Source organism: Nonomuraea sp. NPDC026600, from assembly GCF_040638335.1.
Classification (GTDB): domain Bacteria; phylum Actinomycetota; class Actinomycetes; order Streptosporangiales; family Streptosporangiaceae; genus Nonomuraea.
The window spans coordinates 113,740-169,297 of record NZ_JBEZYD010000016.1; the positions used below are offsets into that span (position 1 = coordinate 113,740).

A 55,558-nucleotide genomic window follows, 5' to 3' on the forward strand; every position below is an offset into this window, starting at 1 on the left:
TGGACACCTCGGCGGCCTGCGCGCTCACCGACCCGGTCGTGATGCCGCGGATCTCATCGCTGACGTCATCCAGGCGCAGCGATTTGAGCGGATCTGGACGGAACTTGGCCAGCCAGCGCGGGTACGGCCAGCCCACCCAGCGGCTCGACCGCTCGGCGTAGACGTTCTCCATGGCCTCGCCCACGGCCGGAACCCCCACGGCGTCGCAGAGCGCGTCCGTCAGACCGAGCCTGCGGGCCTCGTCGACCGACGCCGGAGCGGAGAGCGCCTGGCCGACCGGCATGGTCTGGGACAGGCGCTGCTCCAGCCGGCGCAGGTCGGCTTCGAGCTTGTGGATGGCCGCCCGCCGCCGGCTGACCGCGCTTGAGATGACGCTCTTGAGGCTGTCGACGCCCCGGCCGCTGACCGCCGAGGTGGGCACCACGCTGGGATGTTCGACGCCTTCGCGGCGGAGCAGGTCGTTGAGGTCGATGACCAGCTCGGCGAGCTCTGCGGGGCTGAGCCGGTCGGCCTGGTTGAGCACGAACACGGTCACCGCCTCGTGCCCGGCCAGTTCGGCGACGTAGCGCCGGTGCGTGGAGGCGTCGGCGTATTTCTGCGGGTCGAGCACCCACACCACGAGGTCGGCCAGGCCGATGAGCCGGTCGGCCTCGGTGTCGGTGAGCGCCCTGATCGAGTCGTGGTCGGGCAGGTCGAGCAGGATCAGCCCGTGGAGCTGGCTCTCGCCCCTGTCCAGCGCGCTGGCCCGGGCGAAGCGGTGGCGCCACTGGATCTGCAGCCAGTCGAGCAGCGGCGCGGCACCCTCCAGACCCCACACACAAGCGTGTGTACGGGCGGTGGTGGGCCGACGCACGCCCGTGGGCGACAGCTCCAGCCCGGAGATCGCGTTGAACAGCGACGACTTACCGCTGCCGGTGCCCCCGGCAAGGGCGACGACGGTGTGCTCCGACGACAGCTTGAGCCGGTCGCCGGCCAGCGTCAGCAGCGTGCTCGCCTCGGAGAGCAGCTTCTGGTCGAGCCGCCCGGGCCCGAGCTCGACGATCTTGGTCAGGGCGGTCAGCCGCGGAGCCAGGCCCGGCCTGGTGGTGACGGCGGTCATCGAGCGACCTCAAGGTTGTACGACGCTTGGTAGAGGCGGGTCGCGATGGACTCGTCGGGTATCCCGGCCGAATCGAGCGCTTGCACGTAACGCATGGATTCCTCGTCGAACAGCATGCCGATCCTGGCTCGGAGGTCACTGAGCGCCTTGGCGCCGATGCCGCGCAACGACTCGGCGCCGAGCAGCGCGTTGACCAGCCGGTGCGGGACGCCTTCGACGGTGCCGCCGCTGAACATCGCGACCATGAAGATCAACGATAGCGAGTCGGCGTCGAACGACACGAATTTCGACACTGATCGCTTGGCCACACCCTCCGTACGTACGAGCTCCGTGACGTGCTCCTGCCAGGCGGCGATGGCCCGGGTGGCATGACGTACGAGCTCGTCGGAAGGCCGTTCGAGGCCGGCGCCGATCGTGCCGCCCAACTCCGAGCGGTGCCGCCAGCGGGCGACCACCTCCTCGGCGGCGCGGTTGGCGGCGGCGACGATCAACGACTCCAGACCGGCACGCAGCGCCGACCGGAACGCCGTGACACGCTCAGGCGCCTGCCTGCTCGACCTGCCCCGCTTGCGGAACTGGATGGTGCGCATGAGGTCGCCGGACCCGGCGAAGTCCTGCCAGCGGGCCAGCACCTCGCCGTGGACCAGCATGCCGTTTCTGGTCGCCTTGTCGATCTCGGCGAGCGCGCTCATGTAGGCCGCTTCCACGTCCGCGCGGAGCTCCGTGCGGAACGCGACCTGCCCCTCCAGGTGCCTGGCCAGCGCGGGGACGCGGGTGCGGAAGCTGTCGAGCACGCCGTTGAGCGTCTCGTGCACGGCCTGCGCGCGGCGGTCCTCGTCGACGGAGAGCTCGGCCAGCCAGAGGCGCAGATCGGTCATCTCGTGGTCGGGCAGCCTGCCGTCGACCACCTTCGCCTCGCCGATGACGAACCTGTCGACCTCGCCCAAGCCGTATTCGGTGAGCATCCGGACGAAGTGCTTCAGCACGACCTCGCGTGCCTTGGGCTGGACGCGCGAGAGCACGATGGCCAGCCGGGCGCCGCGTTCCTTGGCCAGGCGCAGCAGGTTCCAGGCGGGGGCGTCGGCGTAGCGGGCGGCGGTGGTGACGAAGATCCACAGGTCCGCGGCGTCGAGCATGCGGTGGGCGATCTCGTGGTGCTCCTCGACGACCGAGTCGATGTCGGGGGTGTCGAGCAGCGCCACGCCCTGCGGCAGCTTCTCGGTCGCGACCACGACCAGGCTGCCGCGGCCGGCTTCGGGCGACGGCTTGTCGATCCGCCGCAGACCGCCGAGCAGGTCACCCTTGGTGAACCACTGCTGGTCGTCCGGGTGGCAGACCAGCACGGGGATGCCGGTGGTGGGCCGTCGTACGCCGGTGCGGGAGATGTTCTTCTCGGCGAGGGAGTTGACCAGTGTGGACTTGCCCGCGCCGGTGGAGCCCGCGACCACTATGAGGGCGGGCGCGGTGTTCGTCCGTACTCTCGGGAGCACGTAGTCCTGGAGCTGGGCGAGCAGGTCGGCGCGGGCCTGCCTGGCCTCGGCCGCGCCGGGCAGATCCAGGCCGAACCGCAGGTCGGACACGCTCTCGCGAAGCGCGTTGAGCGCCGCCGTCAGCGCCGCGACCATCTGGGGAGGCAGCGGCTCGACCCGTGGTGCGGGGGGCCTCCCGCCGGCGGGCTTCCCCGTGTCGGCGGCCTCACCGCGTGCGGCCTCTGCGGCCTGCGCTTCCAAGTCTCGTTCGGCCTGCGGGTCCGGGAAGTGCCAGGCGGACGGCTTCGAGGCGGCGGCCGATCCCTCAGGCCCGGCCTCGGCAGACTCGCCGGTCTCCGCGGGCTCGACCCGCGCCTCCGGGTCATCGAGTGTCAGGAACCCGGCCGGTTGCACAGGCTTGTCGGTCTCCGCGAGCGCCGCCCGCGCCTGCTGCTCCGCGAGCTCCGCCCGTGCCTCCGCCTCGTCGAGCTCCCTGAGCCAGGCCGGCTCCGCGGGCTCGTCGAGCCCCGCGAGTTGGGCCGACTCCGCGAGCTCAGCCGACTCCGTGAACTCAGCCGACTCCGCGAGCTCGGCCGGTTCAGCAGGCTCGGCCGATTCCGCAGGCTCCTCGTCAGACGGAGCCTCAGGCTCCTCCAGCTCCGCCCGCACGTCAGGCTCCTCGTCAGCCGACTCGTCCAACTCGGCCCATGCCTCTAGCTCTTCGGGGTCCGACGCGCCGGCATCGCCCGCATCGCCGGCGTCAGACGACGTCTCAGGCCCGTCAGAGGACTCCTCGGACGACACCTCAGGCTCCGCCGACTCGTCGGACGACACCTCAGGGTCCGCCGGCTCCTCGGACGACGCCTCAAGCTCCGCCGGCTCCTCGGACAGCACCTCTGGCTCCGCCGACTCAGCGGACGACGCCTCAAGCTCCGCCGACTCACCGGGAGACTCTCCGGCCGAAGCCGGGGCCTCCTCCTCGGCCGCGGCGGCCGGTGGCGGCGCCGCGGACTCGCTTTCGGCCGCAGCGGTAGGTGGTGGCGCCGCGGACTCGTCCGTGATGGCGCGGAAGCTCAACGTCCGCTCCCCAGGCGACTCCTGCCGCCCGTCATCCATGGCCGTGCTCACGGCAGACGCCCCGCTCGAACCATCTCGACCTCCTGGCCGACCCTTACGACGTCGCCGACGATGACAATCGCCGGCGGCCGTATACCAGCCGCGGACACGCGGTCGGCCACGGTGGAAAGTGGAGCCACAACCGCCCGCTGGGTCGGAAGAGTACCGTCCTGTACCACCATTACGGGAGTCTCCGGAGGGCGTCCATCTCTCAGGAGTGCCTCGGCCACCTTCGCCAGCCTCTCGACGGCCATCATCAGCACCAGCGTGCCGCGCGAGCGGGCCAGCCCGGGCCAGTCGACGGTCGACTGGGGGTTGTCCGGCGCGACGTGCACGGAGATCACGTGAAAATCCTGGCTGACCCCGCGATGCGTCACCGGGACCCCGGCCACGGCGGGCACCGCCACGGCGCTGGTGATGCCGGGAACCACGAGGACCGGGATGCCCGCGCGGGCACAGGCGATCATCTCTTCGCCGCCGCGCCCGAACACGAACGGGTCGCCGCCCTTGAGCCGGACCACGAACTTGCCCTGCCTGGCCCGGTCGATGAGCAACTCGTTGATGGTCTCCTGCGAGAGCGACCTACCGTAGGGGACCTTGGCCGCGTCGATGAGCTCGACGTCGGGCGCGAGTTCGTCGAGGAGGGCGCGTGGCGCGAGCCGGTCGGCGACCACCACGTCGGCCTGCGCGAGGAGTTGCCGCCCCCGCACGGTGATCAGGCCGGGATCGCCGGGGCCGCCGCCGACCAGGGCCACGCCGACGGGTTTGGTGCGGCTGCGGCGGGCGTCGACCGTGCCGTCGCGCAGCGCGCCCACGACCGCGTCCCTGATGCCGGCCGCCCGGCGCGGGTCGCCGCCGGCGGTCACGGCCACGGTGATCTCGTCGACCCGCCCGGAGGCGGGGGTCCAGGCGGCGGAGGCGTCCTTGTCGTCGGCGCGCACGCACCAGATCCGCTTGGCCTCGGCCTCGGCGGCGACGGCGGTGTTGACGGACCTGTCGTCGGTGCAGGCCTGGACGAGCCAGGCTCCGTCGCAGTCGCCGACCTCGTAGGGCCGGGCGTGCCAGGTGATCCGGCCGGTGGCGATCAGGTCGTCGAGAGCCGGCGTGACGCTCGTCGACACCACGGTGACCTCGGCACCGGCCTCCAACAGTGCCGGAACCCTTCGCTGGGCGACACGCCCGCCGCCCACGACGAGGACCCGGCGTCCGGAAAGCCGCAGGCCAAGGAGGTAGGGGCCCATGCTGGGGAATCTCCCGTTCGCGAAGCTTGGTGTGTTAAGAGGTAAACCTACCGGGTCTTACCGAGAGATTTATCGGCCGTCAAGAAGCGGCTGGTGAGGATCCCAGCGAGGCCCGCCATTATCGTCCTTCCGGCGTCTGGCCATCGCTGACAGCGCCTCAAGAATAACCCGGTTCCCGAGGAACGCGGTGATGTCAGCATGATCGTACGGCGGAGCCACCTCGACCACCTCCATGCCGGCCACCGGAAGTTCGTAACAGATCCGCCGGACCGAGTCGAGGAGCTGCCTGGCCGACAGCCCGCCCGGCTCGGGCGTGCCGGTGCCGGGGGCGTGGCCGGGGTCGCAGACGTCGATGTCGACGGACAGGAAGATCTGGTCGCACTCGTCGAGCGCGATGCCGAACGCCTCGGTCAGGCACTCCTCGAGCCCCCGGGCGACGATCTCGGTCATCTCGTACGAGCGCATGTTCTGCTCGGCCATCCAGCCGAGCGTCTCAGGGCCCGGCCAGTAGCCGCGCAGGCCGATCTGCAGGAACCGGTCGCCGCGGATGGCGCCGGACTCGATGAGCCGGCGCATGGGCTGGCCGTGGCCGTACAGGTGGCCGAAGGCGATGTTGCCCGTGTCGGCGTGCGCGTCGAAGTGGATCATCGAGGTGCGGCCCGGCTCATGCGCCCTGGCGGTGCCCCTGGCGTCGGGCAGCGCGACCGTGTGGTCGCCGCCCAGGACGAGTGGCATGGCCCCGGAGGCGGCGACGCGGTGGACCGCGTCCTCGATGGCGGCCAGTGAGGAGTCGACGTCGCCGGAGTAGCACTCGACGTCGCCCGCGTCGAGCACGCGCAGGTCCTTGAGCGCGTCCACGCGCAGCGCCAGGCTGGGCCTGGAGCCGTCGTGCGGCAGGTAGCAGGCCTGCCGCAGGGCCATCGGGCCGAACCTGGCTCCGGGACGGTTGGAGGTGCCGCCGTCGAACGGAGCCCCGATGATCACTACGTCGGCGCCCGCGTAGGTCGCCGGGTCGCCGACGTCGCACCGGTCGACGCCGAGGAAGGTGATATCGGGCCCGTACATGGGGCCGTATCTCGACATAGCCCCATCATCACACGTGTTTTTCGGTCACTCCCGCCGAGTCGAAGGTGGCGACCTCGTGCATGACGCGTACGGCGGCGCAGACGATCGGGTAGGCCAGCAGCCCGCCGGTGCCCTCCCCGAGCCGCAGCCCCAGGTCCACCAGGGGGCGCAGGCCCAGGTGTTCGAGGGCGGCGGTGTGGCCGACCTCGGCCGAGCGGTGCCCGGCGACGCAGTGGTCCAGCGCGGCGGGGTCGAGCGCCGCCGCCACGAGGGCGGCCGACCCGGCGATGACCCCGTCGAGGATCAGCGGCACGCGGGCGGCGGCGCCGCCGAGGATGAAGCCCACCAGCGCCGCGTGCTCGAACCCGCCCACGGCGGCCAGCGCCCGCAGGGCGTCGCTGGGCAGGGACATGACGGAGTTCACGCCGTTCACCCGGAGCGCCTCGCGGATCACCTCCACCTTGCGGGCGTGGGTCTCGTCGTCGATCCCGGTGCCCCGGCCCGTGACCTCGACGGGGTCCCGGCCGGTGAAGGCGGAGATCAGCGCGGCGGAGGCGGTGGTGTTGGCGATGCCCATGTCGCCGGTGATCAGGCAGCGGGCGCCGCCCGCCACCAGCTCGCGGGCCACCGAGATGCCGGCTTCCAGAGCCAGTACGGCCTGATCCACGCTCATGGCCGGACCCACGGACAGATCGTCCGTACCGTAGCCGATCTTGCGCTTGACCAGGCCCGGCGCGTCGGGCAGGTCCGCCGCGACACCGACGTCGACCACGGTCACCGTCGCGCCCACCTGCTTGGCGAAGGCGTTGGCCACCGCGCCGCCCGACAGGAAGTTGGCCACCATCTGGACCGTGACCTCCTGCGGCCACGGGGTGACGTTCCGGGCGTGGACGCCGTGGTCGGCGGCGAAGATGGCCAGGGCCGCCGGGCCCGGCATGGGCGGCGGGGTGGTGCCCGCGGCGCCCGCCAGACGTACCGCGACCTCTTCCAGCGCGCCGAGCGAGCCGCGCGGCTTGGTGAGACGGTCCTGGTAGGCCCGGGCGTCGGCGATGGCGTGCGGGTCGGCGGGGCGAATCGCGGCGAGCGTCTCAGCGAGCACGGCTTACCTCCGGGTAGGGATCAGGGGACCAGTTGGAGCGCTTCCTCGTAGCGGTCGATGACGACATCGGCCAGGGTCTCGCAGTCGCCGATCACCTCGGCGCAGCGGATGTCGAGCTCGGGGTGGCCGGCGCCGTAGGCCAGCGCCTGCGCCCACACGCGCTCCAGCATCCCGCCCGCGAACAGCAGGTACGGCACGACGATCACGCGCTTGGCGCCCAGGCGGCGGCAGCGCTCGAGCCCGCCGGGGACCCCGGGCGGCGTGACCGAGACGAAGGCGGTCTCGACCGTCATGAAGTCGTAGGCGTGCGTCTCCCAGAACAACCGGGAGACGCGGTGGATCTCGGCGTTGCCCGTCGGGTCGGTGGAACCCTCACCGACCAGGACGACCGCGGTCTCTCCCGGCTCGATGTGGGCCGGCAACTCGATGGCCGCCGAGTCGACGGTCCGCAGCCGCGACCGGCCGCCGACCAGCTCCAGCGGGCGCAGTTTGGGCATCTCGGTGGCGGCGTCGTTGAGCCGCTCGGCCAGCAGGGCGAGCACGCGCGGGTCGGGCCCGAGCGGGCGCCCGTAGTCGCACACCAGCGTCGGGTGCCGTTCCTGCACCCGGGCCATCTCGGCGGGGAACTCCGCGCCCACCCTGTTGAGGCTCAGCGGCAGCGCCACCAGGCGGTGGTGTCCCCGGGCGACCAGGGAGGCGACGGACTCGCTCACCCGTGGCGTGGCGCGCTCGAGATAGCCGCCGGAGACGTCGGCGGCCCGCTGGTCCAGACGGCATCGGAGCCTGTGGACGAACCTGCCGAACTCGGCAGAGTCGGCGTCATCGTTCGAGCCCTGCCCGATGAGCAGGAGCGGGGGCTTCATTGAGGGATTCTCCGGTGCGTAGGCAAGACACGCGAGGATAACCGATGCGTGCCGGTTGGGACAGGTCACGCCACACGCGAGGGGGTCGCGTGCACGACGAAGACTGGGTCGGCCGCGGTCAGGCTATGCGATCCGTCCGGCTGAATGGTGAGCTTTGAGGCGATTATCTGCGTGCCCTCGGCACGATAGCCGTGCTCGCGGAGCCGGTCGAGCACCGCGGAGACCCGTTCGACCGACTTGAGCGCGCAGACCAGCGTACGGGGGCCGCGGGCGGCGCAGGCGACGATGACATCAGCCCCGCCCCCGCCGACGAACACGGCGTCGGGATCGGGCAGCGGTTCGAGCGCGGGTGGCGCCTGGCCCCTGGCCAGCGCCACCTTGACGCCGTGTTCGAGCACCGCGGCGCGCAGCCGGGCGCAGGCCGCGTCGTCACGCTCGACGGCCACGACGGCCGCGCCGAGCCGGGCGCACTCGACGGCGATCTCGCCGGAGCCGGCGCCCACGTCCCACACCAGGTCGCCGAGCCTGGGGCCGAGCTTGGCCAGGATGTACGCCCTGACCTCGGCCGGGATCGCGGTCGCGAACGGCAGCGCCCACTCGGCCGGCCCCGGCTGCGCACCCGCCACCCAGCCGCGCTCCCTGGCCTGGTGGAGGGGGTCGATGATGAGCACCACGTCGGGGTCCTTCCACGGCCTGGTGGTGGCCTCACCCATGCGGCTGTGGGTGACCCGCTCGTCGGGCCCGCCGATGTCCTCGCAGACGATGAGCTCGCGCGGGGTGGTGGGAGCCAGCTCACGGGCGATGTCACCGGGCCCGACGCCGGGCGCCACCAGCAGGGCCACCTTGGGGTGCGCTCTGCAGGCGTTGACCACGCGGTTGAGCTGGTGCGGGCCGGCCGGGGCGACGACGAGGGCGTCCTCCCAGTTGAGCCCGGCGCAGGCGAAGGCGCGGGTGACGAGCGAGGTGGCGGGGAGCACGTCGGGCTTGAGCCCGTGGGCACGTAGCCTGCGTACCACGCCGAAGAAGCCGGGATCGCCCTCGGCGACGACCACGGCGGCGCCCTCGCCCTGCTCGAAGTGACTGTCGAGGGTCTGGAGCAGCGATCCGTCGGCCACGACCGGCACGGTCAGCTTGAGCTGCCCGATGATGGCGTCGGGCCCCACCACGAGCGTCGCTCCGCGCAGCCGCTCGACCGCCTTGGCCGACAGCTCTGATCCGTCCCACCCGACCACTGTGATCATGCGCCTCACCACCTCACCACTAAGGGTGACTGTTGCCGAGGAGTTTCACAAAGGGGCAGGAAAGCCAGTCCACACGAACCACCCGTCGTGGGCGACCGGCCGGGTGACATTTCTTAGGTCAGATCGGACGGGATGAGGCTGTAGACGACCAGGTCCCGGCCCTGGAGCGCGTTGCGTACCACGCCCTCGCGGACGAAGCCCGCCTTCTCCGCGACGCGCTGCGAGGCCACGTTGGAGACCGCGGCGCGCAGTTGCAGCCGCCCGAAGCCCTGCGTGACGAACAGCCAGCGGGCCACCGCCCGCACCGCCTCCCCCGCGTACCCCTTGCCGCGGGCCCAGGGCGCGGTCATGTAGCCGACCTCCACCGTCCGGTTGGCCCAGTCGGCGTCCCTGAGGTCCACGTTCGCCACGAAACGGCCGCCGGCCAGCTCCGTCACGGCGTAGGCGATCCCGTGTCCCCTGGTCCGCGCCCGCTCGGCGGCGCCGATGAACGCGCGGGCGTCCGCCTCGGTGTAGCCGCGCGGCAGCCCGGTCTCGGCCTGGGTGAGCGGGTCGGCGCCCGTGGCCGCCAGGTCCGCCACGTCCGCCTCGGCCAGCGGCCTGAGCAGCAGCCGCTGGGTACGCAGCTCGGTCCGGGGCAGCGATTCGAAAGGGACACGGCTGTCGCCGCGCAGCAGGCCGAAGATCACCAGATCGTGCGGCCCGTCGTCCTCCATGGCGGCGTCACGGAGCACGCCTTCCCAGGTGAAGCCCGCTTTCTGCGCGACGCGCAGCGAGGCCAGGTTGTCCAGGTTGGCCGTCAGATCGATCCTGCGCAGCTCGGTGGTGGTGAACACCCAGTCGACCAGCCCGCGCACGGCTTCGGGGGCGAAGCCGCGGCCCCGGTAGAGGGGGTGCACGCCGTAGCCGACCTCGGTCGTGCCCGCGCCCCACGAGGTCTTGAACAGGCTGATGGCGCCGACGACGCGATCGTCGGCGTCGGCCATCGCCAGGTGCACGCCCTGCCCGGAGCGGTGCAGCTCGTGTACGCCGGTCTTGAGCCAGTGCGTGATGCCCGACACCTTGGCGGGCGTGCCGGGCGGCAGAAACCGGACACCGGACTGCACGATCGAGCGGATCCGGTCGGCATCCCTGGTGCTGAAAGGCCGGAGCACGAGCCGCGCGGTGGTGATTCTCACGCCGGGATCGAACACCCTCGGCAGGGTACACACTCACGATGTTTGCTCATAAAAGCGGGGGTAGGGCGCAAGGGAGATGACTTACCAGGACGCGGAGACGCTCGGGCTCGGCGTGGAGAAGGGGAGGTGGTGAGCGGTGCGGCTCGACTTCATCCGGCCGCTCTTCGAGCGCCGCGGGCCGTACGCCTCAGTCTATCTGGCCGGGCTCACTCAGCTCGACCGCGAGCGACGCTGGCAGGGACTGCGCCACCGGCTCCGTGGCGAGGCGGACCCGGCGACGCTCGACGCCCTGGAGGCGGAGGCGACCGGAGCGGCGGCCGGGCGGGCGATGTTCGCCACCCATGGGGACGTGGTGCTGGCGGAGACGTTCTCCGAGGAGCCGTCCGGGCTGGCCGCGTACTCACCGTTGCCGCTGGTCACGCCCATGCTGATGCTACGCGGGGAGAACGTGCCGCATCTGCGGGTCATCGCGGACCACGCGGGCGCCGAGCTGACCGTCTTCGGCGACGGCTCGCCACGCCGGTCCACCGTCAGGGCCGCCGCGTGGCCGCTGCAGAAGACCGCGCAGGGCGGTTGGTCGCGGAAGCGGTACGAGCGCGCTGCGGAAGAGGCGTGGGAGCAGAACGCGGTGGCCGTCGCGCACGAGATCGACGAGCAGGTCCGGCGGCTCGGCCTCGAACTGGTCGTGCTGGCCGGCGAGCCGAAGTCGCGCTCGCTGCTCTGCCATCATCTCGGTACGAAGTCCGCGGACCGCGTGATGATGGTCGAGCACGGCAGCCGGGCCGACCACGGGCAGTTCGAACGCGACGCCGAGACCGCGCTCGACGCCTACCTCGAGCGCCGGCGGGCGGAGCTGCTCGACCGGCACCACGAGACCGGCGGCCCCACCGGACGGGCCGCCGTCGCCCTCGCCCTGCGGGAGGGCAGGGTGCACGCGGTGCTCATGCCGGGCGAGCTGCCGCAGCCCATGTGGATCGGCGGCGGCGGCACGCAGCTGGCCCCCGACGCCGGGGAGCTACGCCGCTGGGGGGTCGACGAGCCGATGCCGGAGCGCGCGGACTCCGCGCTGGCCAGGGCCGCGACCATGACGGACGCCGAGCTGTGGTTCACGCCGGAGGTCGCGGACGTGGCGGCGGTCATCAGGTACTGATGATCACTTCCAGCGTCCTGGGGCCGTGCACGCCCTCCACCCGGTTGAGCTCGATGTCGCTGGTGGCCGACGGCCCGCTGATCCAGGTCAGCGGGCGGACCGGGTCGAGCCTGGCCACCGCTTCAGGAACGCCGGCCACGATCTGGTCCGCGCGGACCACGCACAGGTGATAGTCGGGCACCAGGGTCTGCGCCCTGCGGCCCTGGCCGGGGCCCGCGTCCAGGACGATCGTGCCGGTCTCGGCGATCGCCACCGCGCAGCCGGTGACCACCCCGTCGGCGCCGTCCAGCTCGGCCACCGTGCCGCCCGCGACGCCGCCGGGCACCTGCCACTCCGGTGGCAGCCCGTCCGGCACGACCATCCGGCGGCCGGCCACCAGCTCGGCTATCCTGCCGGGCACCTCGGCCGAAGGCAGCACGTGCACGACCGCGCGGTAGTCGTCCACCCGCTCGGCGAACAGCCCCACCAGGTCCTCCACCGGCGCTGCCGTGCGGTAGCCGCGCGGGATCGCCACCTCGGGCGCGCCTTCCACGGCTCGGCGGACCCTGGCCAGGATCTCGTCACGCGCGCTCATTACGCTCCCACCAGTCTCTGAACGATTCTTCCGGAATCTCCGGCAGGTCCCGGGTGTCGGTCCAGGCCGACAGCGGGCCCGGCAGGCGTTTCGGCACCACCTTGCGGAAGCGGGTGGCCAGGCGTTGCGCCTTCGACAGCCGTACCTCGTCGTTGAGTATCCAGCCCGCCACGCGCATGCCCGCGCGCTCGGCCGGCGCGTGGCGGACCTTGGCGCGCAGGTCCACGAGCACCTCGGGGATGTCGATCGCGACCGGGCAGACCTCGTAGCAGGCGCCGCAGAGGCTGGAGGCGTACGGCAGCGAGGCGTCGAGGTCCGACGACATGCCTCTGAGCTGCGGGGTGAGGATCGCGCCGATCGGGCCCGGATAGACCGAGCCGTAGGCGTGGCCGCCCGCGCGTTCGTAGACCGGGCAGACGTTCAGGCAGGCCGAGCAGCGGATGCAGCGCAATGCCTGACGGCCCACCTCGTCGGCGAGCACGTCCGTGCGGCCGTTGTCGAGCAGCACCAGGTGGAAGTCCTGGCCTTCGGTCGAGCCGGTCCACATGCTGGTGTAGGGGTTCATGCGCTCGCCGGTGGAGCTGCGCGGCAGCAGTTGCAGGAAGACCTCCAGATCACGCCACGAGGGCAGCAGCTTCTCGATGCCGACCACGCTGATCAGGGTCTCCGGCAGCGTGAGGCACATCCGGCCGTTGCCCTCGGACTCCAGCACCACCAGCGTGCCGGTCTCGGCGATCATGAAGTTGGCGCCCGAGACGGCGACCTTGCTCTTGAGGAAGCGTTCGCGCAGGTGCAGCCGGGCGGCCTCGGCCAGCGCGCGCGGCTCGTCGGTGAGGTCCGCCGGGACCGGGCGCATCTTGTCGAGGAAGATCTCGCGGATCTCGGCCCGGTTGCGGTGGATCGCGGGGACCAGGATGTGGCTCGGGAAGTCGTCGCCGAGCTGGACGATCAGCTCGGCCAGGTCGGTCTCGTAGGCGGTGATGCCCTGCGCGGCCAGCGCCTCGTTGAGGCCGATCTCCTGGGTGGCCATCGACTTGACCTTGACCACCTCGCTCTCGCCGGTGGCCTGGACGAGCCGGGTGACGATGCGGTTGGCCTCGTCGGCGTCGCGGGCCCAGTGGACGTGGCCGCCCGCCCTGGTCACGGCCTCCTCCAACTGGAGGAGGTAGCGGTCGAGGTGATGCAGGGTGTCGTCCTTGATCGCCTTACCGGCCGCGCGGAGCTCCTGCCAGTCGGGGAGCTCGTTGACGACGTTCGCGCGCTTGCCCCGGATGGTGTGCGTGGCCTTGCGGAGGTTGTAGCGGAGCTGAGAGTTCTGTACGGCTTTCGCCGCATTTTGCGGGAAATTTCCTGGCATACCGATGAATGTCGCGCTCATTGGGCGTCGCCACCTTGGGTGGAAGCTTCAGTGGAGGCGAGGATCTCGGCGAGGTGCATGATCCGGACCCCGGTCCGCTGGCGGCTGAGCGTGCCGCCGATGTGCATCAGGCACGAGTTGTCGGCCGCGCACAGCACTTCGGCGCCCGTGTCGAGCACGCTGCGTGCCTTGTCGGCGCCCATGGCGGCGGAGACGGCCGGGTTCTTGACGGAGAACGTGCCGCCGAAGCCGCAGCACTCGTCCGCCGCCGGGAGCGGGACCAGCTCCAGGCCCCGGACGTTCTGGAGGAGCCTGGTCGGGCGGTCGCCGAGGTGCAGCCCGCGGAGCGAGTGACACGTCGGGTGATAGGTCACCCGGTGCGGGAAATATGCGCCTACGTCGTCGACTTTCAGCACGTCCAGCAGGAACTCGGAGAGCTCGTAGACCTTGGGCGTGACCTCGGCGATCGCCGCCGCTCCCCTGCTGCCCGGCCGTACCAGCTTGGGGTACTGCTCGCGCACCATGGCGGCGCACGATCCGGACGGCGCGACGACCGCGTCGTATCCGGCGAACACCTCGGTGAAGCGGCGCGCCAGTCGGACGCCCTCCTCGCGGTAGCCCGTGTTGACGTGCATCTGGCCGCAGCACGTCTGGGCGGTGGGGAAGTCCACCTCGCAGCCGAGCCTGCGCAGGAGCGACACGACGGCCTTGCCGGTGCCGGGGAAGAGCGTGTCGTTCACGCACGTGATGAACAGGGCGACTCGCACAACTCTCCTTCCGATGTATGGTCTGACCACAGTATGGTCAGACCATATCGAATCCACACCCAGGGGGACAGTGGTGACCGACTGGCGTCCCGTCCGGCGGACCCGAACCTTCGAGGATGTACTCGCACAGATCGAACGACGCATCGCCGAGGACGGTCTCACGGCCGGCGACCGGCTGCCCGCCGAGCGCAGCCTGGCCGAGCAACTGGGGGTCAGCCGCTCGTCGGTGCGGGAGGCCATGCGCGTGCTGGAGACGCTCGGCGTGGTGTCGTCGCAGGTGGGGCGAGGGCCGGACGCCGGGGCGGTGCTGACGTCCCGCCCCGACACGGCGCTCACCGACCTGATCCGGCTGCATCTGGGACTGGCCAGCCTGGAGCTGCGCGAGGTGATCGACACCCGGCTGATGATCGAACGCTGGGCGGCGACACGCGCGGCCACGGCCGGGTCCGACACCTCCGGCCTCGCCGCCGCCCTGGCGGGCATGGACGCGGCGCGGTCGGCGGAGGAGTTCGTCGAGCACGACACCGCCTTCCACTGCGCGCTGGCGGACGCGTCGGGGAACCGGCTGATCTCGGCCATCATGCGGTCACTGCGCGACTCGATGAGGCGCTACGCGGTGGAGGCGGTGACGCGGCTCGGCGACACGTCCGTGCTACGGGCCGATCACGAGCGCATTCTCGCGGCCGTACGAGCGGGCGATGCCGACGAGGCCGCGAACGCGGTCGCCGAGCATCTGGCCCACGCCTACCCGTCTCTTAGCTGAAAGCGGCCCGGTGGTCCTGGACCCAGGACTCGTAGGAGGCGGCCGGGCGGCCCAGCACCGTCTGGACGTCGTCCGAGACGTGCGGCCAGCCCACCTCCTTGAGCATGGTCCAGCCCGTGGCCGCGACTTCGACCAGGCTGGGATCGGCGCCCGAGGCGAGCAGCTGCTCCTTGGCCGTCTCGATGGGGATCTCGACGGTCTCCAGCGGCCGGCCGAGCACCTTGGCCAGGATCGCCACCTGCGCGGGGACGCTGAGCAGCTCCGGGCCCGTGAGCTCGTAGGTCCGCGAGTCGTGCGCGCTCGTGGTGAGAGCGGCCACCGCCACGGCCGCGATGTCGCGCGGATCGACGATGGGCTGCGCGCCGTCGCCGGTGAAGTTGGGGAGCGGGCCGCCCGACTTGACGGCTTCCGCCCAGCCCAGCGAGTTGGAGGCGAAGCCGGCCGGGCGGAGCATGGTCCACGACATGCCGCTCGCCTTGATGGCCTCCTCGCCCGGCACGTGCCACGATCTGACGTCGGCGGGGTCGTCGGTGTCGCCCGTGCCGACGGCCGAGAGCTTCACCACCTTCTTGACGCCCGCCGCTCTGGCCGCCTCGATCATGGCCTGGTCGTGCTCCTTCAGCTTCTGGCCGAATCCGGTCAGCAGGAGGGCGGCCGACACGCCCTCGAACGCCTGCCGCAGCGATCGCGGGTCTTCGAAGTCGGCCTGGACGGCTTCGCCGCCGGGCGCGCGAGAGAGGTCCCGGGTCATGGACCGTACGGTCTCGCCGCGCTCGATGAGGAGGCGGACGGTCAGGCTGCCTATGGTGCCCGTGGCACCGGTGATCAGGATCATGCCCTTGAGGCTGGCAGCGCACCTCCCCTTGGTTATAGGAAGAATCGGCACCATGAGCACAGCGCTTCCGAGAGCCGGACGGATCCACGTCCGGGAGCCCGACACCGCGCCGACGGTGGCCTTCCGCACGGTGGACGGGGGTGGGCGGCTGTACGTGCTGGGGCCGCGCACGCGGGCGTCGTACCTGGCGCCCAAGGACGTGCCGCACTGCGTCACGGTACGGCTGCGCCCGGAGACCGCCCGGCCCCTGCTCGGAGCGCCGATGAGCGAGCTCGTGGACCAGATCATCCCCCTCCGGGACCTTTGGGGGGCGCGAGCGGACCGGCTGGCCGGCGAGCTGGCGGACCTGGTGACGGGAGGTGACTGGGCGGAGCGGGTGATGGCGCGGCTGGAGGCGGCGTTCCTCGACCGGCTCGCCGCGCAGTCGCCCGCCGACCTGGACCGGGCCGGTCTGGTGGGCGCGGCGGCGGCGCTGCTCTCGGCCGGAGCGGCGCGGCCCCCGGTGACCGAGGTGGCCACGGAGCTGGGGGTGAGCGAGCGGCATCTGCGCAACCTGTTCACGGGCGGCGTGGGCGTCCCGCCGAAGCGGTTCGCCCGCATCAACCGGGTCCGTGGCGTGCTGGCCAGGGTGTGCCGCGAGGGGGCGGCGTCACTGGCCGCCGACGCGGGCTACTACGACCAGTCGCACATGACGGCGGAGTTCCGCGAGGTGATGGGAGTGCCTCCGAACGCCTACCGTGCGGGCCGGCTGCCTGTCCCCGGCACCTGCTCAGTCGGCTGAGTCGGCTTCCCGGCAACTGGCGCCCGAGCAGGCGTGCATCCTCGACAGCCGTTCCTGGAGCCCCAGCAGGAGCCCCGGATCAGCGAGCCGCGCGAGGTTGTGCAGCTCGTACGGATCTCGGGTGAGGTCGTACAGCTGGATCTCGCCGGTCGCGTACCTCACATACGTATACGCCTCTGTCCGCAACGCCTCATAGGAGGGCACCGGCGTCTGCGCCGCCGACGACACGTCGGCCGGCCTGCTGAACTCGACCAGCACGTTCCGCCGCCACGGCGACGGCCGCTGCCCCTGCAACAGCGGCACCAGCGACCGCCCTTCGACGAACGGCGGCACCGTGGCCCCGCCGAGCGCGGCGAAGGTGGGCGCCAGGTCCACCGTCGCCGTCAGCTCCTTGATCGTCGAGCCCGGCGTGATGCCCGGCCCGCGCACCACCAGCGGAACATGGATGGACTCCTCGAACGGAGTGGTCTTGCCCTGCGCAAGGCGATGGGTCCCGAGATGGAAGCCGTTGTCGGAGGTGAAGAAGATGTAGGTGTTGTCGAGCTTGCCGGTGGACCGGAGGGTGGCGATCACCGAGCTGACGAGGTCGTCGACGCCGAGCATGGCCCGCAGCCTCCTGCGGTAGCGCTCGTCGATCTCGTTGATGCCCTTCCGCGAGATCGGCGGCCTCGACCGCAGCCACTCCGGCTCCTCCGACACGTCCGGCTGGTTGAACGACGGCGTGCGCGGCGCCCGCGCGTCGGGGAACGCGTCGACGTGCCGGATGGCCGGGTTGGCCGGGTTGTGCGGCGCGATGGGGGCGAGGTAGAGGAAGAACGGCTGCTGGGCGGCGGTGATGAAGTCACGGGCCCTGCCCGCCAGCACGTCCTCCAGGTAGTCCTCCTCGCCCCAGCCGTGGTCCACCAGGTGCCCGTTCTCGTTGAGGCGGTAGCCGTACTCCTGGTACAGGTCGCGTACGGGCACGTCCCACTCGTGCCAGCCGGGCGGCACGTACGTCTCGGCGGCGGTGGTGCCCGGATAGTGGTTGAGGAACTTGCCCATGAGCCCTGTGCGGTAGCCGGCCTGCTGCATCCAGGTCCCGATCGTGGAACGTTCCAGACCCAGGGTGTGGAAGCGGTCGAAGCCGCCTTCGGGCGCGGTGTTGGTCAGCACCCCATGGCTGTGGATGTACTGGGAACGCAGGATCGACGTGCGCGACGGGCAGCACCAGGAGTTCGTCACGAAGAACCGCTCGAACGAGGCGCCCTGCCGCACGAGCTGCTGGGTTATCGCGGGAAAGTACGGGAGCGTCCCGTACTCCAGGTCGTCCGCCACCACGAAGACGATGTTCGGCCGGGTCGCCCCGGAGGCCACCGCCGGCCGCATCACCGGCGCCACCGCCACTGAGAGCAGCAGCAGAACGGAGGCGAGACGACACAGCACGTTAACCACGAAGCTAATTTCCCCGAAAGATCATGCATTGACACCCGGCATCACGACCGCCGTAATAGAACTTAATTCCGGAGGTGTCACATGAAGCTCGGCTTGCAGCTCGGCTACTGGCAGCGCAACGCGGACGACGCGACCGAAACGGTCCTGACGGCCGAACGGCTCGGCTACGACTCGATATGGACCGCCGAGGCGTACGGCAGCGACGTCTTCACCCCCCTGGCCTGGTACGGCGCGCGTACCTCGCGCATCAAGCTCGGCACGTCGATCGCCCAGATGTCGGCCCGGCCGCCGGTCACCACGGCGATGACCGCGATGACGCTGGACCACCTCACGGGCGGGCGGCTGCTGCTCGGCATCGGCGCCTCGGGGCCCCAGGTGGTCGAGGGCTGGTACGGCCAGCCGTTCGCCAAGCCGCTGACCAGGACCCGCGAGTACGTCGACATCATGCGCCAGGTGTGGCGCCGCGAGGAGCCGGTGACCAGCGACGGAGCGCACTACCCGCTCCCCCTGCCGGACGGGCTCGGCAAGCCGCTGAAGCTCATCACCCACCCGCTGCGGCCCGACATCCCCCTCTATCTCGGCGCGGAGGGGCCCAAGAACGTGGCCCTGGCCGCCGAACTCGGCCAGGGCTGGCTCCCGCTGTTCGCCTTCCCGTCCAAGATCCAGGAGATGTACGGCGAGGCGCTGTCGGGCGCCGCGCCCGGCTTCGACGTCGCGGCCATGGTCATGGTGGTGATCTCCGACGACGTACGGGCCGCGCTCGACGGCGTGAAGATGATGCTCACGCTCTACATCGGCGGCATGGGCGCCAAGCAGCGCAACTTCCACGCCGACATCATCGGCCGGATGGGCTTCGCCGAGGCCGCCGAGCGCATCCAGGCGCTCTATCTGGCCGGGAAGAAGGACGAGGCGTTCCAGGCGATCCCGGATGAGCTGGCCGACGGCATCTCGCTCGTCGGCCCGCCCGGGCGGATCAAGGAACGCCTCGAACTCTGGCGTCAGAGCCCGGTCACCAGCCTGCTCGTGATGGGACCGCGCGACGAGCGTTCACTGACGATCATCCGCGACCTCGTACTGAACTGACGCTAGTCGGGGCGCGGGGCCGGGTCGGTGGTGACCGATTGGAGCAACGGCCTGCTCAGCGCCCCCGCCCCGATCACCCCGGCGAACCCGAGCCCGACGCAGAGCACCAGCGTGATCACCCCGGTCGCGTTCACCGCGCCGATCATGAACGGCGCCGCGCAGAACGCGCCGACCAGGATCGCGCCGCCACCCATCACGGTGAGCGGGATGAGCGTCTCGGCCCGGCGCGCCTTGTCGAGCACCTCCAGCGGCGTGCCCGCCAGGCGCAGCAGCCCGTACGTCTGGCGGCGGTCGAGGATCGACGAGGCGGCGGTGATCCCGGCACTGGCGATGGCCACCAGGAACGACACCGACAGCACGACCACCGTGCCCGCGCGGACATCGGCCAGGATCTGGACGCCGAAGTGCTCGTCGTCGGCCTCCGTGGTGGGCGTGTGCCCGGGAACGAGACCGGCCAGCGCCGTACGGGCCCGGTCGACGGTCGCGGCGTCGGCCGAGGTGCCGAGCGCGACGGCGACGAGCTTCTTCTCCGGCCGCACCGTGGCCGTGATCCCCGCCGCCTTCAGCCGGGTGCGCGCCTGCTCGGCCACGGTGGCCGGCTGACCCACCGGGACGGCCACCTGGAGCCGGCCCGCATCGGCGGAGCCGCTGAGAGTGCCCGGGCTGAGCAGGCAGAGGAACCCGGCGACGAACCCGGTCATGGCCACCCCGCTCACCGTGCGCCACGCCGAACGCGGATCGTCCACCAGCCGCCGGCCCGCCAGCAGCCGCGCGGGCCGCCGCGCCCGCCCGGCCGTGACGCGCCCGATGACGCCGACCACCCACGGACCGACCAGGTTGACGCAGAGGAACGCCAGGCCGATCACCACCGCGATGGGGCCTACGGCGTTGCCACGGCTCAGGAACGGAACGGCGGCGAGCACCGCGAGCAGGACGATCACCCTGATGAAGCGCAGGCCGGGCGGCGTCTCCCGCTTGGCCACGCCGAGCGGGCTGACGACCACCCGCCGCAGCCCCACCACCGCCGACAGCCCCACCAGCAGCGGGACACCGATCAGCAGCCCGCCCAGGACCAGCGGGCTCGGCCACAGGTCGGAGACGAACCACGCCCCGCCGCCGATCTGGATCCCGGCCAGCAGCGGCGCGGCCAGGGCGTAGGCGAGCGTGCCCGTGATCGCCCCCGCGAAGGCCACGATCACCGCCTCGGCCACGGTCATCCCGACCACCTGGCCGGGCGTCGCGCCGACCAGCCTGAGCGTGGCCAGGCGCTGGTCCCTCCTGGCCACGGTGAGCCGGGCCGCCGCGCCCCCGAACACGAGCAGCGGCACGACCATGAGCACACTGGCGATGAGCGCCAGCACCTGGTAGGCCTCGGCGTCGTCCATCGGCTCCCCCGCCAGGCTCGCCACCTTCACCGGGCTGTAGCCGACGATCCAGTCGTCGCTCCTCGGCCTGGTCAGCTCAGGCGCGTCCGGCTTGTGGCCGACGACCGCGACGAGCTCGCCCGGGTAGAGCAGCGCCTCCTCGCCGAGCACGCCCTTGGGGTTCGGGAAGCGGCCGGCGAGCTGGTCGGCGGGCAACTGCCCGGCCAGCTCCTTCAGCGCCGGAGAGAGCCAGACCTCGCCGGGCGCGGGGAAGCGGGCCATGCCGGGCGGCGCGGGCGCGTCCGCGCCGAGCGCCGCCAGGTCGATGACAGTGATCTCCTTATCGCGTACGTAGTCATGCCGGGCCGCTTCGATCGCCACGGCCTCGCCCTTGGTCTCGACCGGGTTGCGCCAGGCGCTCCGGTCGGCCCTGGCCTCGAAGGCGAAGTTGGCGGCCACCGCGAACAGCAGCAGCGCCGTGGACACGGCGACGGCGCCCAGGGTCAGCCAGGTGCCCAGCAGGCCCTTGCGGCCGCCGCCCTTGAGCAGCCGCCAGGTCAGGTCGAGGTTCACGCGCGTACCCCGCCGGCCAGCAGGTGGCCGTCGCGGACCTCGACCGTGCGGTCGCACCAGCCGGCCACGTTGGGGTCGTGGGTCACCACGATGAGGCAGGCGCCGTTGTGCTTGGTCGCCTCGACCAGCAGCCGCATCGTCTCCTGGCCGGTCGTCTGGTCGAGCGCGCCGGTCGGCTCGTCGGCGAAGACCACCGCGGGCTTGCTGACCAGCGCCCTGGCGATGGCGACGCGCTGCGCCTGGCCGCCGGACAGCTCGCCGGGCCGCCTGGTCTCCATGCCGTGCAGGCCGAGGGGGCCGAACCAGTCGCGGGCCTGCTGTACGGCCCGGTCCCTCGGCACGTCGCCGAGCATCAGCGGGAGGGCCACGTTCTCCTCGGCGGGCAGCTCGGGCAGGAGCTGGCCGAACTGGAAGACGAAGCCGAAGCGGGTGCGGCGCAGCGCGCTGCGGTCGCGCTCGCGCAGGTTGTCGATGCGCTGGCCGAGCAGGTGCACCTCGCCCGAGTCCGGCTTCATGATGCCGGCCAGGCAGTGCAGCAGGGTTGATTTGCCGGAGCCGCTCGGGCCCATGATCGCCACGGCCTCCCCGCCCCGGACCGCGAGGTCCACTCCGCCCAAGGCGACCGTCTGCCCGAACCGCTTGGCCAGGGCCCGTCCAACAAGCACATCGTTCATGGCGCCGAGCCTCTCGCCGGAGAGGGGACCGGCGGATCGGCCGGACGACCCGTCCCCCTCGGCCGAACGGCTGATCCTAGAGTTGTCGCCGTGACCATTCGCGTACTCATCGCCGACGATCAGCAACTTGTACGTACCGGATTTCAGATGATTTTAGATGCGCAACCGGACATGGAGGTCGTGGCGGCGGTCGCCGACGGCGCGGAGGCGGTGTCCGAGGCCAGGCGGCTCCGGCCGGACGTCTGCCTGCTCGACATCCGCATGCCCAAGCTGGACGGCATCGAGGTGACCCGCGCCCTGGCCGGCCCCGGCGTCGAGAACCCCATGCGCGTCGTCATCGTCACCACCTTCGACCTGGACGAGTACGTCTACGGAGCGCTGCGCGCGGGGGCCCTCGGCTTCCTGCTCAAGGACAGCGGGCCCACGCTGCTGATCGAGGCGGTCAAGGCAGCGGCGGGCGGCGACTCGCTGGTGTCGCCCTCGGTGACGGTGCGACTGCTGCAGCACCTGGCCCAGCCCAAGCGCCGCGTCGCCGCCCCGCCGAACGACCCGCTGACCGATCGCGAACTGGACGTCGTACGCCTGGTGGCGAGGGGCCGCACGAACCAGGAAGTGGCCGGCGAGCTGTTTGTATCACTTTCGACGGTAAAGACCCATTTGGGGAGCATTCAAGGCAAGCTCCGTGTCCGCAATCGGGTGGAAATCGCAGCTTGGGCGTGGGAATCCGGTGTGGTGAGCTGATTAACAAGTGGCCTGGCGGGATAGAAGTGAAGCAGAACCTCAGCGCATGGCCCGGGGGGAGAACAACGTGCGCTACGCCCAGGCACCGCCCGTTAGGGCAGCTTCTATCGTCTACGTGACACTTGCCGCACAGGTCCTCTCCCTGGGCGCTCTCGTGATCTTCGAACACAGCCGTGGCCGCCGCCTCGCCACCCAGCTCGCGGCGTTCGGCGGCCGTCCCCACGGCGCCGACGCCGATGCGGTGGTCGGGGCCGTGACAGTGTTCGCCGTGCTGATGATGCTGGTCGCGGGCACGACGATGGCCGCCGCCGCGGCCTACGTCAGCTGGCTCGTCCGCGCCAGGCAGGTCAACGACCGCTCGGCCCCCGCGGGCCCGGTGGCCGCCGCCTGGCTGATCCCCGGCGTCAACCTGATCGCGCCCCTCCTCCTGGTGGACGAGGTCTGGCGCGGCACCGCCCCACCGCACGACCGGCGCCGCTGGCTCACCCTGCTGACCGCCTGGTGGCTGACCTGGCTCGCCACCCTCGCCCTGGTGACCACCCGCCTCCCCCTGGGCTCCTCGGACGGCCTGACCGGCATCGGCCTCCCGGAGCTCGCCTGCGCGACGGTGTCCGCCCTCCTGTGCGCTGCCACGGTCCGCGACATCACCCGCATCCAGTGCTCCACTTCCCGCGCTCGCCTCAGGGGCCGCGCCCGCCTCCGCACGGCGGGCACGGTGACCCAACTCCCCACCCCACCCACGGAGCCCGCCCCGCTCGAACAGGCGGGCTGAGAGCCGGAGTCTCAGCCATGACCCCGGAGACGGCTGAGAACGCGCCGTAACGGCGGCCGGCCACGTGCCGGTCAGCGGGCGTCTTCCTGGAGGCCCCTGGCCACGGTCGGCGGGTGGCGGTGGGGGCGGCTGTGCCGTAACAAAGAGAAAATCATGCCGCGCTCGGACCCGAGCTCCCCTGGCTGGCATGCCAGAGGCGGCGAGTGGGGGGCGCGACCACCGGCCCCAGGTCCGCGTACGGAGACAGGCTGTAGCCATTGGCGTATTCGATGCGCCGCCCGCCGACCCCCGCCGACTCCTCGGGAGCCTGGGCGAGCAGCGCTCTGACCGCCTCGATCCCGCTCGATCGCCACAAAGCGTCGAGATCGACCAGGTTCCAGCAGTCCACCGCGCGCATCGAGACCGCCCGGCGCCCCGTGCGCCGGACCACCCCCCTCGCCACCATGAGCCACGACCCGAACACCGTCGCCGCGCACCGCCCCTGCACCGACTCGAAGAACGTCAGGTCGATCGGCCCCGTCGAGTCGTCCAGCGTGGTGAAGATGACGCGCTGCCCCGACCGTACAGCCGGCGTCTGGGTGGCCACCTTGACCCCCGCGACCAGCACCTCGGCCCCATTGCGCTGGGACAGCAGCTCCGCCGAGCGCACCACCCCGATCGCGTCGAGCAGCTCGTCGTGGAAGCTGATGACGTGGCGGCTGATGTCGATGCCCAGGATCTCCAGCTCGGCCTCCACCATCTCGGTCTCGGTCATCTCGGGCAACTCGCCGGGCGCGATGTGCTCGGCGAAACCCAGCGGGAGCTGTACGGCCGCTTCCTCGGGCCGAGCCACCGGCACGGCGTCCGGACGCGCCGGGGTGTAGCGCCTGGACTTCGTGGTGGCCGGTTTGACGCCCGAGGTGGAGGTCCGGTCGAGGACGCCGACCTGGGCGATCAGGTCGCGGCGGGTCAGCCGCCCCGGACGCCAGCGGGCCCCGCCCGGATGCAGGTCGTGCAGGTCGTCGAGGCCGCCCACCTGGACGATCCGCTCGATGACGGGCCGCGACGGGCGGGCCCGGTCCCAGAAGTCCGCGAGCGAGGTGTACGGCCGGCCCGCCACCATGCGCCCCACCTCCGCCTCGCTCACCCCCTTGATCGCGGAGAACGGCACACGCAGCGCGTACCCCTTTCCAATCTCCCCGGCCCGGAAGTCGTTGGGCTCGATCCTGAGCCGCACCCGCGGGCCGAGCCGTTCCACACGCCAGTCCTTGTCCGATCTGTTCACATCGAGTGGCAGGATCTCCACCCCGCACTGCCGCGCCTCGTCGATGATCACGCGTTGCGGGTACATGCCGGGCTCGTGCGTGAGCACCCCGGCGAAGAACGCCGCCGCGTGGTGCCGCTTGAGCCAGGCCGACTGGTACGTGGGCAGCGCGAACGCCGCCGCGTGCGCCTTGCAGAACCCGAACGCGCCGAACGCGTCGAGCACCTTCCACGCCTTGTCCACGGCCGCGTCGCCGAACCCGTTCGACCTGGCCAGCGGCACGAAGTGCTTCCGCACCCGCTCGCGCCCCTCCGGCGAGGCCAGCGTGCGGCGCAGCGTCTCGGCGTGCGACAGGTCGCGGCCCGTCATCACCTCGATGATCTTGAGTACCTGCTCGTGGAAGACCACGACGCCGTGCGTCTCCTTCAGCGCGCCGCGCAGCCGCTCGTGCGGATAGTACGGTTCGCGCCACCCGTGCCTGGCCTCCAGGTAGGGGGTGACCATGTCGGAGTTCACCGGTCCCGGCCGGAACAGCGAGATGTCCACGATCAGGTCGTGCATCTTGCGCGGCTCCAGCTTGGCGACCAGCTCGCGCTGGCCGGGCGACTCGATCTGGAAGCAGCCGAGCGTACGGCTGGCGCAGATCATGTCGTAGGTGGCCTGGTCGTCGTGGGGCACGTACTCGACGCCGGGCTCCGATCCGTGCTGCTGGTCGAGCTCGACCACGACGTCGTCCACCCGTTCGATCTCGCTCAGCGTGTAGGCCATCGCCGACTGCATCCGCACGCCCAGCACGTCGAGCTTGAGCAGCCCGGACTCCTCCACGTCGTCCTTGTCGAACTGCGACATCGGGAACCCCAGCAGGCTCCGCTCCACCGGCGTCCTGTCGCGCAGCTCCGCGTTGCCGATGAGGACCCCGCACGGGTGCAGCGCGATGTGCCTGGGCAGCCCGTCGAGCTTCTCCGCCAGCCGGAACACCCGCTCCAGCCCGGCCTCGCCGAGCCGGCTGTCGCGCAGCTCGGGCAGGTCGTTCAGCGACGCGGTGATCTGCCTGGCCCTGATGTGCGGGAACGCCTTGGCGATCGCGTCGATCTCGTGCGGCGGCAGCCCCATGGCTCCCGCCACGTCCCGGATCGCGCTGCGTGCCCGGTAGGTCTCCATCATCGAGACGCAGGCCACCCGCGACTCGCCGTACCTGTCGAAGATGGCCTTGTAGCAGTCGAGCCGGCGCGCGGACTCCACGTCCACGTCGATGTCGGGCAGCCCGACGCGTCCGTCCGACAGGAAGCGTTCCATGAGCAGGCCGTGTTCGAGGGGGTTCACCTCGCCGATGCCGATGAGGTAGTTGACCAGGCTGCCCGCCCCCGAGCCGCGGATCGCGCAGCGGATGCCCATGCCGCGGATCATGTCGGTGATGCCAGCCACGGCTATGAAATATCCGGACAGGCGTTTCCGCTCGATGATGTCCATCTCGGCCCGCAGGCGCTCCCTGGCGCCGCCCGCGTCGCTGGAGCGATCCAGCCCGCGCGAGATCAGCCCGTCCTCGACGCGGTGGCGCAGCAGCGGCACCGGGTCGCGGCCGACCTCGGGCAGGTGCAGGTTCGGCGGGTCGTGCTTCAGCGCGAGCAGCGCGACCGGGTCGATCGCGCACGCCTCGGCCAGCGTGCGGGTGGCGTGCAGGAGGCGGCCGACGCGGTTGGGGTCGGCCCCGCAGATCTTGGCCGCCACCTGCCACATCTCCTTGGTGCCCTTGAGGTAGGCATGCGAGGTGGTGCGCTCCAGGTGACGCGGGTGCAGCGGGACGAGCTGCCGCGCCGCGTCGAGCACGTCGCCGACCTGGTGGTCGGCGGGATCCAGGTATCTGACGGCATTGGTGAGCACGGCCGGCACGCCCCGGGACTCGGCCAGGGCGAGCATCCGGACGGCGGTGGTGGCGTCGCGGAAGCCGTACTGGTCGACCAGCTCGATCACCACGCCGGGCACGGCGGCCAGCCACAGGTCGAGCAGCACCCGGGCGTGCTCGTCACGCCGCTCGGCCACGGCGCGGCCCACGTCGGAATGAGGCCCGAGCAGCACCGACAGCCCGCCCGTGTCCAGGGAGGCGATCAGGTCGCGCGTTACCTGGGGCGCCCCGCGCTCGCTCGCGTAATGGGCGGCCGTGACCAGGCGCACCAACGAGGACCAGCCGCCCGCCCTGGCCAGCACCGTGACCCGGTCCTGGGCCCCGGGCCCGGTCATCGGGCGCGTCCCGGGACTCGCGAGTGCGAAGTTGACCCCGAACACCGCGGCGATCCGGGCCTCCGCGCACGCCTGCGCGTGCTTGATCGCGCCGTAGAGCCCGTCGCGGTCGGTCAGCGCGAGGATGTCCATCCCGTCCTCGACCGCCCGGTGCACCAGCGCCTTCGGGAAGGCGGTGCCGTAGCGCATGGAGTACGCGGAGCTCACGTTCAGGTGGGGGAACGGCGGGGTCATCAGTCCCACGCCCGCAGGAGCAGCCACCCGCCACTGGCGGTGTCGAACCGCAGCTCGTAGGAACCGACCTCGCGCCCGGGGCTGGCCTCCACCCGCCAGAACTGCCGCTCACCTGGATCGTTCTCGTCGGTCTTCCACCACTCGCGGGCCACCACCCAGTGGTCGAGGACCCGGCGGACGAGATAGAGGCGATCGCGCCAGACGAACTGGGTCGGCTGCCCGTCCCTGGTCCACACCTCTATCGGATCGCCATAGAGTCTGCTCAAGTCGCTTCTCCCCGCGGCTCTCGTGCCTATGCTGAGCCACCCGGGGGAAGGCGGGCGCTTATGACTCGAACATATGTTCTCAGGCCCCGAAACGCAAGTCGCCCGCCTGCCGCACCAGAGGGTTGGCGTCGATCGAGTTGCGGATGCTGAAGACCACGCTGCCCGCCCGGTAGCGGTCGTCGGACCACTCCACCGATCTGCCCTCGTGCGTGGTGGTGATGCGGCGCTGGCGCAGCAGCGGGCTGCCGCGCCGTACCCCCAGGAGACGGGCGTCCGAGGCGCCCGCGGAGACGGCGTCGATGAGGTGCTCGCCGTAGGCGAAGACCAGCCCGATCGAGTCGTACAGCGCCTCGGTGACCGACTCGCAGCCGGGCGGGAGCTCTTCGACGGCGGCGGCCACCCAGTCCGCGTACACCGTGCGCTCCAGCAGGACGGGCTCGCCCTCCAGTGTGCGCAGCCGGAGCACGTCGAGCACCTCGTCGCTGCCGAGCCGGGCGGCCTCGACGGGGCTCGCCGTCCGGCGACCCTGAGTGATCACCTGGCCGCCGTAGCGGTAGCCGTTGGCGCGCGCCCATTGGGCGAAGCTGTGCAGTTCGGCGAAGCTCTGGCTGCGCGCCTTGCCCAGTACGATGCGCCGGGCCCCCTGCCGGGAGCCGACCAACCCCTCGGCGACCAGCACCGCCACCGCCTGCCGCACCGTGCCGCGGGCGGCGAGATAGCGCGCGGCCAGCTCCGCCTCCGTGGGGAGCTGCGAGCCGACCGGATGTACGCCGGCGAGGATGTCATCACGCAGCGCATCGGCGATCCGTTCATAACGCGCAACCATCCGCGACCCTTCGCATTCATGAAAGAGCAATGTTGATGCGTCCTACTTGTGCTGGCTTGTTTGTACAAGTTCCCTTAAATTCTTTCCACACCCCCCAGAAAGTGGAGGCGACGTGTTCACACCTCGCGCCCGTGTGGCAGGCGTCATCGCAGCACTTACCGTAGCCACGGCAGCGTGCGGCGCTGCCCCAGGCACTCAGCAGACCAAGGCGTCAGAGGGCGGGGTGAACGCGAAGACCGCCACCTCCGCCGCGGATGTCGGTGGCCTGGACAAACTCGTCGAGGCGGCGAAGAAGGAGGGCAACCTCCACGTCATCGCGCTGCCGCCCGACTGGGCCAACTACGGCGAGATCATCAAGGGATTCACCGCCAAGTACGGGATCAAGGTCGAGAGCGAGGACCCCGACGCGGCCAGCGCCGACGAGATCACCGCGCTGAAGACCCGCAAGGGCCAGGACCGCGCGCCCGACGTGGTCGACCTCGGCCAGTCGTTCGCGATCAGCGGCGCCAAGGAGGGCCTGTTCGCGCCCTACAAGGTGCAGGCGTTCGACAAGGTTCCCGAGGGCCAGAAGGAGCCGACCGGGCTCTGGACGAACGACTACGGCGGCTACGTGTCGATCGGCTGCGACGCCAAGAAGATCAGCGCCTGCCCGACGAGCTTCGCCGACCTGCTCAAGCCCGAGTACAAGGGCAAGGTCGCGATGAACGGCAACCCGACCAAGTCCGGCTCGGCCTTCGCCGGCGTCTACGCCGCGTCGATCGCCAGCGGCGGCTCGTTCGACGACATCCAGCCGGGCATCGAGTTCTTCAAGAAGCTGAAGGCCGCGGGCAACTACAACCCGGTCGAGACCACGCCGGCGACGATCGAGAAGGGCGAGACCCAGATCAGCATCGACTGGGACTACAACAACGCCGCCTACGCGCCCGAGATGTCGGCCAAGGGCCTGGACTGGAAGGTGAACGTGCCCACCGACGGCAAGTACTTCCAGATGTACGCCCAGGCCGTCAACAAGGACGCTCCCCACCCGGCCGCCGCCCGCCTCTGGCAGGAGTACCTCTACAGCGCCGAGGGCCAGAACCTCTACCTCAAGGGCTTCGCCAGGCCGGTGCTGCTGCCGGTCATGACCGCCGACGGCTCGGTCGACAAGGCCGCCGCCGACGCGCTGCCCAAGGTCGAGGGCACGCCCACGTTCCCCACCCCTGAGCAGGTGGACGCGGCCAAGGCCAAGCTGGCCAGCGGCTGGGACGCCGCTATCTCGGGATGACCCGCACCAAGGGGTGGCTCGGCGCGCTGCCCCTGCTGGTCTTCTTCGCGCTGGTATTCGGCATCCCCGCCATCGCGCTGGTGGCGGGGGCGTTCACCGCGAACGGTGAGCCGAGCCTGGCCAACCTCGGGCAGAGCCTCCAGGGCGGCTATCTCAACGCGATGGCCGGCAGCGTCAAGCTCTCGGCCGTGGTGGCGCTGCTGGGGGCCGTGCTCGGCACGTTCCTCGCCCAGGCCGTGGTGACCTCCCGGTTCGCCCTGCTGCGCGAGGCGGTGCTGACGGCCTCCGGCGTGCTGGCCAACTTCGGCGGCGTGCCGCTGGCCTTCTTCTGGATCGCCACGCTCGGCAACTCCGGCGTGATCAGCGGCCTGCTCGGGCTGCCGTCCGGCGCGCTGTACACGTTCTGGGGGCTGGTGATCGTCTACCTGTACTTCTCGGTCCCGCTGATGGTGCTGGTCATGGCGCCCGCGCTGGACGGGCTGCGGCCGCAGTGGCGGGAGGCCGCCGCCAACAACGGCGCGACGGCCTGGCAGTTCTGGCGCTTCGTCGGGGTGCCGGTGCTCACGCCATCCATGCTCGGCGGGGTGGTGCTGCTGTTCGGCAGCGCGTTCGCGGCCTTCGCGACGGCCAACGCCATGGTCGGGACCGTGGTGCCGCTGGTGACCCTGAAGATCGCCAGCGCGCTCACGGGTGACGTGCTGATCGGCTACGAGAACATCGCGCTCGCGCTCAGCCTCGACATGATCGTGGTGGCCGGGCTAGTCATGGTGATCTACCTGCCGCTGCAGAAGAGGAGCACCCGATGGCTGCGCTGACCGGTCTGGAGCCGGTGACCGCTCCCGCGCCGGCGCCCACCCGGCCCCGAGTGTGGCGCGGGGTGGTGTTCCTGCTGGCCGCCGCGTACTTCCTGATCCCGCTCGGGGCCTCGCTCTGGTACACGATCTACACGCCCACGGCCGGGGTGTCCTTCGCGGCCTACGGCGAGCTCCTGACGGCCGAGGGGTTCGGGTCGTCGTTGCTGCTGTCCATGTCGCTGGCCGTCGCGACGATCGTGCTGGTCCTGCTGCTCACGCTGCCGGCGATGCTGGCCGTACGGCTCAGCGCGCCGCGGCTGCGGCCGGTGATGGAGGTGCTCTGCACGCTGCCGCTGGTGGTGCCGCCGATCACGTTCGTGGCCGGGCTCACCACCTCGCTGCGCACCGGAACCGACGTGCTGGCCCCGACGCCGTTCTGGGCCACGCTGATCGCGGTGCAGAACCCGGCGTTCCCCCTCGTGCTCGTGCTCGCGTACGTGGTGCTGGTGCTGCCGTTCGTCTACCGCTCGCTCGACGCCGGGCTGCGCACCATGGACGTGCGCACGCTCGTCGAGGCGGCCCGCAACCTGGGCGCGTCGTGGCCGCACGTGCTGTTCCGGGTGATCATCCCCAATCTGCGCTCGGCTCTGGCCAGCGCGTCGTTCCTGACGCTCGCGCTGGTGCTGGGCGAGTTCACCGTGGCCAGGCTGCTGGGCTACCAGCCGTTCGCGGTGTGGATCGTGACGATCTCCGGGTCCAAGGGGCAGCTGTCGGTCGCGGTGTCGATCCTCAGCCTGCTGCTCATCTGGCTGCTGCTGCTCGCGGTGTCCACAGCCTTCTCGGGAAGGAAGAGGAAATGACGGCTCAGGTGGAGTTCCGGGGGCTGAGGCGGGTGTTCGGCAAGACGGTGGCGCTGGACGGCTTCGACCTGACGATCGCGCCGGGCGAGTTCGTGGCGCTGCTGGGGCCCTCCGGCTGCGGCAAGACGACGGCGCTGCGGTGCGTGGCCGGGTTCGAACGGCCGGACTCCGGCGCCGTGCTCATCGACGGCTCGGACATCACCAACATGCCCGCCAACAAGCGCGACGCGGGCATGGTCTTCCAGTCCTACTCCCTCTTCCCGAACCTGAACGCCCGCGACAACGTCGCCTTCGGCCTGCGCGTACGCAAGGTCCCCGTGGCCACCAGACGCGCCAAGGCGGACGAACTCCTCGAACTCGTCGGCCTCCCCGCCCACGCCGACCGCTTCCCGCACCAGCTCTCCGGCGGCCAGCAGCAGCGCGTCGCCCTGGCCCGCGCGCTCGCGCTGGAGCCCCGGGTACTGCTGCTCGACGAGCCGCTGTCGGCGCTCGACGCCAAGGTACGGGTGTCGCTGCGCGAGGAGATCCGCCGCCTCCAGCTCGACCTCGGCATCACCACCATCTTCGTCACCCACGACCAGGAGGAGGCGCTGTCGATCGCCGACCGGGTCGCCGTCCTGCGCAACGGCCGTCTGGAACAGTGCGGCCCACCCGCCGAGGTCTACGACCGTCCGGCCACCCCGTTCGTGGCCGAGTTCGTCGGCACCATGAACCACCTGGCCGGGCACGTCTCGGGCGACCAGGTGACGGTGCTGGGCCAGTTGCTGCCCGTCGACGGCGAGGCCCCCGGCACCCTTGAGGTGGACGTGCTGATCCGCCCCGAGGCCGTGCAGGTGACCCCGGCGCCGGAGGGCAAGGCGGAAGTGATCGCCGCCTCCTTCCGCGGCGCCTCCGTCCGGCTCCGGGTCGCCCTGTCGGGGGGTGAGGTCATGGCCGACGTACCCGGTCACGAGGCGGTACGGCTGGCACCCGGCACCCGGGTGACGGTCCGCCTGGTGGAGCGGCCCGTACTGGTGGCCGAAAGGACGGTCACGGCCCCCTCCCCCGTTACGGAACCGGCCGATGCCATCTGAGCCGCCCTCATCGGGGGCGGCAGCGCCGATTTGGGAGGTGCCGATGTGGGAGGTGCCGCAAGCCGTCCTGTTCGACATGGACGGCACGCTGGTGGACACCGAGGGGTTCTGGTGGCAGGCCGCGACCTCGGTGGCGCGGACCCTCGGCGTCGAGCTGGGCCCCGCCGACACCCCGGACGTGCTCGGCCGCGCGGCCGAGGACGTGGCGGCCCACCTGCTGTCCACCGCCGAGCCCCACGCCGCCACCCTCCCCGGCACCGCCCGGCAGCTCATCGACGCCTTCGCCGCGCGCATCACCGAGCAGCCCGGAGGCGTACCGCTGATCCCCGGCGCCCTGGACCTCCTCGGCGAACTTCACGCCGAGGGCATCCCGACCGCCCTGGTCAGCGCCTCACCCCGAAGCATCGTCCACCTGGTCCTGCCCCTCCTCGACCACCACTTCGCCCTGATCGTGACGGCCGACGACACCACCCGCGGCAAGCCGTACCCGGACCCGTACCTGAAGGCCACGACCCAGCTCGGCGTGGACCCGAGGCGCTGCGTCGCGATCGAAGACAGCCCCACCGGAATCGCCGCCGCCACCGCCGCCGGCTGCCGCGTCATGGCGATCGACACCGGACGGGGCCTGCCCAGCTTGCACTCACTGCGCGCTTTCAAGCCTTGATATGGGAAATACCTTCGTAACACGCCGAGGTTGAGCGCTTCGCAGGAATTCGCGACTTCTCCCGCTCCCTCCCCGTCGAGATCCGCGCCTTCAAGGTGATCGGGCTCGGCCGCGATCCGGGCCCGCTGGTCGCCTCCCGGACCGGGAAGGAGCGGGCAGTGTGGTGCGGAAGAGCGTGTTCGTTTGCCCCTCTCGGAGTACAATAAGATTGTTGTGTCTGGAGGGCGGATGGCATATCGACTGGTGTTGACCACTCAGGTACGCGACTGGCTCCACGAGTTGCGTACTGGAGATCCGGTGACGCGGAGGCTGGTAGCCGAGACCATCGACCGGCTCTTGGATGAGGGCCCGGCTCTGGGACGCCCCTTGGTGGATCGGGTCAGCGGCTCCGACCTGCACAACCTCAAAGAGTTGCGGCCCGGATCCAGCGGAACCAGCGAAGTACGGATCCTGTTCATCTTCGATCCCCTCCGCAACGCGGTCCTGCTGATCGCGGGCGACAAGTCCGGGCAATGGAACCAGTGGTACCGACAATCCATCCCGCTGGCCGAGCAGTGGTATGAGGCGTATCTGAAGGAGTTGCCATGAGCACCGAGTTTCACTCCTATACCCGTGAGGAGTTCATCGCCGAGTTCGTCCACCCCGACGACCGCCAGGCGGTGGAGGAGGCACGGGAGCGCCGGGTGGCCCAGGTGCGCGGGGGGTTCCTGGCCGACATGCGTAACAAGGTAGGGCTGACCCAAGCCGAGGTGGCCCAGGCGATGGGGGTCTCCCAGCAACGCGTCTCAGCGATCGAGAACGGAGCCATCGCCGAACTGACCACCCTCAGCCTGTACATCCATGCCCTCGGCGGAGAACTGAAGGTCATCGCCGACTTCGGGGACACCTGGCAACGCGTCGCCTGACCAGATCTGTGAAGGTCTCGGACCGGTCATGCCGCCACACGCATCGCGGTCATCCCCGAACACCTCTGAGACCTGGATCTGCCCGCCGAGCGCTTGGACGTAGCGGGCAATGGTCTCGATGGTGGACACCTCGCCCAGCTCGATCTGGGAGACGCGGCTCTTGGTCACGCCCATGTGTTCGGCCACGTCGGACTGGGTCAGGCCCTCTGCCTTGCGGCGCTCGGCCAACCGGTAGCCGTCGATGTAGGCCTGATTGTGGCGTCGTGCTTCAGCCACGGCTTCCGCGCCGCCGGAGTTGGCGACGATGTCGGCGCGGAAGTCGTTCCACTTGGGAAAATTCGTCATCGGTCCTTCTCCTCCGACTCGCGTTCTACCAGGTACTTCGCGCAAACGCGAACAAGATCCGGATCTCTCGACCAGGCGCTGGTAGCGATGTTCAGCTGAAGGCTGCGGGCCCGCAGCCAATCGGGTACAAGCGCCGAGGTCATCCGCCAGTCAGGCAGATGTCGGTAAGCTAGCCCGCCGTGAGCGGTGAATCCTCCCAGATCGGGCGCTACAGGTTGCTGAGCGTGCTGGGCCGAGGCGGGATGGGTACGGTCCATCTTGCCGAGGATCCCTCTGGGCAGCGGGTCGCCATCAAGGTGATCAACGCCGAGCTCAGCCAGCACGAGCAGTTTCGCATGCGGTTCCGCCGGGAGGCCGACGCCGCTCAGCGGGTGCGCCGGTTCTGTACGGCGGCGGTGCTCGAAGCGGCGCTCGAGGGCGATCAGCTCTATGTCGTCACCGAGTACGTGCCGGGGCCCAACCTGGAGGAGGCCGTCCGGCAGTCGGGGCCGCTCAAGGGGTCGAGTCTCGATGCGCTGGCGGTCAGCGTGGCCACCGCGCTCACCGCGATCCACGGGGCGGGGGTCGTGCACCGTGATCTCAAGCCGTCGAACGTGCTGCTGTCCCCCGTCGGGCCGAGGGTGATCGACTTCGGCATCGCGCGGGCGCTCGACACGCTGGGCGGGGTCACCGGGACGGGTGAGCTCATCGGCACGCCCCGGTACATGGCGCCCGAGGTGCTGCGTGGCGATCCGGTCTCACCCGCGTGCGACGTGTTCTCGTGGGGCTCACTGATCGTGTACGCGGCGAGCGGGAAGGCGGCGTTCGGCGGCGACACGCTGCCCGCGACCGTCTACCAGGTGCTCAACAGCGAGCCCGCGCTTGACGCGGTGGAGCCGGGGTTGCGGGAGCTGGTCAGGGCGGCGCTGCGTAAGGATCCGGCCGCGCGGCCGACCGCGCAGCAGTTGCTCGATCATCTCGTGGGCGGCCGCTCGGTCGCGCCGGAGCAGGCCGCCCAGGCGATACACCCGGCACAGACCGCTCCGGTGGTACACCCCGAGCAGGCCGCTCAGACCGCGCAGGTGGCCTGGCAGCACGCGACCGCGGCGTTCCCCGAGTCGCAGCCCGCCAAAAGGGGCCGGATCGTCGCGGGCATCGCCGTGGCGGCGGCGGTGCTGGTCACCGGGAGCATCACGGCCTGGGCGACGCTCCGGGACAGCGGGCCGCCCCAGCTCCCGGTTCTGTACCAGGAGGACTTCACCCAGACCAGTGGCGGCTGGAGCGGCACCTACGATCCGGCGGACGCGGTCAGCTACGGCTACCGGACCGACGGCACGTACGGGCTCGACGTGGAGGCGGACTACGTGGAGCGCCTGGAGAAGGCCCCGGCGCCGTTCCTCATCGCCACGCCGACGGCCACGCCCAGCCCCTCGTCGACGCCCACGCCGATGCTGCCCCAGACGGTGGTGGTCGGCGTGACCGCCCAGGTGAAGCGGGCCGTGGGCACCGGCGAGTACGGCGTCTACTGCCACAACACCGACAACGGCACCTATTACGAGTTCGCGCTGGACACCTCCGGCATGGCACGCATCCGGCGGATCTTCGACGGCTCGGGCGGCACGCTGGCCCAGCCGGTCCAGGTGGACGGGCTGGGGAGCAAGGCCGTCAGGATCGAGGCCTCCTGCGAGCAGAACGGCACCACCGTACGGCTGACCATGTGGGTGAACGGTGCGCAGGTCCACCAGGTCGACGACCCGAACGGCATCGGCAACGGCTACGCCGGCCTGTTCGCGCGCACGTCCAAGGCCGAGCGGTCGGTGCTCAAGACCACCTTCGACGACTTCGAGCTACGTGGGAGAAAGGAACCCTGACCACACATGCTGATCGAGATCTCTGACGGAGCTCCGTACGGCATCACCACCGGCCCCGACGGCGCGCTCTGGTTCACGCTCGTGCACCAGGGCCGGGTCGGCAGGCTGGTGCCCGGAGCGGAGCCCGTGATCCACCAGCTCGACCCGGCGGACGGCGGGCCGGCGGTGATCGTGCCCGGGGCTGACGGGGCCATGTGGTTCACCGAGTTCCAGGGTGGCCGGGTGGGGCGGATCACCGAGGCGGGTCAGGTGACCGCGTTCGAGGCGGAGAGCCCGTACGGGATCACCGCCGGGCCGGACGGGGCCATGTGGTTCACCCGGATGCGGGCCGACAAGATCGGGCGCATCGCGGCGGACGGGGCGCGGACGGAGTTCGAGATCCCGGTGATGGGCGGCATGCCCTCGGGCATCACGGCAGGGCCGGACGACGCCCTCTGGTTCACCCTCAACCAGGGCAACGCCGTCGGCCGCATCGCGCTGTCGGGCGCGGTGACGATCCATGAGCTGCCGACGGAGGGGGCCGCGCCCGTGGGCATCACCTCGGGCCCGGATGGGGCGCTGTGGTTCGTGGAGATCGGCGCGGGCCAGATCGGCCGTGTGGCCCCTTCCGGAAAAATCATTGAATATCCGCTGCCGGATCGGGCCTCCCGGCCGCACGCCATCATCACCGGGGCCGACGGCGCCCTCTGGTTCACCGAGTGGGGCGCCAACCGCGTGGGCCGCATCACGACCGAGGGCGTCATCGACGAGTACGAGCTGCCGTCGCGCGGCGTCCCGGCCGAGCCGCACGGCCTCACGGTGGGCCCCGACGGCGCGATCTGGGTCGCCCTGGAGGCGGGCGCGCTCGCCAGGATCGACTGAGGATTGGCGGAAGGTGGAATCGAGGGGTCGCGAAGGGGAGTTGACTAGGGGTATGCGTGCCATAGTCATCACCGCCCAGGGCGGCCCAGAGGTCCTCGAGTATGTAGAGCGTCCCGACCCGACGCCGGGTGAGGGGGAAGTCGTGGTCGACGTCGCCGCCAGCGGCGTCAACTTCATCGACATCTACCACCGTTCCGGGGCGTATCCGCTCGCTCTGCCCAGCCCGATCGGCTCGGAAGGGGCGGGTGTCGTCTCCGCCGTGGGCCCCGATGTGACGGACGTGTCCGTCGGCGACACCGTAGCGTGGGCCAACGTGCTCGGCAGCTACGCCGAGAAGGCCGTGGTCCCGGCCGCCCGGGTGGTTCCGGTGCCCGCCTCCATCTCCGCCGAGCTGGCCGCCGCGACGATGCTGCAGGGCATGACCGCCCACTACCTCACGCACTCCACGTACGAGGTGAAGCCGGGCGACAGCGTCCTCGTGCACGCGGGCGCCGGTGGCATGGGCCAGCTGCTGATCCAGCTCGCCAAGCTCAGGGGCGCGACCGTGCACACCACCGTCTCCAGCGAGGAGAAGGAGAAGGTGGCCCGCGCGGCCGGAGCCGACGAGGTGCTGCGCTACGACGACTTCGCCGACGTACTCCGCGGGCAGGTGGACGTGGTCTACGACGGCGTGGGGGCGGCCACGTTCGACGGCGGGCTGGAGGCGCTGCATCCGCGTGGGCTCATGGCGCTGTACGGGGCGGCCAGCGGCCCCGTGCCGCCGCTCGATCCGCAGCGGCTCAACAAGTCGGGCTCGCTCTTCCTGACCAGGCCGACCCTGGTCAACTACATCGCCGATCGGGAGGAGCTGCTGTGGCGGGCCTCCGACCTGTTCGGGTGGATCGCCGCCGGGGAGCTGAAGATCGACATCTCGCACCGGTATCCGATGGCCGAGGCGAGCCGTGCGCACGAGGACCTCGCCGCTCGCCGTACGACGGGCAAGCTGCTCCTGGTCCCCTGAGCACTCTTCGGGAGGCGGTGCGGGTACGGCCGCCTCCCATGAACTACGCTCCCAAACATGGACATAGCCCCCTCCATCTGGTCGTTCGCCGCAGTGGTCGCCCTCCTGACCATCACGCCGGGCCTCGACACGGCGCTCATCCTGCGTACGTCCCTGCTGTCCGGCAGGCGGTCGGCCTGGGGCGTCGTCCTGGGCATCCAGCTGGGCACGCTCGCCTGGGGCCTGCTGACCGCGGTGGGCCTGTCCACGCTCCTGGCCGCCTCCCAGCTCGCCTACGACATCCTGCGCTGGGCCGGCGCCGCGTACCTGGTCTGGATGGGCATCCGCATGCTCGTGACCAGGACGAAGGCGCAGGAGGGCACGGCGGAGACCGGCTTCGGCACCGGCTTCCGGCGCGGCCTGACCACCAACCTGCTGAACCCCAAGGTGGGCGCCTTCTACGTGGCGATGCTGCCGCAGTTCATCCCGGCGGACGCCCCGCACGCGGCCATGGGCCTGCTCCTGGCGGGGGTTCACGTGGGCGAGGGCCTGCTGTGGAGCGCCGTGCTGGTCGGCTGTGCGGCCCTCATGAGCGGCGCCCTGCGTACCCCGGCGGTCAGGCGCCTGCTGGACCGCGTGACGGGCATCGTGATCGTCGGCTTCGGCATCCGCCTGGCCTTGGACAACTGAGCCACACTGCTCGGCCGGCACCCGGCCCGGGCGAGAGGGAGATTCCCCTCGCACCCGGGACCGGCCGGTCAGTCTCTATGGAGCGGCGATCACGGGAATCGGCGGGCGCCGTTGGGTCCGGTCGTTTTCCTGCCGGATCCCGGTAACGTGCTCCTGTGCAGACGGCGTTCGTGCTCGGTGGTGGTGGTGTCCTCGGCGCGCACGAGGTGGGCATGCTTCAGGCGCTCGACGAGGAGGGCATCGTGCCCGACCTCGTGGTCGGCACGTCCGTCGGCGCGCTGAACGGGGTGCTGCTGGCCGCCGACCCCGTCCGCGCCGTGGAGCGGCTGTCGTCGCTGTGGCGTTCCGATGTGGTCCGTACGGCGTTCGCCGGCTCCTGGGTCACCCGGCTGTCCACCTTGGCGAGGACCGGCACCCATCTGCACCCGATCGGGCCGCTTCGAGCGTTGTTGAGCGAGATGGTGCCGGTTTCGCGGATCGAGGAGCTGGCCGTGCCGTTCCAGTGCGTGGCCGCCTCGGTGGAGCGGGCCACCGCGCACTGGTTCGACCAAGGGCCGCTGGTCGACGCCGTCCTGGCCTCGTGCGCGGTGCCCGGGCTGCTGCCGCCCGTGTCCATCGGCGGCGAGCACTTCTTCGACGGCGGCCTGGTGCACAGCATCCCCGTCGGCCGGGCCGTGCAACTGGGGGCCAAGCGCGTCTACGTCCTGCACGTCGGGCGGATCGAGCGCCCGCTCAGCGTGCCACGGCGGCCCTGGGAGGTGGGCATGGTGGCGTTCGAGATCGCGCGCAGGCACCGGTTCGCCGAGGAGATGGCCACACTGCCGCCCGACGTCGAGGTGCACGTGCTGCCCGCCGGGGCGACGCAGCCGATGTCGAACCTCCGCTACCGCGACCTGTCACAGATCTCCCATTACATCGAACGGGCCCACCACGCATCTTCCAAGTATCTGCGGACAAGAGGACGATGAAGATCTGACCACCTGGAGGCCGACGTTGCTGCCACCACGCATCCTGCGGCGCCTCATCCTCGCTCCACTCGTCATCGTGGTGACCGTGTTCGTGCTCGTCACGCTGCCGGTGTGGGTCGTGGTGACGTTCGCCGCGTCACTGCGGCTCGCGCCACCGCAACGCCGTGGGCTGCGGTTCGCCTGGTTCGGGGTGGCGTGGCTGACGCTGGAGTCGGCGGTGCTCGTCGCCTGCCTCGGGCTCTGGGTGGCCGGCGCGTTCGGCCGCGACCGGCAGCAGGAGCGGCACTACGCGCTGATCAAATGGTTCCTGACCAAGGTCTACGGCGCCGCCGTACGGATCTTCCGCCTCACCGTCGACATCCACGAACCGCCGCTCACCGAAGAGGAACAGGCCGCCCGCCTCACCCACCCGGTGATCGTCCTGGCCCGCCACGCGGGTCCCGGCGACTCCTTCCTGCTGATCTATCACCTGCTCTCCCTGTACGACCGGCGGCCCAGGATCGTGATGAAGGCGGCGCTGCAGTTCGACCCGTCGCTGGACGTGGTGGTCAACCGGCTGCCGAACGCCTTCGTGCCCCGCCGTATCGCCGAGAGCGGCATCATCGACGAGATCAGGCGGCTGTCCGCCACCATGGACGACGACGACGCGCTGGTGATCTTCCCCGAGGGCGGCAACTTCACCCCGCGGCGCCGCCGGCTGGCGATCAGGCGGCTGGAGGAGAAGGGGCTGGAGGAGGAGGCGTCACGGGCCCGCGGCATGGATCATCTACTGCCGCCCCGCCCCGGCGGCGCCATCGCGGCCATCGAGTCCTGCCCGTCGGCCGACGTCGTCTTCGTCGCGCACACCGGCCTGGACGACCTCATCACGGTCGGCGACGTGTGGCGCAAACTCCCGGTCAGCGCGCACATCACCGCGAAGTGGTGGCGGGTGCCCGCCTCAAGCATCCCCAAGGACCGCGAGGCGCGGATCCGGTGGCTCTACGACCAGTGGGAGCTCATCGACGACTGGATCAGCGCCCAGCGGCTCACCCTGCACTAGCTCCCGGCGGAAGGAGCGGGACGGCGGGCGGGCCGTGCTCGATGAGGTCGAGCAGGGCGTCCGTGTCGAGGTGGTGTTCGACGAGGTCGCCGAGCGCGTCCAGGCGGTTCTCGCGCAGCAGGGCGAAGTCCGTGTCCGGCGCCGGGACGAAGGCGCGCCCGGCCCGCTCGGCCACGTCGGTGAGGAAGGCGCGGCGGAAGCCGTCGTTCTCCAGCGCGCCGTGCCAGGTGGTGCCCCACACGTCGCCCTGGCGACAGCCGTCGAGGAACGGCTCGCCGCCTTCGACGGTCGCGACGCCGTGGTGGATCTCGTACGCGCTGACCGGATGCCCGTACGCGTGACCGGCCGGGCGGCCGAGCGTCTTGCCCGCGGCGAACCGGACCCGCACCGGAAGCAGGCCCAGACCGTCGACCCGGCCGGCGCCCGACTCGACGTCGTCGTGGATCTCGCGGGCGAGCATCTGGTAGCCGCCGCAGATGCCGAGGACGGGTCCGGTACGCCGCCGGACGGCGGCGGCCAGGCCGGTCTCGCGGAGCCAGGCCAGGTCGCTGACCGTCGCGCGGGAGCCGGGCAGCACCACCAGGTCGGCGTCGTCGAGCTCCGCCGGATCGGTCACGAAGCGGACGAGCACCCCCGGCTCGGCGGCCAGGGCGTCGAGGTCGGTGAAGTTGGAGATCCTCGGCAGCTTGACCACCGCCACGCGGAGCGTCTGGTCGCCGTGGGGCCGCTGCGGGGCGATCGAGCGGCTGCCGAGGGCGAGTGAGTCCTCGACGTCCAGCCAGAGCCCGTCCAGCCAGGGCAGCACACCGTACACACGGCGGCCGGTGAGGTCCCGGAGCATGTCCAGGCCGGGTTCGAGCAGCTCGGCCGCGCCGCGGAACTTGTTCACGACAAATCCGGAAATAAGCGCTTGGTCGGCGGCGTCCAGCAGTCCGACCGTCCCGTAGAACGCGGCGAAGACGCCGCCCCGGTCGATGTCGCCCACCACGATCACCGGCAGGTTCGCCGCCCTGGCCAGACCCATGTTGGCGATGTCGCCCCGGCGCAGGTTGATCTCCGCGGGGCTGCCGGCGCCCTCGCAGATGACGACGTCGTACGAGCTTCGCAGCCGGTCGAGCGAGGCCAGCGCGCTCTCGCGGAGCAGGTCCTTGAGCCGGGCGTACTCCATCGCGTCGACGTCGGCCACCGGCTGTCCCATCAGGACCACCTGGCTGCGGCGGTCGCTGCCCGGTTTGAGCAGGATCGGGTTCATGTCGGCGACGGGTTCGAGGCCCGCGGCCCGCGCCTGCACGGCCTGGGCGCGGCCGATCTCGGCGCCGTCGGCGGTGACGTACGAGTTCAGTGACATGTTCTGGGCCTTGAACGGCGCGACGCGGACCCCCTTGCGGGCCAGCCAGCGGCAGATCCCGGCGGTGACGACGCTCTTGCCCGCGTCGGATGTGGTGCCGGCGACCAGCAGCGCTCCGTTCATGGCTTACATCGTAAGCCGCTGCTCCTTCTCGCCGCGCCACTCGACGCTCAGCACCGTGGCGTCGTCCTGGAGGCGGCCGTGCTGGTGTTCGAGGATGGACTGGATCAGCCGGCGCAGTGTCTCCGGCCCCGACATCCCGTCGGCTTCGCGGCGGACGACGAAGTCGATGAACCGCTCGAGCCCGAACACCTCCCCCTCCGGGCTCTGCGCCTCGATGATGCCGTCGGTGTAGAAGAGCAGGCGATCGCCGCGTTCGAGCTGGTAGTGCTCCAGACCGGCGGACAGGCCCAGGCGGAAGCCCATCGGCGGCGACGGCACGCTCTCCAGGGTGGCGACGCGGCGGCCCCGCCGGATCACCAGCGGCGGGTGGTGCCCGCGGTTGACCCAGGTCAGCTCGCCGGTCTTCAGGTTCAGGTCGGCGAGGATGCCGGTGGCGAAGCGGGTGGCGCCGAACTGTTCGGCGATCGCCTCGTCGATGGCCTCGCTGGCCGCCAGCAGGCCGGTGCCCCGCAGCCGGTTGTTGCGGCAGGCGCCGACGGCGATCGTCGCGGTCAGCCCGGCGGAGGTGTCGTGCCCCATGGCGTCGAAGATCGACAGGTGCAGCGTGTCGCCGGCGAGGGCGAAGTCGTACACGTCGCCGCCCACCTCGTAAGCGGGCTCCAGCGCGGCGCCGACCACGACCTTGTCGTTGGCGAAGCTGCCGCTCGGCATCAGGTTCCACAGCACCTCGGCCGACAGGGTCATCGACTCCGCGCGCACCAGCGAGGCGTACGTGTCGCTGAAGTTGCGCTTGCTGATCATCAGCAGGGAGACCAGGCTCGCCAGTTGCTTCACCCGCCAGTCGATGTCGTCATCAGCCGCGGGAACGGTCACCGCCAGCATGCCGACCCGTTCGGTGCCGTCGAGCAGCGGCACCCACAGCCGCCGCCGTCCCTCCTCGGCCGGCTGCGCCGGCTCCCCCTCCGCCTCCGCCTCGACGACGTACCTGGCCTGGACGACCTCCACATTGCGGTAGGCCCGCCCGGCGAGCGTGGAGTCGATGCGGATCGGCCGCAACGACTCGCCCACCGCGTCGTGCTGGCCGGGCAGCGGGACGAGGTACTGCTGCTGCAGGTCGACCACGTAGATCATGGTCTGGCAGAACCCGACCGGCTTGGCATACTCGGCGACCAGGACCGGCAGGTCCTCGATGGCGGCCAGGTGGCTCGCGCCCAGCAGGCCGCCCAGCATGCGCTCACCCTCACTTCGCATGCGCGCGCCTCCTACGTCTCCCAGAGGGTCATACCCCGTTGGCAGCCTCTAGACCTGCGGGTTCATCGTTCACGGCCCGGTCTGCCAAGCCGTTGTCCGCCTCGCGTACTACGCTGCCAGCCATGCCCAGCGACGCCCTCATGGCCTGGCTCACCACGCGCACTCCCGAGCAACTGGCGCTCCTGGCCGATCGCGGCGCGCTACGCGTTCGCGGTCGCGAGCCGTCGCTGGAGGACTACGCCCACCTGCTCGGACAGGATCATGTGCTCGCCCGGTTGATGGGCTTCTGCACGCTCCCGGAGCTCCAGGCGCTGGGCGCGATCGCCTGGCTGTCCGCCCAGCGGCACGGCCCCATCCCCGACGACTACTGGCGCGTTCCCGACCCGGACGAACGCGCGGTCTCCCGAACCGAGGTGCTGACCCTCCTCGCGGGTCAGGACCAGGACCTGCGGGCGGAAGCGCAGGAGGCCCTGGCCCGGCTGGCCGACCAGGGCCTGCTCCAGCCACCCCACGGAGAAAAGTGCGTGGTAGCCCCCCATATCCACCGGAACCTGGCGGACGGCATGGGCCTGGGCCGCCCCGCCGCCCACCTCATCGCCCGGTTTTTCAACGCGCCGGAGGTCCATCGGCTGGCCGACGCGCTGGGGCTGGACAAGGCGCCGGGCCGGGAAGCCGCCGAGCGGAACGTCGTGGCGTTCCTGACGGATCCGGACCGGCTGCACGCCCTGCTGGCGAAGGCGCCCGCCTCGGCCACGGACCTGCTGGACCGGCTCGCGCGCGAAGGGCCCCTGCTCGAGGTCCGCTGTTTCCACCCGGCGGGCCCGTACGGCACCAACAAGTACGTCTTCTTCGCCGGTAGCTCGGGGCATGCCGGCGCGGACTGGCTGGCGGCGCGCGGGCTGCTGCTCCCGTCAGGCGTTCCCCAGGTGGCCGAACTGCCGGTAGAGGTGGCGATCGCGGTTCGCGGCGAGCTGCGGGCGACGTTCACCCCGCACCCTCCCCAGCCCCGCGACCTGCCGCGGGCCGAGGGCATCGAGCCCGCCGCCGAGGCCGCCGCCGGAACGCTCGCCTGGCAACTCGAACGGCTGCTCGCCGGCTGCGCCGAACAGCCGCTCACCGTACGCAAATCCGGCGGGGTCGCGGTCCGCGACACCAAACGCCTGGCCAAGGGCATCGCCGAGCCGGAGACCGTCCGCTTCCTGCTGGAGCTGTGCTTCCGCGCCGGCCTGCTGGGCCTCCTGGCCGAACCGGCCGATCCCCCCGCGAACCGCCGCGCCAAGGTGCCGCCGCCCGCCCACATCGTCCTGCCCACCCGGGCCTATGACCGCTGGCTGTCGTACGCGCCCGCCCAGCGGCTGGTCCCGATCATCGCCGCCTGGGCCGTCTGCCGCGACATCCCGCTGTGGTGGCCCGACCCCGACCAGACGCCCGTCGCCCTGACCGGCCTCGACGACTCCGACGCGGTCAGCCTGCGCTACGCGCTGCTGGAGGCCCTGGCCGCCGCCCCCGCACAACGCGCGGCCGACGCGCCGCCATACCTGGTGGCCGCCACGACCTGGCACCGCCCCGCCCGCATACCGCATGGCCCAGCCGGCGCCCAGCGCATCGAGTCCACCCTCCGCGAGGCCGCGCTCCTCGGCGTCATCGGCCAGGGCGCCTTGACCCGGCTCGGCCACACCGTGCTCGACCTGCTCCGCACCGGCCAGGCATGGAAGACCCCGAACACCGCGCTCTCCCCCGTCCTGTCCGACATGCTCCCCGCCCCCCGCACCACGGCCCGCTTCCAGACCGACCTGACCGCCGTGGTGGCCGGCGCCCCAGAAGCGAAACTGGCCGCCCTCCTGAACACGGTCGGCGTCCGCGAATCGGAAGGGCACGCGGTGGTGTGGCGCATCAGCCACGCCTCGGTACGGCACGCCCTCGACGCCGGCCACGAAACGGCCACCCTGATCACCCGGCTCCGGGCCGTGGCGGAAGGCGACCTCCCGCAGCCACTGGAGTACCTGGTCAAGGACGTGGGGCGGACGCACGGCCGGATGCGGGTGGTGCGATCCGGCTGCTGCATCCGCTCCGACGACGAGGCGCTACTGGCCGAACTCGCCCACTCCAAACCGCTCCGCGCGCTCGGCCTGCGCCTGATCGCACCGACTGTGCTGATCAGCGCGAGCCCGGAACGGGAGACGATGGCCGCGCTGCGCGCCGCAGGCTACGCCCCGGCCCTGGAGGCGGAGACGGGCGCCACTTTGGTGGAAAAGCCCTCCACTCGACGGGCGCCCTGACACCCGCGGACCTCGCTTTCAGGGGCGCTTCGCGCTTTGGCGCAGCGGGCTGCGTTTTGTGGAGGTCTCGGCGCCCCCCACACCCCCACAAAAGCATGGTCCTCGCTTCGCTCGGGCGCTCTTACTGGGGGCTACGCCCCTCCTGTGAGGGGGCTGCCGCCCCCTCACACTCCCCGGCCCTCAATCGAATCGCATGACAGCAGTGCCTTGGTGACTCCAATGGCCAGAAGGGCACCATGTCCTCAAGCGACGAGTGGATCTCGAAACCGAGGACAGGAGACGAGACGCTGGACGTCTTCGAAGGGTTCGCTGGAGACTTCGGCAGCCCGTCGAGGATGGACCAGCTGAGGTATGAGGCGTGACGACGCCGTCCCTCCAGATCCCACGCCGCCACGCCCGTTCTACCGGGCTCTTCCGGACAGCAACGCCGTCCAGATCTCCCGAGCCTCACTGATCAGTGAGGGAAAGATCTCGTGGATCTCGTGCCTGCCATCGCGTTGGACGATGCGCCGCAGAAACGCACGCCCGCAGCCCTCGCACAGCTCGTAGACCGTTGCGCGGCAAAAGCAGGTCCAGGCCACTGGCCGAGCACGTTCAAGCATTCGGTGGGGCCGCTGCCATTCCAGTCGGATGTGATCGCGCTGCACCATGGCCACATGCGGGCTCACGCACTCGTCGATGACAATCATGAAGCGATCTCGGCGATCAGCGCGGACAGCGGGTGGCATTCTCGGAGCTGTCCATACCGCACAGCCACCCGTCGCGCCGCCGCTGCGGGGTCGTCGGCGGAGTGAACCAAGTAGAGCCACCGTCCGCGCTGTCTGGACCTGCGTCCCGACCACCACCAGTAGAGGTGGCCATCGCTCCACACCACCAGATCCACCCAGACCGAAACCAGAGCGATGCCGTATCCCGTGTGAACGTCAGCGGCTATCCCAAGATCGTCGAGGGCGGCGTGAAGCCGTTCGGCTGCATAAAAGGAATGGGCGGCCTTCGTAGTTACGGCGTCGCGGGTCATCGCTTCTCCAGGAGGTCGCGCATGGTCGTGACGTGGAGACCAAGGAGGGAACCGCAACTCTTGTTCTACCTTGCGGTGCTGGGTCGTTTGTTGCGGCCTGATACGTCTTAAGCATGCTGACCTGCGCCGGGACGGGAAAACTTCACTTGAGGACGATGACGGGACGTCTTTGGCGGCGTATAAACGTCCCATGGCACCCAATGAGCGCCTACGGGCCGCGCTGCTCAACGCGGGCATCACCGTCCGGCAGTTGGCCGAGGCGGTAGGAGTCGATCCCAAGACCGCCGAGCGGTGGGTCAACACCGGCCGCACCCCGCACCCCGGCATCGCCCACCGGGCCGCGATCGTGCTCCGGGAAGACCTCGCTCACCTGTGGCCCGCCATCGAGCAGGGACGGCGACGTCACCGAGGGAGCGGTGAACTGATCGCCGCCTATCCCACCCGCGCATCCGCACCGCTGGACATGTGGCGGAGTCTGTTCGAGCGGGCGGAGCAGCGCATCGGCATCCTGGTCTATGCCGCCAATTTCCTGCACGAGTCGTGGCCGGACTTCAACAATCTCCTGGCGTCGAAGGCGCGGGAGGGCTGTCGCGTGCGCATCCTCCTTGGCGATGCCGACTCACCTGTCATCCGGGGGCGGGGTGCTGAAGAGCGGTTCGGGCACGGCATCGAGTCGCGGTGCCGGGTCGCTCTTATGCACTACCGGCCGCTGGCCGAATCATCGAACGTCGAGTTGCGCGTGCACGACACCACGCTCTACAACTCGATGTTCGTGGGCGATGACCATATGATCGTCAATGCGCACGTCTTCGGCATGAACGCCTACGGCGCACCGGTCTACCACCTGCGCCACATGAGTGAGGAAGGGCTGTTCGACACCTACGCCACCAGCTTCGAAGCCGTGTGGAAGCAGTCTCGACTCCCCGGCGAGGAGCGGTAAGTGGCCCGCACCGAGTACTACGACGACCCTGACGCTCCCGAGCCGAACAGTCTGGTCGTGGGGGTGTCCGCCGTGGTCGTCGACGACGAAGGGCGAATCCTCCTGCAAAAGCGCACCGACAACGGGCTGTGGGCGCTGCCCGGCGGGGGCATGGACCTCACCGAGTCAGTGCCGCAGGCGGCCGTACGGGAGGTGAAGGAGGAGACCGGATACGACGTCGAGGTGACCGGAATGGCCGGCCTCTACACCGACGCCCGGCACATCATCGCCTACAGCGACGGAGAAGTGCGCCGCCAGTTCAACATCTGCCTGACGGCACGCGTTATCGGTGGAGCGCTCGCGATCAGCGACGAGTCGACCGACGTCCGCTGGGTCAGCCCGGATGAGATCGAGGACCTGCCCATGCACGACACCCAACGACTCCGGATCGAGCACTTCCGCCAAGGGAAGTCGACACCCTACATCGGGTGAATCGGGCCCCTGAGAGCCGCTCCCGACCTTATAGCGCGCTTGGCTGGCTTGGCCGAGCGTTCGGGCGGTTGATCCCGGGACCTACCGGCGTCGCCCGCCAGGCCGCCTCGTCCTGCGGGGTCGCGGGCTTGATGCCGAAATCCTGCCGGATGCGCCAGTCGGCCGGCTGTCCATCCGTGACACGTCAATTCCCGCCGCAGCAGCGGATTCGCCACTGCGCGGCACCGGCGCCTCGCTACTCCGGGCGCTGACCAGGCTGCTGGGGCGGCGGCTCTGGGGGCTGCGGGCTTGGCGACTGCTGGCCCTGCGGCTCGCCTCCGCCGTAGCGGCGCTGCACCTCGTCCACGCCCTTCTCGATCTGCTCGTCGTACTTGTGGCCGGTCCGCTCCTTGGCGATCTGCTCGGCGCGATCCAGCACCTCGTCAGCCTGCTTGGGGTGCCCTCTCGCCAGGTCCTCGGCCTTCTTCAACCATTCCGCGATGCGGCTCATGACCGTTCCCCCTTCTCGTGCCTTACAGTCGCCCCCTACCCGGAGTCGGCGCGAGGTCACACCTCGCGCCGACGAACAGCCAGACGTTCTTGGGCGCCCACGACCTGACTCCGGTCAGCAACAGGCCCGCGACCAGCACCTCGGCGCCGCCTGCGATCTCTACGAGCCCTGCCTGGCTCCTGATGCGTCCGGTGTCCGCGCTGAAGGCTCTCAGCGCCGCAGTGCGACCAGTTCGCCCTTGCCCACGTTGATCGTGGTGACGGTCAGGCGCGGTTCCCGTTGGAGGAGGTCGTGCAGTGGGGCGATCTCCTCGGGGTGGGACAGGGCGTTGTCGGCCACGAGTACGCCGCCCTGCCGCAGCACCCGGTAGGGATGGGGCCACCAGGAGGGGTACTCGACGCGTTCGGCGTCGAGGAAGAGCAGGTCGACCGCACCGTCCGGCATACGGGCGAGTGCCGCGCCCCCGTCCTCGACGCGGAACTCGACGTGATCGGCCAGCCCCGCCTCGGCCACCACGCGGCGGGCGTGCGCCTGGGCCTCGGCGTCGGTGTCGAGGCTGAGGACGTGCCCGCCGACCGCCCGCGCGGCGTCGGCCAACCACAAGGTGGACACACCCCGCGAGGTGCCGATCTCCACGATGATCCGGGCCCCAGAGCTCTGGGCCAGGAACCACAGGAACTCCCCGGCGTCGGGCTCCAGCACCCGCCACCGGTCCAGCCGGTCCTCCTGGCCGGCGTCGTGCTGGGCGGCGGCCGTGTTCAGCTCCGCGATGATCTTCCGTAATGTGGCATCCATAGCAAGATTCTGCCCCGCCCGTAACGTGGTCACCGGCGCCAAGCCGTGCTCCTGGTAACCACCAGGGGTGGACAGCCAACCGGTCGTACGGGGAACCGGACGCGTCCGCGCCGACCCGCTCGGCCTCCTACGATACGGCCCATGACCACGCACGGATTCACGCTCACCGCCGAGGGCCCGTTCGACTTCGGTGCCTCGTTGCGCTTCGTCGAGGACTGGCCGGCCACCAGCGCGCTGCCCTCCGACGGGCGGGCGCTGCGGTTCGCCTACTGCGCCGAGTCCGACTGGCGGCCGATCGGCGTGACCGTGACGGCCGCGCCGGGCGGGGTCGCCGTCGCCACGACGCGGGCCGCGGGGCCGGGGATCCGGGCTGAGGTGGCGCGCATCCTCTCCCTCGACGTGGACGGCGCCGGTTTCGCCGGGCTCGGCGAGGCCGACCCGGTGCTCGGCGACCTGCAACAGCTCCGTCCCGGCCTGCGGCCGGTGTGCTTCTGGAGTCCGTGGGAGGCGGCGTGCTGGGCGGTGATCGTACAGCGCTCGTCGATGCTCATCGCCTCGCGTATCAAGCAGCGCATCGCGGAGCGGTACGGTGCCGAGGTCACCGTGGACGGACGGGTGCACGCGGCCTTCCCGCCGCCCGTGACGCTGCTGGAGGCCGGTGGCCTCGGGCTGCCCGCGCAGAAGGAGGAGTGGCTGCGCGGGCTGGCCGGCGCGGCGCTGGACGGCGTGCTCACCGCCGAGCACCTGCGCGCGCTCGGCCCGGAGGAGGCCCTGGCCGAGCTGCGCGCCCTGCCCGGCGTGGGGCCGTTCTCCGCGGGGCTGATCCTGATCCGCGGCGCGGGCGCGCCGGACGCGTTCCCGGGTGATGAGCCGCGGCTGTTCGGGATCCTGCGTGAGGCGTACGGCCTGCCGGAGGACGCGCCGCCGGCCGCCTACCGGAAGCTGGCCGAGGCGTGGCGGCCCTATCGCTCCTGGGCCTCCTTCTTGTTCCGGGCGGCCACCTATGGCGTCATGGACGACCCCGTGAAGGTCTAGAGCACGGAATCCCGGGCAGTTCGAGGGTCTTTGACGGACACTCGGGAGAATCGCATGAGCGAAGCTGAGGCCGTAGCACGCCGGGCGGCAGACAGCCCGGCCATGGACAAGCTTGCGCGGGTTGGGCTGGTCTGTCGCGGCGTGCTTTATGGGCTGATCGGAGTACTGGCGATCCAGATCGCGTTCGGCGGCGGCGGGCAGCAGGCCGACAAGAGCGGGGCCATCAGTACGGTCGCGGCGCTGCCGTTCGGTGCCGTGATCTTATGGGTCATGGTCGTGGGGTTCGCCGCACTGGCACTGTGGCAGGCCTCCGAGGCGATCTTCGGGGCGCACAAGCTCAAGGACCGGATCGAGCCGGGCAGCCGGGTCGTGGTCTACGTGCTCATCTGCGCCGCGCTGCTGACCATGCTGCTGACCGGCAAGACCGGGTCCGATGACAAGATGTCCCAGGATCTGACGGGCAAGCTGCTCTCGCTGCCCGCCGGACAGGTCATCGTCGGGCTGATCGGGCTCGGCATCCTGGGGCTCGGCATCTACTGGGTGCGGTACGGAATCAAGAAGGAGTTCCGCAAAGAGCTCAGGCCGATGCCGCCGCGGGCCGGCGCGGTGATGAACCGGCTCGGGCTCGCCGGCTACCTCGCGCGCGGGGTGATCGCCGGTCTGGCCGGGGTCTTCGTGATCCAGGCGGCCATCACCTTCGACCCCGGCAAGGCCGGGGGCATCGACGCGACGCTCAGGGCGTTCGCCGACACTCCGGCGGGGCCGTGGCTGCTGGCGGTGGTCGCGCTCGGGCTGCTGCTGTTCGCCCTGTACTGCCTGGGAGAGGCTCGCTGGCGGCGGACCTGAGGCTCGGCCGGGCGGCACGCCGAGTGCGAGCCGATCCTGTGATTGGCTGATCGGCATGGAAGCACCTTCGGTAGTCGCGTCGTCCAGTTCGTCGCACCGCGTCACCCGGCTGCTGCGCGAGCACCCGCTGATCGACGGGCACAACGACCTGCCCTGGGCGGCGCGCAAGCTCGCCGGATACGACTTCGACCGGCTCGACATCAGTGGCGACACCTCCGATCGCACCCATACCGATCTGCCCCGGCTGGCGGCCGGAATGGTCGGCGGGCAGTTCTGGTCGGTCTTCGTGCCTTGCCGGCCCGCCGAGGACGCGGTCACCGCGACCCTGGAGCAGATCGACTGCGTGCTGGCCATGGTCCGGCGCTACCCCGACCGGCTGGCCTTGGCGACCACGGCCGACGAGGTGGAGCGCGTCTTCGCCGGGGGCCGGATCGCCTCATTGATGGGGGCCGAGGGCGGGCATTCGATCGACTGCTCGCTGGGGGCGCTGCGGATGCTGTACGCCCTCGGGGTTCGCTACATGACGCTCACCCACAACGACAACACCCCCTGGGCCGACTCCGCGACCGACGAGCCGGTGAACCACGGGCTGTCCGCGTTCGGGGAGGAGGTCGTCCGGGAGATGAACAGACTGGGCATGCTGGTCGACCTGTCCCACGTGTCGGCCGACACGATGCGCGACGCCCTGCGGGTGACGCGGGCGCCGGTGATCTTCTCGCATTCGTCGGCGCGGGCGGTCTGTTCCGCGCCGCGCAACGTACCCGATGACGTGCTGGAGAAGCTGGCGGCCAACGGCGGGGTCTGCATGGCCACGTTCGTGCCCGACTTCGTGTCGCAGGACGCCCGGGAATGGCGGCTGGCCGCGACCGACGCCGCCCGCTCGGCCGGGGTCGACACGCATGACTTCGAGGCGTTCCACGAGTTCCTGAACACCTGGGCGAAGTCGCACCCGAGGCCCGCCGTCACGATCGACCACGTGGTGGCGCACCTGGAGCACATACGCGAGGTGGCAGGCATCGACCACCTCGGTATCGGCGGCGACTACGACGGGTGCGACGGGCTGCCCAACGGGCTGGAGGACGTGACCGGCTATCCCCGGCTGTTCGCGGCCCTGGCCGACCGGGGCTGGTCCGACGCCGACCTGGCGAAGGTGGCCGGCCGCAACGTGCTGCGGGTGCTGCGTCAGGCCGAGGCCACTGCCGATGACCTGCGACTTCGCGAGGAGCCGAGCACGATGCGGTTCACCGCGGCCGAAAGCGGCTGACCGGTCACACCGCCGGCAGGCAGATCGTGAGCGCGCCCGGGACGGCCTTGGCCGTGAGCCGGGTGGTGGCCTCGCGTTCTCCGCCGTCGAGCTCGTACGTCAGCGGCGTGCCGAACCGGGCGGACACCTTCCTGGCCCGGGTGATCCGGACGAACGGGGAGTCGTCGGAGCGGCCGGCGGCCATCCTGCCGATCACCCGGGCCCACTGGACCGGCCCCTTGGCGGTGGACACCCCGACCTCCAGCCAGCCGTCGTCCGGCCGGGCGTCGTCGAACGCCTCGATGCCGCCGGCGATCGTGCTCACGTTGCCCAGCAGCAGGCAGCTCGCGTCCCCTTCGAACCAGGTCGTCCCATCAATCTTGATCTTCATCGGCACCAGCGGCCCGCCGACGTGCCGGACGGCCGCCTTGACGTAGCTCAGCTTGCCGAGCTGCTTCTTGGCCTGCCCGTCGGCGTCGGCGATCATCTCGGCTTCGAACCCGGCGCCGGCCATCACCGCGAAATGCTCGCCGTTCAGCAGGCCCAGGTCCAGCTTCTCCCGCCGGCCGCGGAAGCCGATCTCCACCGCCTCTTCCAGGTCGATGGGGATGCCGAGGTTGGTGGCGAACAGGTTCCCGGTCCCGGCCGGCAGGACGGCCATCGGCACGCCGGAGCCGGCCAGCACGTCGGCGCACCGTTGCACCATGCCGTCTCCGCCCCAGACGAACACCAGCTCGGCGCCCTGTTCGAGCGCCTCGCGGACCTTCTTACGCGCCTTCTTGCTCTTGGGCACCTCGTACCAGAGGAGCTCGCCGACGTCCTGCTCGGTGATGAGCACGCGCAGCCTGTCCAGGCCTGCGCCGAGAGTCTTCTTACGGTGCGCGACAACCGCCACGGTGGGGGACATGCCCTCCGGACTACCCTCGCCGCCGGCTTTCAGGCAGGAATCATTCCCCTCCGCCTGGGTAGCCGAGCGCGAACGCGCATCGAGGAAGGACCGGGATGGTGAGGCGTCAATGGGTCAAGGCACACGTCGATCGTGACCGCGGTCTGGGGCTGCGGCTGACGGTAGCGAGTCTCGCGGTGGCGCTCATCATGATCCCGTTCAGCCTGCTGCTGGTCGTGGCCAAGATGCCCGTCAACGGGCTGGACGCGGGCGTCGCCGAGGATCTGCACGAGTACGCGCTCGCCCATCCCGCCGTGACCAGAGTGCTCATCGTCTGGACGGATCTGTTCGGGCCGTGGCCGTGGCGTGTCGCGGTCATCGCGTACGCCGGCTGGCTGCTGTACAAGGGCGCGCCGAGGCTGGCCGTCTGGGCGGTCACCACCGTGACGGTGGGCGGGCTGCTCGGCCTCGCACTCAAGATCATCACGGCCCGGGCCAGGCCGCATCTGCCGGATCCCGTCGCGCTCGCGCCGGGTGACTCCTTCCCGTCGGGCCACGCGGTCAGCGTGACGCTCGGCGCCGGAGTGATCGTTCTCCTCATTCTGCCCAGGTTGCCCCGGTGGGGGCGGCGGGTGGCGTGGGCCGTGGCCTGGTTCCTGGTGCTGTCGGTCGGCTACACCAGGATCGCGCTCGGCGTGCACTGGGTGAGTGACGTGGTCGCCGGAATCGTCCTGGGCGCGGCCGTGGTCGCCGCCACCGCGGCGGGATTCGAGACATGGCGCCGCGAGCAGGGCCGAAGGCCCGCCTCGCCGCTGGCCGAAGGAGTGGACCCCGAGTCGGTGAAGGTGACCCATGACCAGAGCTGAGCACGTGAAGTACTACGCGCTGACGATCTTACTGCCGATGCTTCTGATGGCGGGGGTGACGTTCGGCGTCGGCAAGCTGATCCTCGCCTGGCCCACCGGTGAGGCGGAGGTGAGCCGGACCCTGGCCGCCGATCGCACCCCGCTGTGGAACACGCTCACCGACTACGGCACCAGCCTGTCGGACACCCCCTACATCGTGGCGCTCACCGTGATCGTCGCAATCGTGTTCAGACTCGTGTACAAGCGCCGGCGCGAATCGATCTTCCTTGTCGCGGCCGTCTGGAGCCAGTCGCTCATCTTCCTGGCCACCACCACGCCTGTCGGACGCCACCGGCCACCCGTGCAGCACATCGACCCGGCCCCGCCCACCTCCAGCTTCCCGTCGGGGCACGTCAGCGCCGCCGTCGGGTTCTACTGCGCGGTCGCGCTCGTCCTGACCACGCACATCCGCAACAGGGCGCTCCAGGTGGTGATCTGGGTGCTCGGCGTCGCCGCTCCGCTCATCGTCGGCTTCTCCCGCCTGTACCGCGGCATGCACTTCCTCACCGACGTCACCTGGGGCCTGCTGCTCGGCGTCGGCTGCGTCGTGATGGCCGCGCGGGCCATCTTGTACCGGCGCGAGAAGCAGCAGCCTCAGCGGCCGATCTCAGAACTCGCCCGACCCGCGTAGACATGAGCGGGCGGGCCAGGGAGCGTCCGCAGTTCTGTCCGGTAGTTCAGCGGGCTGACCCCGTAGGCGGCGCGGAACAGGTTGCTGAAGTGCGCGCGATTGGTGAAACCCCAGCGGGCGGCGATGGCGTGTACCGGCCGGAACCACTGCAGCGGGTCGGCCAGATCGGCCCGGCACCGCTCCAGCCGCCGGGCCCGGACCCAGCCGGCGACCGTGAGGCCATGAGCCTGGAACAGCCGGTGCAGGGACCGTACGGAGATGTACTGCCCGGTGGCGATCGTCTTGGGTGACAGGGCCGGGTCGCCGAGGTTGCGCTGGATGTGGGCCTGGATCTGAAGCAGCAGGGCCTGTCCGGACGGCTCAGGCGCGGGAGTGCCCAGCTCGTGGCCGAGGAGCCCCATCAGCAGGTCCATCAGGGCGGCCGAGATGTGCGGGGCGTCCAGCGGGCGGTACTGGTCGATGTCCCTGGCCAGCCGCGCCACGAACCCGGCCGTCAGCGTGCCGACCCCCTCCCGGCCCGGTAATCGCGCCCCGAGCAGTGCCCGGACCGTCGCCGGCCGCATCGCAAGCAACGAATGCGGAAATGTCACCATCACCCAGTGGTGCGTCCCGGCATCGGCTCCATGCCACCCGTGGAACGGCAGCGACGTGTCGTACAGCGCCAGATCGCCTGGCCCGAGCCGGGCGTCCCGCTGGTTCTGGGTGAAGCCGCTGTGTCCCGTCATGTTCAGCACCAGCCGGTACGCCTCGGGGTCCGACCTGCTGATCAGCGAAGGAGTGCGGTGGACCTCGTACGGGGCTCCGGTCCGGGTGAACAGCGAGGCCACCGACAGCGCGCCCAGTTCGGCCCCCGCCAGCTCCGCCCAGAACCCGGCCGGCCGTTCCGACCTGACGTCCAGAGGCGCGGGAAGCTTGGCAAGCAGCTCCCGGTAGGCGGCGAACCTATCGGAAACCGGCAGTTC

The 55,558-nt window shown here is 70.8% G+C and carries 54 protein-coding genes (2 of these 54 running past the window's edge); 27 read left to right on the forward strand and 27 right to left on the reverse strand.

The annotated features are described in order from the left end of the window. From AB0F17_RS32330 to AB0F17_RS32365, 8 genes are all read right to left on the reverse strand, one after another. A protein-coding gene (locus AB0F17_RS32330) for a GTP-binding protein (RefSeq protein ID WP_358030675.1) crosses the window boundary here: on the reverse strand, nt 1–1,099 show its 5' portion. Its footprint begins 524 nt before the window's first position; only the first 1,099 of its 1,623 coding nucleotides appear in the window; the start codon lies at nt 1,097–1,099; its stop codon lies beyond the left edge, outside the window. Further along, nucleotides 1,096–3,696, reverse strand: coding sequence for a dynamin family protein (locus tag AB0F17_RS32335; protein ID WP_358030678.1), 2,601 nt, complete (start codon nt 3,694–3,696; stop codon nt 1,096–1,098). The genes AB0F17_RS32330 and AB0F17_RS32335 overlap by 4 nt, the downstream gene beginning before the upstream one ends. Next, entirely contained in the window at nt 3,693–4,925 is a 1,233-nt protein-coding gene (gene cobA, locus AB0F17_RS32340) for a uroporphyrinogen-III C-methyltransferase (protein WP_358030680.1), read from the reverse strand. Before cobA ends, AB0F17_RS32335 begins: the two co-directional genes overlap by 4 nt. Before the next feature lie 69 nt (nt 4,926–4,994). Further along, nucleotides 4,995–6,008: an agmatinase gene (speB, locus tag AB0F17_RS32345; RefSeq protein WP_250905748.1), complete on the reverse strand. Its 1,014-nt coding sequence runs from the start codon at nt 6,006–6,008 to the stop codon at nt 4,995–4,997. Between the two features lie 10 nt (nt 6,009–6,018). Continuing rightward, a complete protein-coding gene (gene cobT / locus AB0F17_RS32350; protein ID WP_358030683.1) occupies nt 6,019–7,089 on the reverse strand; it encodes a nicotinate-nucleotide--dimethylbenzimidazole phosphoribosyltransferase in 1,071 nt (356 codons plus the stop codon). A 20-nt stretch (nt 7,090–7,109) separates the two neighbouring features. After that, a complete protein-coding gene (locus tag AB0F17_RS32355) occupies nt 7,110–7,952 on the reverse strand; it encodes a sirohydrochlorin chelatase (RefSeq protein ID WP_358030686.1) in 843 nt (280 codons plus the stop codon). Nucleotides 7,953–8,017: 65 nt separating this feature from the next. After that, on the reverse strand, nt 8,018–9,193 hold the full coding sequence (locus AB0F17_RS32360) for an SAM-dependent methyltransferase (protein WP_358030689.1): 1,176 nt from the start codon (nt 9,191–9,193) through the stop codon (nt 8,018–8,020). 113 nt (nt 9,194–9,306) lie between these two features. Then, a complete protein-coding gene (locus tag AB0F17_RS32365; RefSeq protein WP_358030692.1) occupies nt 9,307–10,371 on the reverse strand; it encodes a GNAT family N-acetyltransferase in 1,065 nt (354 codons plus the stop codon). 136 nt (nt 10,372–10,507) lie between these two features. Between AB0F17_RS32365 and AB0F17_RS32370 the strand changes: the two genes are divergently transcribed. Then, nucleotides 10,508–11,521 carry a Vms1/Ankzf1 family peptidyl-tRNA hydrolase gene (locus AB0F17_RS32370; protein ID WP_358030695.1) on the forward strand — a complete coding sequence of 338 codons (1,014 nt, stop codon included), beginning with the start codon at nt 10,508–10,510 and terminating at the stop codon, nt 11,519–11,521. Here AB0F17_RS32370 and AB0F17_RS32375 read toward each other — a convergent pair. Genes AB0F17_RS32375 through AB0F17_RS32385 form a run of 3 tightly spaced genes read right to left on the reverse strand, consistent with a single transcriptional unit; the run spans nt 11,511 to nt 14,219 of the window. Continuing rightward, the gene (locus AB0F17_RS32375; RefSeq protein ID WP_358030698.1) at nt 11,511–12,095 is read right to left on the reverse strand and encodes an LUD domain-containing protein; all 585 of its coding nucleotides are present in this window, start codon (nt 12,093–12,095) and stop codon (nt 11,511–11,513) included. The two genes, AB0F17_RS32370 and AB0F17_RS32375, sit on opposite strands and share 11 nt — an antisense overlap. Then, nucleotides 12,082–13,473, reverse strand: a complete 1,392-nt coding sequence (locus AB0F17_RS32380; RefSeq protein ID WP_358030701.1) for a LutB/LldF family L-lactate oxidation iron-sulfur protein — start codon at nt 13,471–13,473, stop codon at nt 12,082–12,084. Before AB0F17_RS32380 ends, AB0F17_RS32375 begins: the two co-directional genes overlap by 14 nt. Then, nucleotides 13,470–14,219 (reverse strand): (Fe-S)-binding protein, encoded by a 750-nt coding sequence (locus AB0F17_RS32385; protein ID WP_358030704.1) that lies wholly within the window; start codon nt 14,217–14,219, stop codon nt 13,470–13,472. The genes AB0F17_RS32380 and AB0F17_RS32385 overlap by 4 nt, the downstream gene beginning before the upstream one ends. 73 nt (nt 14,220–14,292) lie before the next feature. On the opposite strand from AB0F17_RS32385, the gene AB0F17_RS32390 reads away from it, so the two are divergent. Then, nucleotides 14,293–14,982 carry an FCD domain-containing protein gene (locus AB0F17_RS32390; RefSeq protein WP_358030707.1) on the forward strand — a complete coding sequence of 230 codons (690 nt, stop codon included), beginning with the start codon at nt 14,293–14,295 and terminating at the stop codon, nt 14,980–14,982. On the opposite strand, the gene AB0F17_RS32395 is transcribed toward AB0F17_RS32390, so the two are convergent. Next, the gene (locus tag AB0F17_RS32395; RefSeq protein ID WP_358030709.1) at nt 14,975–15,817 is read right to left on the reverse strand and encodes an NAD(P)H-binding protein; all 843 of its coding nucleotides are present in this window, start codon (nt 15,815–15,817) and stop codon (nt 14,975–14,977) included. The two genes, AB0F17_RS32390 and AB0F17_RS32395, sit on opposite strands and share 8 nt — an antisense overlap. A gap of 52 nt (nt 15,818–15,869) precedes the next feature. On the opposite strand from AB0F17_RS32395, the gene AB0F17_RS32400 reads away from it, so the two are divergent. Beyond that, nucleotides 15,870–16,598 (forward strand): helix-turn-helix domain-containing protein, encoded by a 729-nt coding sequence (locus AB0F17_RS32400; RefSeq protein ID WP_358030711.1) that lies wholly within the window; start codon nt 15,870–15,872, stop codon nt 16,596–16,598. Here the strand turns inward: AB0F17_RS32400 and AB0F17_RS32405 are convergent. Next, nucleotides 16,587–18,029, reverse strand: a complete 1,443-nt coding sequence (locus tag AB0F17_RS32405; protein ID WP_358030713.1) for a sulfatase — start codon at nt 18,027–18,029, stop codon at nt 16,587–16,589. The genes AB0F17_RS32400 and AB0F17_RS32405 overlap by 12 nt on opposite strands. A gap of 81 nt (nt 18,030–18,110) precedes the next feature. Between AB0F17_RS32405 and AB0F17_RS32410 the strand changes: the two genes are divergently transcribed. After that, the gene (locus tag AB0F17_RS32410) at nt 18,111–19,112 is read left to right on the forward strand and encodes an LLM class F420-dependent oxidoreductase (RefSeq protein ID WP_358030716.1); all 1,002 of its coding nucleotides are present in this window, start codon (nt 18,111–18,113) and stop codon (nt 19,110–19,112) included. Between the two features lie 2 nt (nt 19,113–19,114). On the opposite strand, the gene AB0F17_RS32415 is transcribed toward AB0F17_RS32410, so the two are convergent. Then, entirely contained in the window at nt 19,115–21,049 is a 1,935-nt protein-coding gene (locus AB0F17_RS32415) for an FtsX-like permease family protein (RefSeq protein ID WP_358030719.1), read from the reverse strand. Beyond that, nucleotides 21,046–21,723 carry an ABC transporter ATP-binding protein gene (locus tag AB0F17_RS32420; RefSeq protein WP_358030722.1) on the reverse strand — a complete coding sequence of 226 codons (678 nt, stop codon included), beginning with the start codon at nt 21,721–21,723 and terminating at the stop codon, nt 21,046–21,048. Before AB0F17_RS32420 ends, AB0F17_RS32415 begins: the two co-directional genes overlap by 4 nt. Before the next feature lie 90 nt (nt 21,724–21,813). Between AB0F17_RS32420 and AB0F17_RS32425 the strand changes: the two genes are divergently transcribed. Both AB0F17_RS32425 and AB0F17_RS32430 read left to right on the forward strand, forming a co-directional pair. Then, nucleotides 21,814–22,464 (forward strand): response regulator transcription factor, encoded by a 651-nt coding sequence (locus AB0F17_RS32425; RefSeq protein WP_358030724.1) that lies wholly within the window; start codon nt 21,814–21,816, stop codon nt 22,462–22,464. 115 nt (nt 22,465–22,579) lie between these two features. Beyond that, nucleotides 22,580–23,236, forward strand: coding sequence for a DUF4328 domain-containing protein (locus tag AB0F17_RS32430; RefSeq protein ID WP_358030727.1), 657 nt, complete (start codon nt 22,580–22,582; stop codon nt 23,234–23,236). Nucleotides 23,237–23,387: 151 nt separating this feature from the next. On the opposite strand, the gene dnaE is transcribed toward AB0F17_RS32430, so the two are convergent. From dnaE to AB0F17_RS32445, 3 genes are all read right to left on the reverse strand, one after another. Further along, nucleotides 23,388–26,951 carry a DNA polymerase III subunit alpha gene (gene dnaE, locus AB0F17_RS32435; RefSeq protein ID WP_358031000.1) on the reverse strand — a complete coding sequence of 1,188 codons (3,564 nt, stop codon included), beginning with the start codon at nt 26,949–26,951 and terminating at the stop codon, nt 23,388–23,390. Then, nucleotides 26,951–27,217, reverse strand: coding sequence for a DUF6504 family protein (locus AB0F17_RS32440; RefSeq protein WP_214637330.1), 267 nt, complete (start codon nt 27,215–27,217; stop codon nt 26,951–26,953). The genes dnaE and AB0F17_RS32440 overlap by 1 nt, the downstream gene beginning before the upstream one ends. 79 nt (nt 27,218–27,296) lie before the next feature. Further along, complete coding sequence (locus AB0F17_RS32445; protein WP_358030730.1) at nt 27,297–28,043, reverse strand: GntR family transcriptional regulator; 747 nt, start codon at nt 28,041–28,043, stop codon at nt 27,297–27,299. Nucleotides 28,044–28,266: 223 nt separating this feature from the next. Here AB0F17_RS32445 and AB0F17_RS32450 point away from each other — a divergent pair, with 223 nt between their 5' ends. The 7 genes from AB0F17_RS32450 to AB0F17_RS32480 all read left to right on the forward strand — a co-directional run bounded on the left by AB0F17_RS32450 (nt 28,267) and on the right by AB0F17_RS32480 (nt 33,603). Next, nucleotides 28,267–29,307, forward strand: coding sequence for an extracellular solute-binding protein (locus tag AB0F17_RS32450; RefSeq protein WP_358030732.1), 1,041 nt, complete (start codon nt 28,267–28,269; stop codon nt 29,305–29,307). Beyond that, on the forward strand, nt 29,304–30,122 hold the full coding sequence (locus AB0F17_RS32455; protein WP_358030735.1) for an ABC transporter permease: 819 nt from the start codon (nt 29,304–29,306) through the stop codon (nt 30,120–30,122). Before AB0F17_RS32450 ends, AB0F17_RS32455 begins: the two co-directional genes overlap by 4 nt. Then, nucleotides 30,110–30,961, forward strand: coding sequence for an ABC transporter permease subunit (locus AB0F17_RS32460; RefSeq protein ID WP_358030737.1), 852 nt, complete (start codon nt 30,110–30,112; stop codon nt 30,959–30,961). Before AB0F17_RS32455 ends, AB0F17_RS32460 begins: the two co-directional genes overlap by 13 nt. Next, nucleotides 30,958–32,034: an ABC transporter ATP-binding protein gene (locus tag AB0F17_RS32465; RefSeq protein WP_358030740.1), complete on the forward strand. Its 1,077-nt coding sequence runs from the start codon at nt 30,958–30,960 to the stop codon at nt 32,032–32,034. Before AB0F17_RS32460 ends, AB0F17_RS32465 begins: the two co-directional genes overlap by 4 nt. 43 nt (nt 32,035–32,077) lie before the next feature. Next, nucleotides 32,078–32,698, forward strand: coding sequence for an HAD family phosphatase (locus AB0F17_RS32470; protein WP_358030743.1), 621 nt, complete (start codon nt 32,078–32,080; stop codon nt 32,696–32,698). Between the two features lie 228 nt (nt 32,699–32,926). After that, a complete protein-coding gene (locus AB0F17_RS32475) occupies nt 32,927–33,286 on the forward strand; it encodes a type II toxin-antitoxin system RelE/ParE family toxin (RefSeq protein WP_358030746.1) in 360 nt (119 codons plus the stop codon). Next, nucleotides 33,283–33,603 carry a helix-turn-helix transcriptional regulator gene (locus AB0F17_RS32480; RefSeq protein ID WP_214637322.1) on the forward strand — a complete coding sequence of 107 codons (321 nt, stop codon included), beginning with the start codon at nt 33,283–33,285 and terminating at the stop codon, nt 33,601–33,603. The genes AB0F17_RS32475 and AB0F17_RS32480 overlap by 4 nt, the downstream gene beginning before the upstream one ends. Here AB0F17_RS32480 and AB0F17_RS32485 read toward each other — a convergent pair. Continuing rightward, entirely contained in the window at nt 33,484–33,948 is a 465-nt protein-coding gene (locus AB0F17_RS32485) for a helix-turn-helix transcriptional regulator (RefSeq protein WP_358030749.1), read from the reverse strand. The two genes, AB0F17_RS32480 and AB0F17_RS32485, sit on opposite strands and share 120 nt — an antisense overlap. 179 nt (nt 33,949–34,127) lie before the next feature. On the opposite strand from AB0F17_RS32485, the gene AB0F17_RS32490 reads away from it, so the two are divergent. The 6 genes from AB0F17_RS32490 (at nt 34,128) to AB0F17_RS32515 (ending at nt 40,335) form a co-directional block, all read left to right on the forward strand. Continuing rightward, nucleotides 34,128–35,798 (forward strand): serine/threonine-protein kinase, encoded by a 1,671-nt coding sequence (locus AB0F17_RS32490; protein ID WP_358030752.1) that lies wholly within the window; start codon nt 34,128–34,130, stop codon nt 35,796–35,798. 6 nt (nt 35,799–35,804) lie between these two features. After that, nucleotides 35,805–36,659: a virginiamycin B lyase gene (locus AB0F17_RS32495; RefSeq protein WP_358030755.1), complete on the forward strand. Its 855-nt coding sequence runs from the start codon at nt 35,805–35,807 to the stop codon at nt 36,657–36,659. Nucleotides 36,660–36,711: 52 nt separating this feature from the next. Next, nucleotides 36,712–37,659, forward strand: coding sequence for a quinone oxidoreductase (locus tag AB0F17_RS32500; RefSeq protein WP_358030758.1), 948 nt, complete (start codon nt 36,712–36,714; stop codon nt 37,657–37,659). A 57-nt stretch (nt 37,660–37,716) separates the two neighbouring features. Beyond that, on the forward strand, nt 37,717–38,328 hold the full coding sequence (locus AB0F17_RS32505) for a LysE family translocator (RefSeq protein ID WP_358030762.1): 612 nt from the start codon (nt 37,717–37,719) through the stop codon (nt 38,326–38,328). A 155-nt stretch (nt 38,329–38,483) separates the two neighbouring features. Continuing rightward, on the forward strand, nt 38,484–39,296 hold the full coding sequence (locus AB0F17_RS32510; protein WP_358030765.1) for a patatin-like phospholipase family protein: 813 nt from the start codon (nt 38,484–38,486) through the stop codon (nt 39,294–39,296). A 25-nt stretch (nt 39,297–39,321) separates the two neighbouring features. Continuing rightward, on the forward strand, nt 39,322–40,335 hold the full coding sequence (locus AB0F17_RS32515; protein WP_358030768.1) for a 1-acyl-sn-glycerol-3-phosphate acyltransferase: 1,014 nt from the start codon (nt 39,322–39,324) through the stop codon (nt 40,333–40,335). Here the strand turns inward: AB0F17_RS32515 and AB0F17_RS32520 are convergent. After that, nucleotides 40,322–41,806, reverse strand: coding sequence for a cobyric acid synthase (locus tag AB0F17_RS32520; RefSeq protein WP_358030771.1), 1,485 nt, complete (start codon nt 41,804–41,806; stop codon nt 40,322–40,324). The genes AB0F17_RS32515 and AB0F17_RS32520 overlap by 14 nt on opposite strands. A gap of 3 nt (nt 41,807–41,809) precedes the next feature. Continuing rightward, the gene (locus tag AB0F17_RS32525) at nt 41,810–43,057 is read right to left on the reverse strand and encodes a GAF domain-containing SpoIIE family protein phosphatase (RefSeq protein WP_358030774.1); all 1,248 of its coding nucleotides are present in this window, start codon (nt 43,055–43,057) and stop codon (nt 41,810–41,812) included. A gap of 122 nt (nt 43,058–43,179) precedes the next feature. Between AB0F17_RS32525 and AB0F17_RS32530 the strand changes: the two genes are divergently transcribed. Continuing rightward, nucleotides 43,180–45,336 (forward strand): helicase-associated domain-containing protein, encoded by a 2,157-nt coding sequence (locus AB0F17_RS32530; RefSeq protein WP_358030777.1) that lies wholly within the window; start codon nt 43,180–43,182, stop codon nt 45,334–45,336. A gap of 401 nt (nt 45,337–45,737) precedes the next feature. Here the strand turns inward: AB0F17_RS32530 and AB0F17_RS32535 are convergent, their stop codons facing one another. Next, complete coding sequence (locus AB0F17_RS32535) at nt 45,738–46,025, reverse strand: hypothetical protein (protein WP_358030780.1); 288 nt, start codon at nt 46,023–46,025, stop codon at nt 45,738–45,740. Next, nucleotides 46,022–46,354: a hypothetical protein gene (locus AB0F17_RS32540; RefSeq protein WP_358030783.1), complete on the reverse strand. Its 333-nt coding sequence runs from the start codon at nt 46,352–46,354 to the stop codon at nt 46,022–46,024. The genes AB0F17_RS32535 and AB0F17_RS32540 overlap by 4 nt, the downstream gene beginning before the upstream one ends. Before the next feature lie 190 nt (nt 46,355–46,544). Here AB0F17_RS32540 and AB0F17_RS32545 point away from each other — a divergent pair, with 190 nt between their 5' ends. After that, a complete protein-coding gene (locus tag AB0F17_RS32545) occupies nt 46,545–47,294 on the forward strand; it encodes a DUF5919 domain-containing protein (RefSeq protein WP_358030786.1) in 750 nt (249 codons plus the stop codon). After that, nucleotides 47,295–47,765: an NUDIX domain-containing protein gene (locus AB0F17_RS32550; RefSeq protein ID WP_358030789.1), complete on the forward strand. Its 471-nt coding sequence runs from the start codon at nt 47,295–47,297 to the stop codon at nt 47,763–47,765. It abuts the gene before it with no gap. Nucleotides 47,766–48,000: 235 nt separating this feature from the next. Here AB0F17_RS32550 and AB0F17_RS32555 read toward each other — a convergent pair whose 3' ends face one another. Then, the gene (locus AB0F17_RS32555) at nt 48,001–48,255 is read right to left on the reverse strand and encodes an antitoxin (RefSeq protein ID WP_358030792.1); all 255 of its coding nucleotides are present in this window, start codon (nt 48,253–48,255) and stop codon (nt 48,001–48,003) included. Between the two features lie 210 nt (nt 48,256–48,465). After that, nucleotides 48,466–49,050, reverse strand: coding sequence for a class I SAM-dependent methyltransferase (locus AB0F17_RS32560; protein ID WP_358030795.1), 585 nt, complete (start codon nt 49,048–49,050; stop codon nt 48,466–48,468). A 141-nt stretch (nt 49,051–49,191) separates the two neighbouring features. On the opposite strand from AB0F17_RS32560, the gene AB0F17_RS32565 reads away from it, so the two are divergent. From AB0F17_RS32565 to AB0F17_RS32575, 3 genes are read left to right on the forward strand one after another with little or no spacing between them, the layout of a single operon-like run. Continuing rightward, on the forward strand, nt 49,192–50,085 hold the full coding sequence (locus AB0F17_RS32565; protein WP_358030798.1) for a hypothetical protein: 894 nt from the start codon (nt 49,192–49,194) through the stop codon (nt 50,083–50,085). A 54-nt stretch (nt 50,086–50,139) separates the two neighbouring features. Further along, nucleotides 50,140–50,931 (forward strand): DUF1206 domain-containing protein, encoded by a 792-nt coding sequence (locus tag AB0F17_RS32570; RefSeq protein WP_358030801.1) that lies wholly within the window; start codon nt 50,140–50,142, stop codon nt 50,929–50,931. 55 nt (nt 50,932–50,986) lie between these two features. Continuing rightward, a complete protein-coding gene (locus tag AB0F17_RS32575) occupies nt 50,987–52,195 on the forward strand; it encodes a dipeptidase (protein WP_358030804.1) in 1,209 nt (402 codons plus the stop codon). A 4-nt stretch (nt 52,196–52,199) separates the two neighbouring features. On the opposite strand, the gene AB0F17_RS32580 is transcribed toward AB0F17_RS32575, so the two are convergent. Beyond that, complete coding sequence (locus AB0F17_RS32580) at nt 52,200–53,081, reverse strand: diacylglycerol kinase family protein (protein ID WP_358030806.1); 882 nt, start codon at nt 53,079–53,081, stop codon at nt 52,200–52,202. Between the two features lie 98 nt (nt 53,082–53,179). Between AB0F17_RS32580 and AB0F17_RS32585 the strand changes: the two genes are divergently transcribed. After that, nucleotides 53,180–53,926 carry a phosphatase PAP2 family protein gene (locus AB0F17_RS32585; RefSeq protein WP_358030808.1) on the forward strand — a complete coding sequence of 249 codons (747 nt, stop codon included), beginning with the start codon at nt 53,180–53,182 and terminating at the stop codon, nt 53,924–53,926. Beyond that, on the forward strand, nt 53,913–54,596 hold the full coding sequence (locus AB0F17_RS32590) for a phosphatase PAP2 family protein (RefSeq protein ID WP_358030811.1): 684 nt from the start codon (nt 53,913–53,915) through the stop codon (nt 54,594–54,596). Before AB0F17_RS32585 ends, AB0F17_RS32590 begins: the two co-directional genes overlap by 14 nt. On the opposite strand, the gene AB0F17_RS32595 is transcribed toward AB0F17_RS32590, so the two are convergent. Then, on the reverse strand, nt 54,560–55,558 hold the 3' portion of the coding sequence (locus tag AB0F17_RS32595) for a helix-turn-helix domain-containing protein (RefSeq protein ID WP_358030814.1). The gene runs 24 nt beyond the window's last position; 999 of the gene's 1,023 nt are visible here — the last part of the coding sequence; its start codon lies beyond the right edge, outside the window — the gene reads right to left on this strand; the stop codon is at nt 54,560–54,562. The genes AB0F17_RS32590 and AB0F17_RS32595 overlap by 37 nt on opposite strands.

Bases quoted from the DNA above. Each gene is read 5' to 3' on its own strand.
- AB0F17_RS32445 (WP_358030730.1), bottom strand. From the start codon at position 28,043: ATGGTTGCGCGTTATGAACGGATCGCCGATGCGCTGCGTGATGACATC.
- AB0F17_RS32570 (WP_358030801.1), top strand. From the start codon at position 50,140: ATGAGCGAAGCTGAGGCCGTAGCACGCCGGGCGGCAGACAGCCCGGCC.
- AB0F17_RS32475 (WP_358030746.1), top strand. From the start codon at position 32,927: ATGGCATATCGACTGGTGTTGACCACTCAGGTACGCGACTGGCTCCAC.
- AB0F17_RS32355 (WP_358030686.1), bottom strand. From the start codon at position 7,952: ATGAAGCCCCCGCTCCTGCTCATCGGGCAGGGCTCGAACGATGACGCC.
- AB0F17_RS32480 (WP_214637322.1), top strand. From the start codon at position 33,283: ATGAGCACCGAGTTTCACTCCTATACCCGTGAGGAGTTCATCGCCGAG.
- AB0F17_RS32580 (WP_358030806.1), bottom strand. From the start codon at position 53,081: ATGTCCCCCACCGTGGCGGTTGTCGCGCACCGTAAGAAGACTCTCGGC.
- AB0F17_RS32590 (WP_358030811.1), top strand. From the start codon at position 53,913: ATGACCAGAGCTGAGCACGTGAAGTACTACGCGCTGACGATCTTACTG.
- AB0F17_RS32465 (WP_358030740.1), top strand. From the start codon at position 30,958: ATGACGGCTCAGGTGGAGTTCCGGGGGCTGAGGCGGGTGTTCGGCAAG.
- dnaE (WP_358031000.1), bottom strand. From the start codon at position 26,951: ATGACCCCGCCGTTCCCCCACCTGAACGTGAGCTCCGCGTACTCCATG.
- AB0F17_RS32540 (WP_358030783.1), bottom strand. From the start codon at position 46,354: ATGACCCGCGACGCCGTAACTACGAAGGCCGCCCATTCCTTTTATGCA.
- speB (WP_250905748.1), bottom strand. From the start codon at position 6,008: ATGTCGAGATACGGCCCCATGTACGGGCCCGATATCACCTTCCTCGGC.
- AB0F17_RS32460 (WP_358030737.1), top strand. From the start codon at position 30,110: ATGGCTGCGCTGACCGGTCTGGAGCCGGTGACCGCTCCCGCGCCGGCG.
- AB0F17_RS32535 (WP_358030780.1), bottom strand. From the start codon at position 46,025: ATGATTGTCATCGACGAGTGCGTGAGCCCGCATGTGGCCATGGTGCAG.
- AB0F17_RS32525 (WP_358030774.1), bottom strand. From the start codon at position 43,057: ATGCGAAGTGAGGGTGAGCGCATGCTGGGCGGCCTGCTGGGCGCGAGC.
- AB0F17_RS32485 (WP_358030749.1), bottom strand. From the start codon at position 33,948: ATGACGAATTTTCCCAAGTGGAACGACTTCCGCGCCGACATCGTCGCC.
- AB0F17_RS32500 (WP_358030758.1), top strand. From the start codon at position 36,712: ATGCGTGCCATAGTCATCACCGCCCAGGGCGGCCCAGAGGTCCTCGAG.
- AB0F17_RS32520 (WP_358030771.1), bottom strand. From the start codon at position 41,806: ATGAACGGAGCGCTGCTGGTCGCCGGCACCACATCCGACGCGGGCAAG.
- cobA (WP_358030680.1), bottom strand. From the start codon at position 4,925: ATGGGCCCCTACCTCCTTGGCCTGCGGCTTTCCGGACGCCGGGTCCTC.
- AB0F17_RS32565 (WP_358030798.1), top strand. From the start codon at position 49,192: ATGACCACGCACGGATTCACGCTCACCGCCGAGGGCCCGTTCGACTTC.
- AB0F17_RS32410 (WP_358030716.1), top strand. From the start codon at position 18,111: ATGAAGCTCGGCTTGCAGCTCGGCTACTGGCAGCGCAACGCGGACGAC.
- AB0F17_RS32555 (WP_358030792.1), bottom strand. From the start codon at position 48,255: ATGAGCCGCATCGCGGAATGGTTGAAGAAGGCCGAGGACCTGGCGAGA.
- AB0F17_RS32395 (WP_358030709.1), bottom strand. From the start codon at position 15,817: ATGATCCTGATCACCGGTGCCACGGGCACCATAGGCAGCCTGACCGTC.
- AB0F17_RS32455 (WP_358030735.1), top strand. From the start codon at position 29,304: ATGACCCGCACCAAGGGGTGGCTCGGCGCGCTGCCCCTGCTGGTCTTC.
- AB0F17_RS32575 (WP_358030804.1), top strand. From the start codon at position 50,987: ATGGAAGCACCTTCGGTAGTCGCGTCGTCCAGTTCGTCGCACCGCGTC.
- AB0F17_RS32560 (WP_358030795.1), bottom strand. From the start codon at position 49,050: ATGGATGCCACATTACGGAAGATCATCGCGGAGCTGAACACGGCCGCC.
- AB0F17_RS32360 (WP_358030689.1), bottom strand. From the start codon at position 9,193: ATGATCACAGTGGTCGGGTGGGACGGATCAGAGCTGTCGGCCAAGGCG.
- AB0F17_RS32380 (WP_358030701.1), bottom strand. From the start codon at position 13,473: ATGAGCGCGACATTCATCGGTATGCCAGGAAATTTCCCGCAAAATGCG.
- AB0F17_RS32530 (WP_358030777.1), top strand. From the start codon at position 43,180: ATGCCCAGCGACGCCCTCATGGCCTGGCTCACCACGCGCACTCCCGAG.
- AB0F17_RS32495 (WP_358030755.1), top strand. From the start codon at position 35,805: ATGCTGATCGAGATCTCTGACGGAGCTCCGTACGGCATCACCACCGGC.
- AB0F17_RS32505 (WP_358030762.1), top strand. From the start codon at position 37,717: ATGGACATAGCCCCCTCCATCTGGTCGTTCGCCGCAGTGGTCGCCCTC.
- AB0F17_RS32420 (WP_358030722.1), bottom strand. From the start codon at position 21,723: ATGAACGATGTGCTTGTTGGACGGGCCCTGGCCAAGCGGTTCGGGCAG.
- AB0F17_RS32400 (WP_358030711.1), top strand. From the start codon at position 15,870: ATGAGCACAGCGCTTCCGAGAGCCGGACGGATCCACGTCCGGGAGCCC.
- AB0F17_RS32470 (WP_358030743.1), top strand. From the start codon at position 32,078: ATGTGGGAGGTGCCGCAAGCCGTCCTGTTCGACATGGACGGCACGCTG.
- AB0F17_RS32545 (WP_358030786.1), top strand. From the start codon at position 46,545: ATGGCACCCAATGAGCGCCTACGGGCCGCGCTGCTCAACGCGGGCATC.
- AB0F17_RS32375 (WP_358030698.1), bottom strand. From the start codon at position 12,095: ATGAGCGCGCGTGACGAGATCCTGGCCAGGGTCCGCCGAGCCGTGGAA.